General features: G+C 69.8%; 50 protein-coding genes and 6 pseudogenes (1 of these 56 running past the window's edge). 25 read left to right on the top strand and 31 right to left on the bottom strand.

Features of this window, described 5'->3' with window-relative positions:
* Positions 1 to 331 precede the first annotated feature (331 nt).
* The 3 genes and pseudogenes from ACH45E_RS16655 to ACH45E_RS16645 all read right to left on the bottom strand — a co-directional run.
* Positions 332 to 751, bottom strand: a pseudogene (locus ACH45E_RS16655) (recombinase family protein); the annotation flags it as partial.
* Between the two features lie 260 nt (positions 752 to 1,011).
* A complete protein-coding gene (locus ACH45E_RS16650) occupies positions 1,012 to 1,788 on the bottom strand; it encodes a polysaccharide deacetylase family protein (protein ID WP_361438295.1) in 777 nt (258 codons plus the stop codon).
* Between the two features lie 191 nt (positions 1,789 to 1,979).
* Entirely contained in the window at positions 1,980 to 2,882 is a 903-nt protein-coding gene (locus ACH45E_RS16645) for a hypothetical protein (protein ID WP_361438297.1), read from the bottom strand.
* A 320-nt stretch (positions 2,883 to 3,202) separates the two neighbouring features.
* On the opposite strand from ACH45E_RS16645, the gene ACH45E_RS16640 reads away from it, so the two are divergent.
* Positions 3,203 to 5,122, top strand: a complete 1,920-nt coding sequence (locus ACH45E_RS16640) for a hypothetical protein (protein ID WP_361438299.1) — start codon at positions 3,203 to 3,205, stop codon at positions 5,120 to 5,122.
* 292 nt (positions 5,123 to 5,414) lie between these two features.
* Here ACH45E_RS16640 and ACH45E_RS16635 read toward each other — a convergent pair whose 3' ends face one another.
* Positions 5,415 to 6,368, bottom strand: coding sequence for a zinc-binding dehydrogenase (locus ACH45E_RS16635; protein ID WP_361438301.1), 954 nt, complete (start codon positions 6,366 to 6,368; stop codon positions 5,415 to 5,417).
* A gap of 77 nt (positions 6,369 to 6,445) precedes the next feature.
* On the opposite strand from ACH45E_RS16635, the gene ACH45E_RS16630 reads away from it, so the two are divergent.
* Positions 6,446 to 6,844, top strand: a complete 399-nt coding sequence (locus ACH45E_RS16630) for a helix-turn-helix domain-containing protein (RefSeq protein WP_361438303.1) — start codon at positions 6,446 to 6,448, stop codon at positions 6,842 to 6,844.
* Positions 6,845 to 7,124: 280 nt separating this feature from the next.
* On the opposite strand, the gene ACH45E_RS16625 is transcribed toward ACH45E_RS16630, so the two are convergent.
* Positions 7,125 to 7,397 carry a hypothetical protein gene (locus ACH45E_RS16625; protein WP_399040854.1) on the bottom strand — a complete coding sequence of 91 codons (273 nt, stop codon included), beginning with the start codon at positions 7,395 to 7,397 and terminating at the stop codon, positions 7,125 to 7,127.
* Between the two features lie 317 nt (positions 7,398 to 7,714).
* Between ACH45E_RS16625 and ACH45E_RS16620 the strand changes: the two genes are divergently transcribed.
* The 8 genes and pseudogenes from ACH45E_RS16620 to ACH45E_RS16585 form a co-directional block, all read left to right on the top strand.
* Positions 7,715 to 8,896 (top strand): ROK family transcriptional regulator, encoded by a 1,182-nt coding sequence (locus ACH45E_RS16620; RefSeq protein ID WP_361439123.1) that lies wholly within the window; start codon positions 7,715 to 7,717, stop codon positions 8,894 to 8,896.
* Between the two features lie 158 nt (positions 8,897 to 9,054).
* Complete coding sequence (locus ACH45E_RS16615) at positions 9,055 to 10,572, top strand: sugar ABC transporter ATP-binding protein (protein WP_361438305.1); 1,518 nt, start codon at positions 9,055 to 9,057, stop codon at positions 10,570 to 10,572.
* The gene (locus ACH45E_RS16610) at positions 10,569 to 11,588 is read left to right on the top strand and encodes an ABC transporter permease (RefSeq protein WP_361438307.1); all 1,020 of its coding nucleotides are present in this window, start codon (positions 10,569 to 10,571) and stop codon (positions 11,586 to 11,588) included. Before ACH45E_RS16615 ends, ACH45E_RS16610 begins: the two co-directional genes overlap by 4 nt.
* Before the next feature lie 17 nt (positions 11,589 to 11,605).
* Positions 11,606 to 12,646, top strand: a complete 1,041-nt coding sequence (locus tag ACH45E_RS16605) for a substrate-binding domain-containing protein (protein ID WP_361438309.1) — start codon at positions 11,606 to 11,608, stop codon at positions 12,644 to 12,646.
* 61 nt (positions 12,647 to 12,707) lie between these two features.
* Positions 12,708 to 13,928 carry a Gfo/Idh/MocA family oxidoreductase gene (locus ACH45E_RS16600; protein ID WP_361438311.1) on the top strand — a complete coding sequence of 407 codons (1,221 nt, stop codon included), beginning with the start codon at positions 12,708 to 12,710 and terminating at the stop codon, positions 13,926 to 13,928.
* A gap of 12 nt (positions 13,929 to 13,940) precedes the next feature.
* Positions 13,941 to 14,939, top strand: a complete 999-nt coding sequence (locus ACH45E_RS16595) for a sugar phosphate isomerase/epimerase family protein (protein ID WP_361438313.1) — start codon at positions 13,941 to 13,943, stop codon at positions 14,937 to 14,939.
* 96 nt (positions 14,940 to 15,035) lie between these two features.
* Positions 15,036 to 16,175 carry a sugar phosphate isomerase/epimerase family protein gene (locus tag ACH45E_RS16590; protein ID WP_361438315.1) on the top strand — a complete coding sequence of 380 codons (1,140 nt, stop codon included), beginning with the start codon at positions 15,036 to 15,038 and terminating at the stop codon, positions 16,173 to 16,175.
* 423 nt (positions 16,176 to 16,598) lie between these two features.
* Positions 16,599 to 16,943, top strand: a pseudogene (locus ACH45E_RS16585) (ISL3 family transposase); the annotation flags it as partial.
* A 101-nt stretch (positions 16,944 to 17,044) separates the two neighbouring features.
* On the opposite strand, the gene ACH45E_RS16580 reads toward ACH45E_RS16585, so the two are convergent.
* Positions 17,045 to 17,443, bottom strand: coding sequence for a (2Fe-2S) ferredoxin domain-containing protein (locus tag ACH45E_RS16580; RefSeq protein WP_361438316.1), 399 nt, complete (start codon positions 17,441 to 17,443; stop codon positions 17,045 to 17,047).
* Positions 17,440 to 19,419, bottom strand: a complete 1,980-nt coding sequence (locus ACH45E_RS16575; protein ID WP_361438317.1) for a heavy metal translocating P-type ATPase — start codon at positions 19,417 to 19,419, stop codon at positions 17,440 to 17,442. Before ACH45E_RS16575 ends, ACH45E_RS16580 begins: the two co-directional genes overlap by 4 nt.
* Before the next feature lie 135 nt (positions 19,420 to 19,554).
* Here ACH45E_RS16575 and ACH45E_RS16570 point away from each other — a divergent pair, with 135 nt between their 5' ends.
* Positions 19,555 to 19,944, top strand: a complete 390-nt coding sequence (locus ACH45E_RS16570; protein WP_361438319.1) for a metalloregulator ArsR/SmtB family transcription factor — start codon at positions 19,555 to 19,557, stop codon at positions 19,942 to 19,944.
* 65 nt (positions 19,945 to 20,009) lie between these two features.
* On the opposite strand, the gene ACH45E_RS16565 is transcribed toward ACH45E_RS16570, so the two are convergent.
* Both ACH45E_RS16565 and ACH45E_RS16560 read right to left on the bottom strand, forming a co-directional pair.
* The gene (locus ACH45E_RS16565) at positions 20,010 to 20,543 is read right to left on the bottom strand and encodes a MaoC family dehydratase (protein WP_361438321.1); all 534 of its coding nucleotides are present in this window, start codon (positions 20,541 to 20,543) and stop codon (positions 20,010 to 20,012) included.
* Entirely contained in the window at positions 20,536 to 21,504 is a 969-nt protein-coding gene (locus ACH45E_RS16560; RefSeq protein ID WP_361438323.1) for an aldolase/citrate lyase family protein, read from the bottom strand. The genes ACH45E_RS16565 and ACH45E_RS16560 overlap by 8 nt, the downstream gene beginning before the upstream one ends.
* A 172-nt stretch (positions 21,505 to 21,676) precedes the next feature.
* On the opposite strand from ACH45E_RS16560, the gene ACH45E_RS16555 reads away from it, so the two are divergent.
* Positions 21,677 to 23,002: an XRE family transcriptional regulator gene (locus tag ACH45E_RS16555; RefSeq protein WP_361438325.1), complete on the top strand. Its 1,326-nt coding sequence runs from the start codon at positions 21,677 to 21,679 to the stop codon at positions 23,000 to 23,002.
* 148 nt (positions 23,003 to 23,150) lie between these two features.
* On the top strand, positions 23,151 to 23,546 hold the full coding sequence (locus ACH45E_RS16550) for a hypothetical protein (RefSeq protein WP_399040847.1): 396 nt from the start codon (positions 23,151 to 23,153) through the stop codon (positions 23,544 to 23,546).
* Positions 23,547 to 23,562: 16 nt separating this feature from the next.
* Here ACH45E_RS16550 and ACH45E_RS16545 read toward each other — a convergent pair whose 3' ends face one another.
* Positions 23,563 to 24,696, bottom strand: coding sequence for an NAD(P)/FAD-dependent oxidoreductase (locus ACH45E_RS16545; RefSeq protein ID WP_361438329.1), 1,134 nt, complete (start codon positions 24,694 to 24,696; stop codon positions 23,563 to 23,565).
* A gap of 144 nt (positions 24,697 to 24,840) precedes the next feature.
* On the opposite strand from ACH45E_RS16545, the gene ACH45E_RS16540 reads away from it, so the two are divergent.
* On the top strand, positions 24,841 to 25,584 hold the full coding sequence (locus ACH45E_RS16540; protein ID WP_361438331.1) for a TetR/AcrR family transcriptional regulator: 744 nt from the start codon (positions 24,841 to 24,843) through the stop codon (positions 25,582 to 25,584).
* A gap of 29 nt (positions 25,585 to 25,613) precedes the next feature.
* A complete protein-coding gene (locus ACH45E_RS16535) occupies positions 25,614 to 25,838 on the top strand; it encodes a hypothetical protein (RefSeq protein ID WP_361438333.1) in 225 nt (74 codons plus the stop codon).
* 122 nt (positions 25,839 to 25,960) lie between these two features.
* Here the strand turns inward: ACH45E_RS16535 and ACH45E_RS16530 are convergent, their stop codons facing one another.
* Together ACH45E_RS16530 and ACH45E_RS16525 are read right to left on the bottom strand one after the other, a co-directional pair.
* The gene (locus ACH45E_RS16530; protein ID WP_361439125.1) at positions 25,961 to 26,734 is read right to left on the bottom strand and encodes a TIGR03084 family metal-binding protein; all 774 of its coding nucleotides are present in this window, start codon (positions 26,732 to 26,734) and stop codon (positions 25,961 to 25,963) included.
* 161 nt (positions 26,735 to 26,895) lie between these two features.
* Positions 26,896 to 27,269, bottom strand: a pseudogene (locus tag ACH45E_RS16525) (transposase); the annotation flags it as partial.
* Between the two features lie 293 nt (positions 27,270 to 27,562).
* Here ACH45E_RS16525 and ACH45E_RS16520 point away from each other — a divergent pair.
* Entirely contained in the window at positions 27,563 to 28,078 is a 516-nt protein-coding gene (locus ACH45E_RS16520) for a hypothetical protein (RefSeq protein ID WP_361438335.1), read from the top strand.
* A gap of 301 nt (positions 28,079 to 28,379) precedes the next feature.
* On the opposite strand, the gene ACH45E_RS16515 is transcribed toward ACH45E_RS16520, so the two are convergent.
* Positions 28,380 to 29,171 carry an SGNH/GDSL hydrolase family protein gene (locus ACH45E_RS16515; protein WP_361438337.1) on the bottom strand — a complete coding sequence of 264 codons (792 nt, stop codon included), beginning with the start codon at positions 29,169 to 29,171 and terminating at the stop codon, positions 28,380 to 28,382.
* A 353-nt stretch (positions 29,172 to 29,524) separates the two neighbouring features.
* Positions 29,525 to 30,682, bottom strand: coding sequence for an FAD-dependent monooxygenase (locus tag ACH45E_RS16510; RefSeq protein ID WP_361438339.1), 1,158 nt, complete (start codon positions 30,680 to 30,682; stop codon positions 29,525 to 29,527).
* 72 nt (positions 30,683 to 30,754) lie between these two features.
* On the opposite strand from ACH45E_RS16510, the gene ACH45E_RS16505 reads away from it, so the two are divergent.
* Positions 30,755 to 31,312, top strand: coding sequence for a TetR family transcriptional regulator (locus ACH45E_RS16505; RefSeq protein WP_361438341.1), 558 nt, complete (start codon positions 30,755 to 30,757; stop codon positions 31,310 to 31,312).
* A gap of 287 nt (positions 31,313 to 31,599) precedes the next feature.
* Here the strand turns inward: ACH45E_RS16505 and ACH45E_RS16500 are convergent, their stop codons facing one another.
* Complete coding sequence (locus ACH45E_RS16500; RefSeq protein WP_361438343.1) at positions 31,600 to 32,130, bottom strand: hypothetical protein; 531 nt, start codon at positions 32,128 to 32,130, stop codon at positions 31,600 to 31,602.
* 4 nt (positions 32,131 to 32,134) lie between these two features.
* Between ACH45E_RS16500 and ACH45E_RS16495 the strand changes: the two genes are divergently transcribed.
* Together ACH45E_RS16495 and ACH45E_RS16490 are read left to right on the top strand one after the other, a co-directional pair.
* Positions 32,135 to 33,634, top strand: a complete 1,500-nt coding sequence (locus ACH45E_RS16495) for a hypothetical protein (RefSeq protein ID WP_361438345.1) — start codon at positions 32,135 to 32,137, stop codon at positions 33,632 to 33,634.
* Positions 33,635 to 34,109: 475 nt separating this feature from the next.
* Positions 34,110 to 34,913: a methyltransferase domain-containing protein gene (locus ACH45E_RS16490; RefSeq protein WP_361438347.1), complete on the top strand. Its 804-nt coding sequence runs from the start codon at positions 34,110 to 34,112 to the stop codon at positions 34,911 to 34,913.
* Positions 34,914 to 35,746: 833 nt separating this feature from the next.
* On the opposite strand, the gene ACH45E_RS16485 is transcribed toward ACH45E_RS16490, so the two are convergent.
* Positions 35,747 to 36,124 carry a hypothetical protein gene (locus ACH45E_RS16485; protein WP_361438349.1) on the bottom strand — a complete coding sequence of 126 codons (378 nt, stop codon included), beginning with the start codon at positions 36,122 to 36,124 and terminating at the stop codon, positions 35,747 to 35,749.
* 311 nt (positions 36,125 to 36,435) lie between these two features.
* The gene (locus tag ACH45E_RS16480; RefSeq protein WP_361438351.1) at positions 36,436 to 37,263 is read right to left on the bottom strand and encodes a class I SAM-dependent methyltransferase; all 828 of its coding nucleotides are present in this window, start codon (positions 37,261 to 37,263) and stop codon (positions 36,436 to 36,438) included.
* Positions 37,264 to 37,335: 72 nt separating this feature from the next.
* Between ACH45E_RS16480 and ACH45E_RS16475 the strand changes: the two genes are divergently transcribed.
* Together ACH45E_RS16475 and ACH45E_RS16470 are read left to right on the top strand one after the other, a co-directional pair.
* Complete coding sequence (locus tag ACH45E_RS16475; protein ID WP_361438353.1) at positions 37,336 to 37,938, top strand: TetR/AcrR family transcriptional regulator; 603 nt, start codon at positions 37,336 to 37,338, stop codon at positions 37,936 to 37,938.
* A gap of 192 nt (positions 37,939 to 38,130) precedes the next feature.
* Positions 38,131 to 38,856, top strand: coding sequence for a hypothetical protein (locus tag ACH45E_RS16470; RefSeq protein WP_361438355.1), 726 nt, complete (start codon positions 38,131 to 38,133; stop codon positions 38,854 to 38,856).
* A 629-nt stretch (positions 38,857 to 39,485) separates the two neighbouring features.
* Here the strand turns inward: ACH45E_RS16470 and ACH45E_RS16465 are convergent.
* A complete protein-coding gene (locus tag ACH45E_RS16465; RefSeq protein WP_361439127.1) occupies positions 39,486 to 40,523 on the bottom strand; it encodes a LacI family DNA-binding transcriptional regulator in 1,038 nt (345 codons plus the stop codon).
* Positions 40,524 to 41,058: 535 nt separating this feature from the next.
* Complete coding sequence (locus ACH45E_RS16460; protein WP_361438357.1) at positions 41,059 to 41,913, bottom strand: NAD(P)H-binding protein; 855 nt, start codon at positions 41,911 to 41,913, stop codon at positions 41,059 to 41,061.
* Between the two features lie 162 nt (positions 41,914 to 42,075).
* Between ACH45E_RS16460 and ACH45E_RS16455 the strand changes: the two genes are divergently transcribed.
* Positions 42,076 to 42,300 (top strand): hypothetical protein, encoded by a 225-nt coding sequence (locus ACH45E_RS16455; protein WP_361438359.1) that lies wholly within the window; start codon positions 42,076 to 42,078, stop codon positions 42,298 to 42,300.
* On the opposite strand, the gene ACH45E_RS16450 is transcribed toward ACH45E_RS16455, so the two are convergent.
* From ACH45E_RS16450 to ACH45E_RS16440, 3 genes and pseudogenes are all read right to left on the bottom strand, one after another.
* Positions 42,297 to 42,860 carry a dihydrofolate reductase family protein gene (locus ACH45E_RS16450; RefSeq protein ID WP_361438361.1) on the bottom strand — a complete coding sequence of 188 codons (564 nt, stop codon included), beginning with the start codon at positions 42,858 to 42,860 and terminating at the stop codon, positions 42,297 to 42,299. The two genes, ACH45E_RS16455 and ACH45E_RS16450, sit on opposite strands and share 4 nt — an antisense overlap.
* 777 nt (positions 42,861 to 43,637) lie before the next feature.
* The gene (locus tag ACH45E_RS16445; protein ID WP_361438363.1) at positions 43,638 to 44,762 is read right to left on the bottom strand and encodes a S8 family peptidase; all 1,125 of its coding nucleotides are present in this window, start codon (positions 44,760 to 44,762) and stop codon (positions 43,638 to 43,640) included.
* A gap of 252 nt (positions 44,763 to 45,014) precedes the next feature.
* Positions 45,015 to 46,832 (bottom strand): annotated as a pseudogene (locus tag ACH45E_RS16440) (BTAD domain-containing putative transcriptional regulator); the annotation flags it as partial.
* Positions 46,833 to 47,094: 262 nt separating this feature from the next.
* On the opposite strand from ACH45E_RS16440, the gene ACH45E_RS16435 reads away from it, so the two are divergent.
* On the top strand, positions 47,095 to 47,265 hold the full coding sequence (locus ACH45E_RS16435) for a hypothetical protein (RefSeq protein WP_361439169.1): 171 nt from the start codon (positions 47,095 to 47,097) through the stop codon (positions 47,263 to 47,265).
* Here the strand turns inward: ACH45E_RS16435 and ACH45E_RS16430 are convergent.
* The 6 genes and pseudogenes from ACH45E_RS16430 to ACH45E_RS16405 form a co-directional block, all read right to left on the bottom strand.
* Positions 47,232 to 47,405: pseudogene (locus ACH45E_RS16430) on the bottom strand (helix-turn-helix domain-containing protein); the annotation flags it as partial. The gene ACH45E_RS16435 and the pseudogene ACH45E_RS16430 sit on opposite strands and share 34 nt — an antisense overlap.
* Before the next feature lie 810 nt (positions 47,406 to 48,215).
* Positions 48,216 to 49,487: a CoA-binding protein gene (locus tag ACH45E_RS16425; RefSeq protein ID WP_361438365.1), complete on the bottom strand. Its 1,272-nt coding sequence runs from the start codon at positions 49,485 to 49,487 to the stop codon at positions 48,216 to 48,218.
* Positions 49,484 to 51,169, bottom strand: a complete 1,686-nt coding sequence (locus ACH45E_RS16420; protein WP_361438367.1) for an FAD-dependent monooxygenase — start codon at positions 51,167 to 51,169, stop codon at positions 49,484 to 49,486. Before ACH45E_RS16420 ends, ACH45E_RS16425 begins: the two co-directional genes overlap by 4 nt.
* Entirely contained in the window at positions 51,066 to 51,758 is a 693-nt protein-coding gene (locus tag ACH45E_RS16415; protein ID WP_361438369.1) for a maleylpyruvate isomerase family mycothiol-dependent enzyme, read from the bottom strand. Before ACH45E_RS16415 ends, ACH45E_RS16420 begins: the two co-directional genes overlap by 104 nt.
* A 38-nt stretch (positions 51,759 to 51,796) precedes the next feature.
* Positions 51,797 to 52,627: a fumarylacetoacetate hydrolase family protein gene (locus ACH45E_RS16410; protein ID WP_361438371.1), complete on the bottom strand. Its 831-nt coding sequence runs from the start codon at positions 52,625 to 52,627 to the stop codon at positions 51,797 to 51,799.
* Complete coding sequence (locus ACH45E_RS16405) at positions 52,624 to 52,848, bottom strand: hypothetical protein (protein ID WP_361438373.1); 225 nt, start codon at positions 52,846 to 52,848, stop codon at positions 52,624 to 52,626. Before ACH45E_RS16405 ends, ACH45E_RS16410 begins: the two co-directional genes overlap by 4 nt.
* A gap of 37 nt (positions 52,849 to 52,885) precedes the next feature.
* On the opposite strand from ACH45E_RS16405, the gene ACH45E_RS16400 reads away from it, so the two are divergent.
* Complete coding sequence (locus ACH45E_RS16400) at positions 52,886 to 53,551, top strand: IclR family transcriptional regulator (RefSeq protein ID WP_361438375.1); 666 nt, start codon at positions 52,886 to 52,888, stop codon at positions 53,549 to 53,551.
* A gap of 66 nt (positions 53,552 to 53,617) precedes the next feature.
* Here the strand turns inward: ACH45E_RS16400 and ACH45E_RS16395 are convergent, their stop codons facing one another.
* The gene (locus ACH45E_RS16395) at positions 53,618 to 54,418 is read right to left on the bottom strand and encodes a GntR family transcriptional regulator (RefSeq protein ID WP_361438377.1); all 801 of its coding nucleotides are present in this window, start codon (positions 54,416 to 54,418) and stop codon (positions 53,618 to 53,620) included.
* Between the two features lie 158 nt (positions 54,419 to 54,576).
* Positions 54,577 to 54,837: pseudogene (locus ACH45E_RS16390) on the bottom strand (3-oxoadipyl-CoA thiolase); the annotation flags it as partial.
* On the opposite strand from ACH45E_RS16390, the gene ACH45E_RS16385 reads away from it, so the two are divergent.
* On the top strand, positions 54,835 to 55,602 hold the full coding sequence (locus tag ACH45E_RS16385; RefSeq protein ID WP_361438379.1) for a LysR family substrate-binding domain-containing protein: 768 nt from the start codon (positions 54,835 to 54,837) through the stop codon (positions 55,600 to 55,602). The pseudogene ACH45E_RS16390 and the gene ACH45E_RS16385 sit on opposite strands and share 3 nt — an antisense overlap.
* A gap of 45 nt (positions 55,603 to 55,647) precedes the next feature.
* On the opposite strand, the gene ACH45E_RS16380 is transcribed toward ACH45E_RS16385, so the two are convergent.
* Positions 55,648 to 56,758: the 3' portion of a LuxR C-terminal-related transcriptional regulator gene (locus ACH45E_RS16380; RefSeq protein WP_361438381.1), read on the bottom strand. Its footprint extends 119 nt past the window's final position; 1,111 of the gene's 1,230 nt are visible here — the last part of the coding sequence; the start codon falls outside the window, past its right edge — the gene reads right to left on this strand; the stop codon is at positions 55,648 to 55,650.

The raw sequence follows: 56,758 nt of genomic DNA, 5'->3' as shown, positions 1-56,758 counted from the left end.
GGGCGGCGGGAGCGGAAGCCTCCCGGTCTCGGCCATCCTCGTTGCTCCAGGCACCTAACGGCCGGGCTCCTCGGGCGTCAAGCAGGCCCGTGAGGAGGATCGGGCCGGATTTCGGCGGTAGCGGTCAGCCGGTGGTGAGCCGGCTCGGGATGCGCCCGGAGGCGCGGAGTTCCTACAGGTCGGGGATGTGGTTGTAAAGGGTGCCGGGACTGGCACCGAGGAGCTCGGCGATCGAGGTGATCGAGTTCTCGGGGATGGGCAGCATGTCGCGGGCGGCCCGGATGATCTCGGGCGTGACGACGGTGGGTCGTTCGCCGACCCGGTCGCGGGCCCGGGCGGCGTCCAGGCCCTCGCGAGTGCCGGAGACGACGAGCTCGCGGATGAACTCGGCGGGCGCGGCGAAGACGTGGGAGACCAGGCGGCCGCCAGCGGTGGCGGTGTCCAGTCGATCGTGCAGCGAGCAGAAACCGATGGTTCGTCGAAGACCAGCGGCCCGGACCGCGGATGAGCTCCGTGGTCCGGGCCGGGTACGACTGGTGTCGGCTGACTCGGGGATCCGAGGGTCAGAGGGTGCCGCCGCCGTCGTAAACGACGCGGGGTTTTCCGTTGTAGGAGGCGGCGGGGCCGTGGAGGCTGGTGGCGGCGGGGCTGAACTGGGTGTCGGTGTCCCAGCCGGTTCCGTTGAACCTGCTCCAGTACGGCTTGGCCTCAGCGAGCTGCGGCGGACGCAGTAGAGCTGGTTTTCGTGCACGGCGAGGGCCGGGGCGGTGACGCTCCTGTGGGTGCCGAACTTGCGGTGGTCGCCGATGAAGCCGTCGAAAGCGCCGCCGATGGTGCGCCACCACAGTTCTTCGGTGCACAGGTCGCGGTAGGCGCAGTAGAGCTACCCCCACGACCGGCCACACCTGAAATGGGGTGCCGAATGAGTCACCGGAGTTCGGCGGAACCGGTGGCCGCCGCTCCCGTGGTGGCGAGGGGCCCAAGGAAGCGGACGCTTCGCACGTCAGTCACTCACTTGTAGATCTTGCCGGGCTTGGCCTTGGCCGGAGCAAGCAGCTGGGAGACGGTCACGAAGGTGTAGCCCTGCTTGCTGAGCGCCTTCAGGATGGAAGGCATGGCCGGCACGGTGCCCTTGTGCAGCGGGTGGAGCAGGATGATCCCGTCGCGGTCGGCGCCCGCGAGCACGCGCTTGGTGATCAGCGCGGAGTCGTCCGTCTCGTAGTCCTTCGCGGTCACCGTCCACAGCACCTGCGCCATCCCCAGTTCTTTCGACACCTTGGAGACGCGGTCGTCGGTGCGGCCCTGGGGCGGGCGCATCAGTGTCGGCTCGCTGCCGGTGATGCTGGAGATGGCCCGTGCCGTGCGGCGCAGCTCGTCGCGGATCTGCGCATCAGAGACATCGGGCAGCACCGCGTGCGTCCAGGTGTGGTCCCCGATCTCGTGGCCGTCCTTGGCGATCCGCCGCACCACATCCGGGAACTTGTGGATGCGCCGGCCCTCGAGGAAGAACGTCGACGGCGCCTTGTACTCCTTCAGGAGGTCCATCAGCCGGTCGGTGGGTTCGCCCGGGTTGCCGTCGAAGGTGAGCGCGATGCACTTGACCTTCCGGCAGTCCACCTGCCCCGACGGTACGCCTGCTCCAGACGCGGCCCGGTCACGTTCCTCGCGCGGGGAGAGCGTCTCCATCTTGTTCGCCTGGATGACCATGACGACGGTAACCGTCACGGCCGCCACCACAGCCAGGGTCAGGAGTATGAGTAGGCGAGGCCGCCTCTTCAAAATCTTCACCCCAAGGAGAAGATTTCAGCGCCGGAAGGGTTGCCCAGCGGCCTCGATAGTGAGGCAGGACACGTGTGTGCAGCGCGTTTCAAGTGAGCTGCGGCGCCACCTCGGCTGCGATCCGCTTCAGCGCCTCTCCGACCTGCTCGGCCGCCGACAGTGGCACTGGCCTGCCCACCGGTCCGCCACGCCGACCGAGGTCACCGTGGGCCGCTGGGGCAGCCGCCGTCCCATTCCGAGCTGTCGATAGTCAGCAGCAGGTGCATCGGTGTCGCGCAGGTCCGGCAGTTCACGGGGGACGGGTCGGTGGCGTGCCAGGAGGCGAACCCGCCGACACGCCAGCCCGGTGGGATGGACAGGTCGTACTGATAGCCCACCGGCGCGGCGGCATCGTCGCCCTCCGACTGCTCGGCCGCCTCCTCCAGCGCTTCTTCCCAGTCGTCGATCCGGGCGCACAGGTCCTCCGGCAGTAGGCCGGCGAACGGGTAGGTGACCACCTGTTCCGGGTGCAGCACGCACGGTTCGGGCATGTACCCCTCGGAGCCGACGACCTGCGGCTGTGGCGGTGAGGTCTGCACCTCCCTGACTTCCCACGACCGGCGCCAGCGCAGATCGAGCAGCATGCCGTGGCCGGTCGGGCCGTGGGCGTCGAACGGGCACCAGAACACCTGAAGCAGATCGCAGTCGTCCGGCCCGGCCGGCAGGTCGGGGATGTCCCTCCTGTAGAGCTGCGCAAGGCCGATCAGTGGCAGTGGGTCGGTTGCAGCAGCCTCTGACACGCGGTGTTTCTGGCGTAGTTGCTCCAGCAGCCGCCGTTCTTCGTCCGTGGGGCCGGGGTTCGGTTCACGGAGCCATGCGGAAGCCAGAATGTGCCGCTGTCGGTGGATGTCCGCCGGGCGCCGGCCACGCGCGTGGCTGTGGGGCTCGGTGCACACCGGCCAGGGTTCGTTCGTCGGCCACAGCAGCGGACCGCCCACGGAACTGTCCGCCGCGTCCGGTACGCCGGGGCGCGGGTGGAGCCGGGTGGTGGTGCCCCGGTAGGTCGCCAGCTCCGGGAAGAGCGCCTCGACATCGAGCGGGCGCTGCGGTGTGGTCCTCGACATGCATGTGACCTTAGACAGCCGTCTGCCGCAATGATGCAACGCCCCCGAGGGTGGCTACGACATCGTGCGGCCCCGGCATGACGACTCGAAGCGGCCCCGTTTCGTGAGGATCCATGGCGGCTCGAAGCGGTCCCCGTGGCCGGCATGGGCAGGTCTCTGCCGCAGCCTGACAAAACTGCATGCTCAAGTGGGGCCGGTTCGAGCCGCCCGGGTGGGACCGCCGTTCGACGTCGCAGGCAATGACGTGCGCGCGGGTGAGGGCCGGTTGGGCCTGGGCTGAGGACCTTGTCCCACCGCGAGTCGGCGGGGATCATGACCGCGTGCAACACCGAGAGGAATTCCACGAACTACTGGCACGCGCCGGACTCACGGTCGTCGAGGACGTGCGCCCGGGCAGCCTGTTCCCGCCGGAGGCCGGCTGGCGGATCGCGCGGGGGATCGCGGCGCCGGACGGCGTGGCCCGGGAAGCGCTCGATGCCGCGTGGTGGCGCCGTCTTTGCGATGCCGACGGTGAGTTCCTGGTGGCCGTCCTCGGGCACCGGATCGGCGGCAACGACGCCTGGTGGACCCGGGTCCGGCACGTCGGGAGCGGCGTGCCGGAGTTGACCGGCGACCCCGGGTTCGTGGCGCTCTCCCTCGACGGGCAGGTGCTGCTGACGGAGGTGCCCGGCGCGGGCGGGCCTCGGGTGACGGCACTCGACCGACTGGCGGAGCGGCTGGAGGAGGCCGCCGCGGCCGCCGGGCGCGAAACGGAGGTCGAGCGCACCGAGGTGTGGGCGGCGGTGCCCGGTCGACGTGCGTGGCCTCTGCACTGGGCGGAGGGAATCGGGTCCAATCCGGCCGCGACGGACGAACTGCTGATCCGGTTGCTGGATGTGGAGGAGGGCTTCCTGCACGGATGCGACCGGCCCGCCGTCCTCGACGCCGCCGTGGCGCACCCCGATCCGCGGGTGCGGTCAAGGCCCGCCGACACCTTCCGGCCCAAGCTCACGTCCGCTCAGTGGGTACGCCTGGTCCGCGCCGAGCCGTCGCCGAATCGGCGCGTGCTCTGGGCGGAGCGCGCCTGCATCTGGGGCGCCGAGCTCCCTGAGGACCTGTACGACGACCTCCTCGCCGGCCCGTCCCGCGCGCGAGCCGCCGAACTCCCAGGGCTTTCCGCACAGCACCTCCCTGGCCTCGCGGTCGACCCCGATCCCCGGGTGCGGGCGGCGGCCTGTGCCCGGTGGGAGGACCTCGCTGCGCCGCTGCGGGAGCAGTTGCTGGCCGACACCGACTACACGGTGCGAACGGCTGCGCTGCTCGCCCACCACACCGGCGAACCCATGCCTCGAGAGGTTTTCGCCGCCCTGCCCGACCCGCGGCGGGCGCTCGGACGGTGCCGCCTCGCGCCCGAACTGGAAGCGGAGCTGGTCCGGGACGGGGACGCGGAGGTACGTCGGGCGCTGGCCGCCAACCCGGGCCTGGGCGCGCACGGCGTCGCCGTGCTGACGGAGGACCCGCAGGACGACATCCGTTCCGCGGTGGCGCTGCGCCCCGACCTCACCGAGGAGCAACGTGCCGCGGTGCGCCACGCCTTCGACCCGACGTCGATGTCGCACACCCTGCCCTGGGTCGAGGACCTGCACGGCGACGCCGACGCGATGCGCCGTCTCGCCGCGTCGTCCCACCCGCTGGTCCGCCGCAGTGTGGCCCGCGCCAGGCACCTCCCGCCGGATGTCGTGGCGCGCCTGGCGCGGGACGAGGACCGGGTGGTCCGCCTGTTCCTCGCCGAATCGTGCGAGGACGCGCCGGCCGGCATGCTGCTGGAGGTCTGGCGCTGGTGGGACGGCAGCTTCAGCCACCCCGACCGGCCCCGCAGCCACCCCAACTTCCCCTGTACGGGCCTGCTGCGCTACATCGCCGACCCCAGCGGGCGGATGCGCCGCCTGGCACTGGACGATCCGGAGTCGACACCGGCCGACGTCGCACGCCTGGCCCGGGATCCCGAAGCCGAGGTGCGCCGCCGCGCGGCTGAGGACCCCCGGCTGTCACCGGCCGACGCGGTGCGGCTGCTGAACGACCCGGAGGCCCACGTCCGCGGCACCGCGGTACGCAATCCGCGGCTGCCGGCCCGCGTCCTGGCCGGGCTGCTGCACGACCGCGACACGGCATGCGCAGCGGTCACCAACCCGGCGATCCCGGTCCCCGTCCTGCACCGCATCCTTACCGCGGCCGCGGCAGCCGTGTCGGCCCCGCCCTGAACACCGGCACCCCGCACGGAGGCCGTGGCGGGCCGACGCTGAACTCCGGTACGCCATACCGGAAAAGACCGACAGCCGGGCCGCCCATCTGGGCGAGGGGTCACGCGGTGGACGGCCACCCGCCTTCGACGACGAACGCTGCAAGAAGCGCAACACCGTCGAGCGGGCGGTCAACAGGCTGAAGCAATGCCGGGCCATGGCCACTCGCTATGACAAACGCGGCTACGTTTTCTTGGCGCTGCCACCACAGCAGCCCTGGTCATCTGGTTCGCGCGTGATCGTCCGGCCAGACCTAATCCTGCAGAGAAGGTACTGGGGCATACGGTTCACCGGATGCTACCGCCAGGACCGCTTTTCCGGAGACACGGCGCCCACGGAGTGCCTCGGCGGCCTCGTCGAAGCGGTCCCAGGACCCTTGCCAGCCGATCTCGACGGTGAGGAACCCCTCAGCGGCCAGCTCAGTGAGAACCGCCAGGTCCGCGCCGACTCCGCCCTCGATGACGAAGGAGGTCAGCGACTTGGCCGGCCCGACGGTCGCATACGGCGCAAAGACCGCCGGCTCACCGGATGTCCAGCCGACACTCTGCACGCTGCCCCCGGGACTGAGCAGGTTCCATGCCGCGACCAGTTGAGGTCCGCCGACGCTGTCGATGACCACGTCGACCGGTCGCTGGAGTCCGTCCAGTCCGACCAGCACCTCGTTGGCACCAGCCTCGGCCAGCCCCTCCCCACGGGCTGCCGAGCCCACGGACGCGATCACGTGGGCACCGGCCCGCGCTGCCAGTTGGACGGCGAACCGGCCAACCCCGCCGGAGGCCCCGGTGACCAACACCCTCTTGTCTGGTCCAAGCCCGGCGGCCCGCAGCGAGCGCAGCGCCGCCACTCCGGCGACCGGCAGAGCCACCGCCTGCGCCAGGTCCAAGCCCTTCGGCACTTCGGCGAGCGCATCCACGTCGATCGCGACGCGCTCAGCGAACGCCCCCGAGGTCAGAGCCGCCACCCGGGTGCCCACCGCCGGGCCGGTTCCATCGGCTGCGGCCTGAATGACCACTCCGGCGGCATCCGAACCGAGCACCGCGCCCACAGGGATCCGCCCTGAGCGGGCGTCGTTGAGGTCGCCGTAGTTCAACGAGGCGTGGGAGACAGCCACCAGGACCTGGCCCGGCCCGGGCACGGGGTCGGGAACCTCGGAGAGGCGGACGGCGGTGGATGCGGACGGATCGACGACGAGAGCACGAACGGACATGACTTCCCCCTTGGTTCACGACTTGTAACAGCAGTCATCATCGATAACCTTGCTGTTCATCGGAAGGAGGCACTTTCATGTCACGCAGTCACACCCGTGTTACCGAAGCGCTGAGGGACGAGGCCTGCCCGGTCACCGAGGTGCTCGACCGTGTGGCGGGCAAGTGGAGCATCGGGATCCTGATCGCCGCCGCCCACGGTCCGGTCCGCTTCACCGAACTCGAACGCTCCATCAACGGCATCAGCCGACGGATGCTCACCCTCAACCTGCGCAGGCTGGAGCGGGACGGACTGCTCGTTCGCACCGTGTATCCGACAGTGCCGCCGAAGGTCGAGTACCACCTCACGCCCATGGCCCGAGAACTCCACGCCTCGCTGACCGGACTGGTGGGCTGGGCCGAGCGTCACCGGTCTGCCATCGCCGAAGCTCGCGCCGTCTACGACACCGCGACAAAGCAGAGACTCGACGCCGACTGAACGGGCCCTGGACGGCTCGCGCTTCTGCCAACCCGCAACAGCCGACCGGGGGGATGAGCCCGTCATCGGCATCGCGAGACCTGCGTGATTGCCGGACCGGCCCAGGGTGCGTGGCAGGGGCTGCCGGTACGTGGTCTTCTGGCCGGGTGGCGAGTCATACAGCGATGAGGGGGCTGTTCTCCTGGGACGCACACGGTACCGGTGGCAGGCTTCCCGGTGGATCGCGACTCCCAAGCGCGTCACGCTTTGCCGGGCCAACCGATGCGCCGCTTGTCGGCATTCACTTCCTCGTCCCCTCCGCCGGTGACACAGGCACCGGTATCTCCATCAGCGTTCCTTGTCTGCCTGCCACCCTCACCACGCTCATGAGCAGCAGCAAGCCTCCGCTTCGCTGGAGCAGACCCGCGAGTCGACCAGTACGTGCCCAGCGCGGCTCGGTCGTCCTGAGGACGCGGGAGTCCCGCACGGCTGTCATGGGGAACGTCCGCATGACGCGGGCGAACCGCTTCTCGTTGATCCGCAGTCCCTTCGCGCGGAGCTCACTGTCAGCCATGGGGAGCCGTAGGTTCCGCCGGACTCGCCGTGGACCTCGCGGATCCGCTCGGCCAAGAGCCGGTCCTCGCTCTGCCGGGACGTCCTCGACTTCCTGTCGGCAAGTCACAGCCCGGCGAAGTCCGTCATGGCCGGCAAGATCACCCCTGCCAGGTGTCCTCGCGGTGACGCCACATACCGAGACTTTGTCCTGAGAGTGGAAAAAGTAGAAGTTGTTGATGCGAAACTTCTTCCCAGCTAGCGCAGCCGCTGCTACGTTCCCTTCGAAAGCCCGAAACGATGGCCGAAAACTGAGGCAGGGAGGGGCTCGTGAGACGCATGACGGCTCGACCGGCGAACGCGCACCAGGCACGTCTGCTCAAGCTGTTGCGAGACGGCGGTCCTCACTCCCGTGTTCAGCTCGGCGACCAGGTCGACCTGTCTCGGTCCAAGCTGGCAGTGGAGGTGGACCGGCTGTTGGAAACGGGCCTCGTGGTGGCCGACGGGTTCGCCGCCTCGCGTGGCGGCCGCCGCTCCCACAACGTCCGGCTCAACCCGGGCCTGAGGTTCCTCGGTGTCGACATCGGCGCGACCTCGGTCGATGTCGCCGTCACCAACGCCGAACTGGAGATCCTCGGGCATCTGAACCAGCCGACGGACGTTCGTGAGGGACCGGTCGCGGTCTTCGAGCAAGTGCTGGAGATGGCCGGAAAGCTCAAGGCTACGGGGCTCGCCGACGGTTTCGACGGCGCCGGTATCGGCGTCCCCGGACCCGTCCGGTTCCCCGAGGGCGTGCCGGTCGCCCCGCCGATCATGCCGGGCTGGGACGGCTTCCCAGTACGGGAGGCGCTCAGCCAGGAACTCGGCTGTCCGGTCATGGTCGACAACGACGTGAACCTCATGGCGATGGGAGAGCAACACTCCGGAGTCGCCCGAACCGTCACCGACTACCTCTGCGTCAAGATCGGCACCGGCATCGGTTGCGGCATCGTCGTCGATGGCCATGTCCACCGCGGCGCATCTGGCAGCGCGGGCGACATCGGCCATATCCAGGCCGTGCCCGACGGACGTCCATGCGCCTGTGGAAACCGGGGTTGTCTTGAGGCCCACTTCAGCGGCGCCGCCCTGGCCCGGGACGCAGTGGAGGCGGCCCAACAGGGTCTGTCCGCCGAGCTCGCGACCAGGCTCGAGGCGAACGGCACGCTCACGGCCGTCGATGTGGCGGCCGCAGCCGCCGCGGGTGACGCCACCGCGCTCGACCTGATCCGCGCGGGCGGCACCCACGTCGGTCAGGTCATCGCCGGACTTGTTTCCTTCTTCAATCCCGGCCTGGTCGTGATCGGCGGTGGAGTGACCGGTCTCGGCCACACCCTTCTCGCCGCGATCCGCACGCAGGTCTACCGTCAGTCGCTCCCGCTTGCGACCCGCAACCTGCCCATCGTGTTGGGTGAGCTGGGGCCCGCCGCCGGTGTGATCGGCGGCGCCCGCCTGATCAGCGACCACTTCTTCTCACCCGCGTAGGCAAGCACCCTCCGCCCACACCGAGCCGACCCCACCCGGTCCTCAACCGATCCGGCACGGTGCTGGGTCCTGCTGCCCTGCCCTGCCCCACCACACCTGTCCCTTGAACGCTCACCCCTGCCCTGACACCGGCCCACACGCCCGCAGAGGGATCCCACATGGCACAAGAACCACCCCTACTCAGCATGTCCGGAATCACCAAGTCGTTCCCCGGCGTCCGTGCCCTGGACGGTGTCGATCTCGACGTCCAAGCGGGTGAAGTGCACTGCCTGCTCGGTCAGAACGGCGCCGGGAAGTCCACACTCATCAAGATCCTGGCCGGCGCCCACCAACCGAACGGCGGCACCATCCGCTGGCGCGGCCACCCCGTCGCCCTGCGCTCACCGATCGCCGCCATGCGCCTCGGTGTCGCCACCATCTACCAGGAACTCGACCTGGTGGAACATCTTTCGGTGGCGGAGAACGTCCACCTCGGTCACGAACCGACGGCTGCCGGGTTCGTCGTACGAGGCAAGGCGGCGCGTGCGGCAACGGCCGCCCTGCTCAAACGACTCGGCCACCCGGAGATCGATCCGGTCCGGCTGGTGGGAGAGTTGTCGGCAGCCCAGCAGCAGATCGTCTCCATGGCCAGGGCCCTGTCCCACGACGTACGCCTCATCGTGATGGACGAACCGTCCGCCGCGCTCGACCCGGACGAGGTCGACAACCTCTTCCGCATCGTCGGCGACCTGACCGCGGACGGTGTCGCCGTCGTCTACATCTCGCACCGCTTGGAGGAGATCCGGCGCATCGGCGACCGGGTGACCGTACTCAAGGACGGACGGGCGGTCGCCGGCGGACTGCCCGCCAAGACGACCCCGACCCGGGACGTCGTCGCCCTGATGACCGGCCGCACGGTCGAGTACGTCTTCCCCGAGCGGCCCCCGACGCCACCCACCGCGGACCCCGTGCTCCAGGTCCGCGGACTGGCCCGCGACGGCGAGTTCGCGCCACTCGACCTCGACGTGCGGCCGGGGGAGATCGTCGGACTCGCCGGGCTGGTCGGCTCCGGCCGCTCCGAGATCCTGGAGACCATCTACGGAGCGCGCAGGCCCACGGCAGGCCAAGTCCTTGTCGACGGAAGGCCGTTGCGCTCAGGCAGCGTCCGGGCTGCCGTCCGCGCCGGACTCGGACTCGCCCCCGAGGAACGCAAGGCGCAGGCCCTGCTGATGCTGGAGTCCGTCACCCGGAACGTCTCGGTCTCCACCCTTTCCCGCTTCTCACGGGCCGGCTGGATCGACCGGGGCGCCGAAAAAGCGGCCGCCCGGACCGCGGTTCGCGAGCTGTCGCTGAGGCCGGACAACCCGGACGTGCCCGTACGCACCCTGTCCGGCGGCAACCAGCAGAAGGCCGTCCTCGCCCGCTGGCTGCTGCGCGGCTGCCGGGTGCTGCTGCTGGACGAACCGACCCGCGGCGTCGACGTCGGCGCCCGCGCCGAACTGTACGCGGTGGTCCGGCGGCTGGCCGACGAAGGGCTCGCGGTGCTCCTCGTATCCAGCGAGGTGCCCGAGGTGCTCGGCCTCGCCGACCGCGTGCTGGTGCTCCGCGAGGGCCGGGTCGTGCACACGGCACCCGCCCGGGAGCTGGACGAACACCGTGTCCTGGACCTTGTCATGGAAGGAAGCCCGGCGTCATGACCCAGCCCGTATCCCCGCCGCGAGACGCCACCGAGAAGCTGCCGTCGGAAACCGAAGCGCCCCGCTGGCGCGTCCCGCTGACACGTGTCGACGTCCGCACCCTCTCCTTGCTCGGTGTGCTGGCCGTACTCGTCGTGATCGGCGGCGTCACCAAGCCCGACGAGTTCCTCGACACCCGCAATCTCCAACTCGTGCTCACCCAGGCCTCGGTGATCGGGGTCGTCACCGTCGGCATGACCTTCGTCATCACCTCCGGCGGTATCGACCTCTCCGTCGGCGCGATCGTCGCCCTGGCCTCCGTATGGGCCACCACGGTCGCCACCCAGGAGTTCGGCTTCGCGGGGATCCTCTTCACAGCGTTGGTCGTCGGCCTCGGCTGCGGCCTGGTCAACGGACTGCTGGTCGCGTACGGCCGGATGGTGCCCTTCATCGCGACGCTCGCCATGCTCGCCTCGGCCCGCGGTCTCGCCCTGCAGATCACCGGGGGCCGCACCCAGATCGTGACCGTGGACGGCGTCCTCGAGCTCGGCGATCGCGACTCCTACGTCCTGGGCGTCCCGCCGCTCGTCCTGGTGTTCGCGCTGGTGACGGTGATCGGCTGGCTGTTGCTGAACCGGACCACCTTCGGGCGGCGCACGGTCGCCGTCGGCGGCAACGCGGAGGCCGCCCGGCTGGCCGGCATCGACGTACGACGACAGCGGCTGTATCTGTACCTGCTGTCCGGCCTGTGCTGCGGCATCGCCGCCTTCCTGCTGATCGTGCTCTCCGGCTCGGGCCAGAACACCAACGGCAATCTCTACGAACTCGACGCCATCGCGGCCGCGATCATCGGCGGCACCCTGCTCAGCGGAGGCCGCGGCACCATCACCGGCTCCGTGCTCGGTGTCCTGATCTTCACCACGATCACCAACATCTTCGCCCTGAACAACCTGCAGAGCGACGTCCAGCAGATCGCCAAGGGGGCGATCATCGTCGCCGCCGTGCTGGTACAGCGCCGTACCGCGAGCACGACCTGAGGAAAGGTTTCATTGACATGGCACACCTCACCAGCAGAAGAGGGCTGCTCCTCGGCACCGCAGCCGCGTCCGCAGGTGCTCTCCTGACAGGTTGCACGAGTAACGAAACCGCAGGCGAGACCTCGGCCGCGAACGGCAGGCCCGCCGACGACGGCAAGCCCGGCAAGCAGGTCACCATCGGCTTCGCCGGACCCCAGGCCGACCACGGATGGCTCAACGCCATCAACGACAACGCCGAGGGCCGCGCGAAGAAGTACTCCGACGTCACCCTGGAGATCACCGAGGGGTCCAACGACACCGCCCAGCAGATCGGTCAGATCGAGACCCTCATCAACAAGAAGGTCGACGTCCTGGTCGTGCTGCCCGCCGACGGCAAAGCACTCACCCGGGTCGGTCTGAAGGCGATGCGCGCCGGCATCCCCGTCGTCAATCTCGACCGGGTTTTCAACTCGGCGCAGGCGTACCGGTGCTGGATCGGCGGCGACAACTATGGCATGGGGCTCAACGCGGGCCATTACATCGGCGAGAAGCTCAAGGGCAAGCCGAACGCCCGCGTCGTCGAACTCGCCGGCCTGGACAGCCTGGAGCTGACCAAACAGCGCACCCAGGGGTTCGACGATGCCCTGAAGAACTACCCCAACATCAAGAAGGTGGCCCGCCAGGCCGCCGAGTTCACGGTGGAGTCCGGCCAGGCCAAGATGGCTCAACTCCTCCAGGCGCAATCGAAGTTCGACGCCCTGTGGAACCACGACGACGACCAGGGGGTAGGCGCGCTGCGCGCCGTCGAGCAAGCCGGACGGGACGACTTCCTGATGGTCGGCGGGGCCGGCGCGCTCTCCGCCTTCCAGGCCATCAAACAGGGCGACGGCGTGCTGAAGGCCACCGTCCTCTACCCGCCCACCATGGCCGCCTCCGCCATCGACCTTGCCCGCGCCCTCGGCCAGGGCAAGGGCGTCGGTGGCCTCGCCGAGTACGAGATTCCGGCCTCGATCACGCTCTACTCGGCCGTCGTCGACAAGGACAACGTCGACCAGTACATGCCCACCGGTTTCCGGTGAGACGCCCCGGGCGTGCAGCGCAGACCCCCACCGGCGTCACCACGAAGAGGAGGAAGAACGCATGGAACAGCCCCAGCGGTCAGGGGAGCCGGAGGCGGCACCGAAGGCTGGGAAACCCTCACTGCGCATCGGCATGGTCGGATACGCGTTCATGGGGGCCGCCCACTCGCAGGGCTGGCGTACCGCGGGCCACTTCTTCGACCTTCCCCGGCAGCCGGTCCTGGCCGTGATCTGCGGACGCGATGCCACGGCCGTGCACGAGGCAGCGGACCGGTACGGATGGGCCGCCGTCGAGAACGACTGGCGGGCGCTGATAGCCCGGGACGACATCGACCTCGTCGACATCTGCACACCCGGTGACAGCCACGCCGAGATCGCGTTGGCCGCGTTGACCGCCGGCAAGCACGTCCTGTGCGAGAAGCCACTCGCGAACACCGTTGGGGAAGCCGAGACCATGACCCGCGCCGCCGAAGAGGCGTACGGCCGAGGCCAGGTGGCGATGGTCGGCTTCAACTACCGCCGGGTGCCCGCTATCACGCTCGCCAGGCGCATGGTGGCCGACGGCCGGCTCGGGACCCTGCGCCACGTCCGGGTGGCCTACCTCCAGGACTGGCTGGTGGACCCGGAGTTCCCGCTGACCTGGCGGCTGCGCAAGGAACGGGCCGGTTCCGGCTCACTGGGAGACCTCGGCGCCCACATCGTCGACCTCGCCCAGTACCTGACGGGGGAACGGCTGGTCGGGGTGTCCGCCCTCACGGAGACCTTCGTGCGGGAACGCCCACTGCCCGAGGGCCCCACCGACGGCCTGAGCACGGCCCCCGCAGGCGGCACCGGCACGGTCAGCGTCGACGACGCCGCCCTGTTCACCGGCCGCTTCGCCACCGGCGCCGTCGCCTCCTTCGAGGCCACCCGCTACGCCACCGGTCGCAAGAACGCGCTCCGCATCGAACTCAACGGCGAGCGCGGTTCGCTGACCTTCGACCTGGAACGTCTCAACGAGCTGTGGTTCCACGACGGCACCGAGCCCGGCGCCGAGGCCGGTTTCCGTCGCATCCTCGTCACCGAACCCGACCACCCCTACCTGGACGCCTGGTGGCCCCCGGGGCACGGACTCGGCTACGAGCACACCTTCGTCCACCAGGCCCGCGACCTCGTCCACGCCATCGCCGAGGGCCGCCGCCCCGATCCCTCCTTCGCCGACGGACTGCAGGTCCAGCGCGTACTGGCGGCGGTCGAGGAGAGCGCCGAGAAGAACTCCGTCTACACCCCCATCGAACACTGAGGAGGCCCGTCCATGCCCCGCCCGTTCACCCTCTTCACCGGACAATGGGCCGACCTGCCGCTGGAGGAGGTCTGCCGCCTCGCCCGCGACTTCGGTTACGACGGCCTCGAACTCGCCTGCTGGGGTGACCACTTCGAAGTCGACAAGGCCCTCACCGATCCCGGATACGTCAAGGCCCGCCACCAGCTTCTCGACCGGTACGGCCTGAAGTGCTGGGCGATCTCCAACCACCTCGTCGGCCAAGCCGTGTGCGACGCCATCATCGACGAACGCCACCAGGCGATCCTGCCCGGTGAGGTGTGGGCCGACGGCGACCCGGAGGGAGTGCGGCAGCGGGCGGCAGACCGCATCAAGGACACCGCGCGCGCGGCGGCAGCCTTCGGCGTCGACACGGTCGTCGGCTTCACCGGCTCGGCGATCTGGCATCTGGTCGCGATGTTCCCGCCCGCACCCGAGGCGATGGTCGAACGCGGCTACGAGGACTTCGCCGCACGCTGGAATCCGATCCTCGACGTCTTCGACACGGAGGGCGTACGGTTCGCCCACGAGGTCCACCCCAGTGAGATCGCCTACGACTACTGGACCACCCACCGAGCGCTCGAAGCGGTCGGCCACCGCCCGGCCTTCGGCCTGAACTTCGACCCCTCCCACTTCGTGTGGCAGGACCTCGACCCGGTCGGCTTCCTCTGGGACTTCCGCGACCGGATCTACCACGTGGACTGCAAGGAGGCCCGCAAGCGCCTCGACGGCCGCAACGGCCGCCTCGGCTCCCACCTGCCCTGGGGCGACCCGCGTCGCGGCTGGGACTTCGTCTCCGCCGGACACGGCGACGTCCCCTGGGAGGACGTCTTCCGCATGCTCCGCTCCATCGACTACCAGGGGCCCGTCTCAGTCGAGTGGGAGGACGCCGGCATGGACCGGCTCCAAGGCGCGCCCAAGGCCCTGTCCCACCTCAAGGCCTACGACTTCGAGCCACCGTCGGCGTCGTTCGACGCGGCTTTCTCCAACTGACCTGCGGAAGCACGCCAGTTGGACGGAGCCCAACCAGACGTCCCGGTCTACCCACCGGTCACAGCGAGCCCAACACCCGCACCCCGAGAGGCACCCGTGAACGACATCCACGACACCGACAGCGCGCTGCGCCGCAGCCTCGGCATCGGCCGCCGTCGCTTCCTGAGCACATGCACCGCCGCCGCGGCCGGTGCGATCGCCGCACCTGTCTTCGGCGCGACCCCGGTGCACGCAAGCCAGCAGACCGCCACCAGCGGAAAGGGCCACGCTCTCGTTCCCGAGGACAAGCGAGGCATCATCCTCTACACGGTCCGCGACGCGATCGGCCGCGACCCGCAGTCCACCACTCTCCCTTCGGGGTTCCGCGCCGTCTTCGAGCAGCTCGCCCGCTTCGGCTACCGTCAGGTCGAGTTCGCCGGCTACGGCCAACACCCCAACGCACCCGGCGGCGCCGTCCTGGAGTCGGTCCAAGGAGCCAGGCTGCTGCGTCGCTGGCTGGACGACAACGGGCTGCGCGCCCAGGGCAACCACGGTTTCATCCCGACCTCCTGGCCACTGACCAGTACGGACCTGGACACCTTCAAGAAGCACCTGGAGATTGCCAACATCCTGGGCATGGCCCACGTGGGCACCGGTACTGATCCGACCAGCAGCTCGTACAAGGCCGACTGGGACCTCGCCGCCGACAAGTGGCACGCCCTCGGCGGCATCGCCCGCCGCGCCGGCCTCAAGCTGTACACCCACAACCACGACGCGGCCTACGACTTCCTCCTCGACGGCGGCCCACTGGATGCCCAGGGCCGTCCGACCCGCAGCTCCGGCATCCGCAAGTTGGAGTACTTCCTGTCCATCACCGACCCCGAGCTGATCTGGCTGGAGATGGACGTGTTCTGGGCACACGTCGCTCAGTACAAGTTCCGCACCTACACCGACCACGACGGCTCCACCCGGACGAACGTCTTCGACCCAGCCGGCCTGGTCACCGGCCACAACAAGCGCTACCCGCTGTTCCACGCCAAGGACGGCGTCGTCAACGACACCAACGGGATGGGCTACGACATGGTGCCGTTCGGCACCGGCGTCATTGACTACTCGACGTTCTTCTCCCGCGTGGGACACCGCAACTACCACAATCCGATGGTCGAACAGGACAACGCGCCCAGCACCACCAACCCTGCCCAGTCGCTGGAGCACGCGGCGATCGGCTACCGCAACCTTGCCGCCCTGCGCCGCTAGAAGCACAGAAGTGAGACGGGGCGCCCCCGCCTGCGGGGACACCCCGTCTCATGGCACGCGCCGCCGCTGGGAACTCAAAGAGCACTTTGCTCCGACGAGGTTGTTCACCGCCCTGCAGACCACCGGAATCGGCTGACCCCACCCATCGCCGGGACATCCACACCACACGAGCCGGATATCCCGGCAGCACACGCCGAGTCCACGCCCACCCCGCAGCGACGGGACATCAGTGGCCTCAGGTGCGTGCTGGCCGTTGGAGGTTGGTTGCCGTGCCGGAGCCGACACCGCTGGCGCACCCGCCGTCCACCCGATGAACCCGCCCCCCGAGAGGAACATGCCCTTCGCGGCCGAGGAGGTTCGGCCGCTGGTGCCATGGACGCCTTCGACAGCTCCGGCGGTCTGGGACGCGCTTAGCTCATCGCGAAACTCTCGACGCAGGCGATGATGTGGGCGTAGAAGGGTGTCGTCATCGACCGGATGTCGATCGCCCGGATCGCCGCCGGGCCCGGGGTGTCCTGGCACACCGTCAATGACGCCGTCCTGGCGACCGGCCACCAGTTGCTGATCGCCGACCCGACCCGTTACGACGGTGTCCAGGTCTTGGGCGTGGATGAGCATGCGTGGCGCCACACCCGCCGCGGGGGCACGTTCGTCACCGCCATCAAGCAGGTGTTGAAGACCTGGCTCGAGGCCCAGACACCAGCGTTCCGCGACGGAATCGAGATCGTGGCCATGGACGGCCTCACCGGCTCAGTCTCCACGACGGCCACCCGCGCCTCTCGGACGCCGTCCGGGTACCCGGCGGCTGGCGGCACAGCCACCATCTTCTGGCCGACCTCCATGCCCAGCGCTGACCACCCTGGCGGTCATCAGTCCTCGACGGCCCGCCGTATACGCCGAGACGGCGAGAACTCGTAGAGGTCGAGGATGTCCGGCGGCTCGGTGATCCCCGGACCGCCCGCCCGCACCCACGCAACGATGTCGGCCGTCGCGTCGGGGTCGTTGACCCGTCCGAGCCATACAGGCCGCGCGCCCTCGGCCCGTCCGGCCGGAGAGGGCTGTACGACGATGACGTTGGCCTGTTCGCAGGCGTCGAGGCAGTTGACCGCGCGGACCTGGGCGACCGTGCCCAGGCCGGCCCTGAGCGCGGCGAGTTGGGCCGTGTGGTCGACGCCGGGGATCTTGGCGGTACCGCAGCAGCAGCCTCGGCAGACGGTGACCGTGCACCGGGGCGGGGACTGCGGGGTCGGGGCTTTGCGGCGGCTCACTCAGCGGCCCGTTTCCAGGCTGCCTCGCGCAGCAGCCGCAGTCCGTTGAGGCCGACGATGACGGTGGAGCCCTCGTGGCCCGCGACGCCAAGGGGCAGCGGCAGGTCGCCTGCCAGGTCCCAGGCCACCAGGCCGGCGATGAAGACACCGGCGATGACGAGGTTCTGGACAACCAGCGTGCGGGCCCGGCGCGACAGAGAGATCACGGCGGGCACGGTGGTCAGCTCGTCGCGGACGATGACCGCATCGGCGGTCTCCAGCGCCAGGTCGGAGCCCGCCCGGCCCATGGCGACGCCGGTGTGCGCGGCGGCCAGCGCCGGGGCGTCGTTGACGCCGTCGCCGACCACCATCACCTTATGACCGACTCCCTCGAGCTCCCTGACCGTGTCGACCTTGTGCTCGGGCAGCAGTCCGGCCCGCACGTCCTCGATGCCGATCTGCGCACCGAGGCGGGCGGCAGCGCGCGGGTTGTCACCTGTCAGCAGCAGGGGCGCGGTGCCGGTGAGGGAGGACAGCGCGCCGACGGTGCGAGTCGCGTCCGGTCGCAGCCGGTCGGCGATACCGAGCACACCCACCGGCATACCGTCCACGGTGACCAGCACGGCCGTCCGGCCGTCGTCCTCGAATTCGGCGACGAGGATCGCCGCCCGCGCGGACCCCACGTCCGTCGCCCCGTCCAGCAGCTTGGCCGGTGCGCCGACCCCGACCGTGCGCCCGTCAACGATGGCGGTCACCCCGACGCCGGGAGTCGAGTCGAAGTATTCCGCGACCGGCGGGGCCAGCCCCCGTTCACGTGCCGCGTCCACGACGGCCCGTGCCAACGGACGCTCACTTGGGTGTTCCGCAGCCGCCGCGAGCACCAGCAACTCATCCGCAGCGACACCGGAACCGGTCAGCGGCCGCAGGTCGGTGACGCGCGGGGTGCCCTCTGTGAGAGTACCGGTCTTGTCGAGTGCCACGGCGTCGACCTGCCCCAGCCGTTCCACAACCACGGCCGACTTGACCAGGACGCCGTGGCGTCCGGCGTTGGCGATGGCCGACAGCAGGGGCGGCATGGTGGCCAGCACCACCGCGCACGGCGAAGCCACGATCATGAAGGTCATGGCCCGCAGCAGCGACTCAGTGAGGGGCGCGGCGAAGGCCAGGGGCACGAGGAACACGGCGAAGGTCGCCGCCACCATGCCCAGCGAGTAGCGCTGTTCGACCTTCTCGATGAACAACTGCGTCGGCGCTTTGGTCTCGGACGCCTCCTCCACCATGCGCACGATCCGGGCGATCACCGTGTCGGAGGCGCCACGCTCGACCCGGACCCTCAGCGCACCGGTGCCATTGAGAGTGCCGGCGAAAACCTCGTCGTCCTTCGCCTTGGCCACGGGCAGCGGCTCGCCGGTGATGGTCGCCTGGTCGACGTCGCTGGCCCCGTCGAGCACCCTACCGTCCGCACCGACGCGCTCGCCGGGCCGTACGAGGATCGTGTCGCCGACCGACAGTTCCTCTACGGCGACGGCCTCTTCGGCCCCGTCCGCGTCGGCGCGGGTCGCGGTGGCGGGCGCCAGGTCGAGCAGGCCGCGCACGGAGTCGGCGGTGCGGGCCGTCGCCAGCGCCTCCAGCGCGCCGGAGGTGGCGAAGATGACGATCAGCAGCGCACCGTCCATCACCTGCCCGATCGCCGCCGCCCCGAGCGCGGCCACGACCATCAGCAGGTCGACGTCCAGGGTCGGCTCGCGCAGGGCCTGCAGACCTGCCCAGCCAGGTTCCCAGCCGCCGGCCCCGTAGGCGACCGCGTACATCGACCCCCAGGCCCAGGCCGGGGCGCCGGCCAGTTGCAGGGGCAGCGCGAGCAGGAACAGGACGGTGGCCGCGGTCGCCCAGCGCGCCTCGGGCAAGGCGAGGACACGAGTACGGCGCCGGGGCGCACCGCCGTCGCCTGAGGGCGCGGCGCGGTCGACCGGGGCCGGGGCGAGTGTGGAGGTCATTGGAGCGGGAGTCCTTACAACGGCATGGCGAGAACACTGGGCAGCCGGAAGCCCGGCGAGCCGCTCTCCCACCGTACAGGACGACATGAATAGACATTCATGTGTTCATGGGTCCGTGTCCGTAGGATGTAGTCCATGGGCCACGGAGCTGACGCCAAGACCACCGCCACCGCGCGCCAGCGCCTCGAGACGGTCGGCGCAGTCGACGTGGCCGCCACCCTCCAGGCCCTCGCCACGCCCTCCCGGCTGCGGATCCTGGCCCGCCTCCAGGAAGGCCCGTGCGCGGCGACCGAACTCGCCGATGCCGTAGGCATGGAGCAATCGGCCTGCTCCCACCAACTGCGCCTGCTGCGCAATCTCGGCCTGGTCACCGGCGAACGCCGGGGCCGCTCGGTCATCTACGCCCTCTACGACAACCACGTCGCCGAACTGCTCGAGCAGGCCCTCTACCACGTGGAGCACCTGCGCCTCGGCCTGCGCGACGCACCCGCCCAGACCCCGGCCCCGGTGGTCGGGACCCGCTGAGCCTCACGCCGGCACAGCCACCGCGACGGTCATCCCCGAGGCGGCCATTTCGTGGCTCCCCTTGCTCAGTAGTCGGTTGCGTCGCGCACGGCGGTGGCGTCAACGGGAACGAAGAACGTACGCGTGCAGCTGAAGACCCGCTGGTCGCGCTGGTTGTAGCCCTCGATCCGGCAGGTGACGATCCCGTTCTCAGGGTGGCTGGTGGAGCGGCGGGCGACGAGGATCTCGCTCTGCGCGCGCAACGTGTCGCCGACGTACACGGGGTGCTCGAAGCGCACCTCGTCCAGGGCCAGGTTGGCGGTGGTCAGGGCACTGGTGGCGCGGACAGTGAGGCCCAGAACGATGTTCATGGTGAGGATCCCGCAGACCAACACCTGGTCACGGCCGGTCCGCGCGCAGAACTGGCGGTCGGAGTGGACTGGGGCCTCGTTGCCAGTGAGCGCCAGGACCTGCACATGTTCCGTCTCCGTCACGGTCCGGGCGGAGCGGTGTTCGATCACGGTGCCGACGAGGGGGGCGATGTCCTCGAGGCCGAGGCCGACGGATTCACGGATCCGGTTCTCGCCGACACGCCGGTAGCCCGGCGGGACACTACTCACTGTCTGCCTCCTTGCATGTGGCGGATGCGGGGCCGTTGCCCGCGCGGGCGGTCACAGCACGGGCCACAGCCACCAGCGGCGGGCCCACCATGTGGCCATTGACGGTGGTGATCCCGCCGTCTGCCGTGTCGGCGGCACTGACCACGGCTCGCGCGGCTGCCAACTCGCGGGGATTCGGCCGGAAAGCCGCCTCGATGACCGGGAGCTGGCGGGGGTGGACGGCGACCTTGCCGATGAAGCCAAGCTCGATAGCCTCCTCGGTCTCCTTGCGCAACCCGTCCACGTCGTGCAGGCCGAAGTAGGGGGAGTCGACCGCGGGCAGCCCGGCCGCCGCCGCCTCGGCAGCCAGCACCGCTCTCGGATACAACAGGGCCCTGCCGCTGAGCCGGCAGCCGGCCGCGGCAGCGTAGTCGGCCGCCCCGAACAGCACTCCAGCGATGGCCGGGGCGCGCACAATGCTGGCCAGGTTACGGATGGCCCGAGGCGTCTCGATCAGCGCCCATATCTGGCAAGGACCCTCGTGGGTGTCCATGAGCTGCGCGACCAGCTCGACATCGCGTGCCGCCTCTACCTTGGGGACAAGCAGCAACTCGGGCCACAGCCCAGCTGTGGCCAGCTCCCCCAGATCCCGCAGACCGGGCACCGTGGAGAGCGCGTTTATCCGCACCCCGAGCGCAGTTCCGCCGCGGTCGCCAGTCCTGCCCTCTCCTCCCAAGAAGTCCAGTACGTCAGCACGCGCGGCGTCTTTGCTGACAGGCGGGACGGAGTCCTCCAGGTCGAGGAGGGCGACATCGGCACCCGAGCACATCGAGGCCTGGAAGCGGTTCGGAGTGGCACCTGGGGTGACCAGCCATGTGGAGAAAATCCGGATGGCAGCAGCATCGCGGCCCGGCCCGGCATGGTTCTGGCGTTGCCGGGCCGGACGGGGCCTGCTCGGCGACGGTTGCTTGGGTGGTGTCATCAGTGCTCCCTTCTCGCTCGAATCTCGCTCGAACTTTGTCGTGCAGCAGCAAGCGTTGCGACATAAAACGAGAATGGGCTCAACTGTTCGACTGGGTCGACCGGTTGGAGGGGGTCCCGCAGGGGTCCCGCCTCCGTGGACGAGTCACCACTCATGCACGCTCAGTGATTGGATGGATGGCGTGGAAGAGACCACCCGTCACCCGTTGGCCCTGGCCCGTCTCGCGGCCGGCCTGACGATGGATGAGTTCGTCTCCGGCATCCGAGCCGCAGCCGCCCGGCGTGGTCTGCGCTCAGGCAGGGACGAGGCGCGAGTACGTAAGTGGCAGCGCGGCGTCGAACCCAGCGAGGAATCCCAGATCTACATCGCCGAAGCGCTCGGCTGGCCCGCGGCCATCGTCCGTCCCGACGACTGGCCGAACTGGCTGCCGCTCACCGCCGACGGCGTCGTCCCGCTCGGACCGCACAGCTCCGTACTCGCCCTGAGAGAGGCCCAGCGAACAGCGATGGACCGCCGCACCTTCTTCACGATCTCCAGCGCCGCCCTGTCCACCCTGGCCGCGGATTGGGCCGCCAGCCCCGCCGCCGCGCTCACCCAGATCCACAACGGAAAACCGATCGGCGAAGACTTCGTCGCCTTCCTGGAAGACACCACCGAGAAACTCGCCGGTCTCGCCACCGAGCAGCGACAGCACACCGCCATCCTGTTGGACGCCCACCTGTCCACGGTGACCGCACTACTCGAAGACGGCCGCTACACGCCCGCCCTCGGCCGACGACTGCACACCCTCGCCGCCTTCCTGGCCCAAACCGTCGCCTGGCACCGCTTCGACCTGGGCCGCCACACCCACGCCGGCCAGAACTGGATCGCCGCCCTGCACAACGCGCACGCAGCCGGCGACCACGACATGGGCGCCGGCCTCCTGAGCGACCTCGCCTACCAGGCCGCCTGGCGAGGCGACCACACCACCGCCGCCCGCATCCTCAACCACGCCCTGACCCACGCCCAACACCCTGCCGCCCGCAGCCTGCTCCAACTGCGCCTCGCCCGCACCCTCGCCGCACGAGGCGACCGAAGCGAACGACGCCCCGTACTGCGCGCACTCGCCGCGGCCGAGAAACACCTCAACGACGCCGGCACCAACCGGCCCGCCTGGTGCGCCTGGATCTCCGAAGCCGATCTCGCGGTGGATTCCGGTCAAGCACTCCTGGACCTCGGCGACACCGCCCGCGCCCACCAGCTCATCACCGAGGGCGAAGGCCTGCTGCCCTCGACACGGAACAAGACCCGCAGCGTGTTCCTCGCCTACCGCGCCGCCAGCCACCTCGACCTGAACGAACCCGAACCCGCCGCGGCCGCCGCCACACAATCCCTCCTCCTGGCCCGCCGCCTCGGCGCACCCCGCTGCGCGCAACTCGTCGACGACCTCCTCCCCCGCTTCCAGCCCTACGCCCGCGCCCAGGGCGTACCGGAACTCCTCCAACTCGCCGCAGCGTGAGCGGTCCTTCAGTCGGGCTACGACCAGTATTACCGCCACTGGTCGGCTCGGAAGGGGCGGATCCGATGACCACCGATGCTGCGCTCTCGGTCAGTCGACGCCTTCTGCGGCCGTATCGCGTGACGCCACTGCGGGGCGTGGCCGGGCCATGGCGCTGGGGGTCGCCGTCCATCCGGGGCCGCGTGTGGAAGCCGCGGACTCCTCACCCACGGAGCGCATCATCAGCGAGTTCACTGCCGCCCCCTGCTACGCCGCCTACCGGCCCGGCATCCCCGAAGCTGCCGTCCGCCTGCTCAGCCAGACGGTCTCCGGCAAGCCGCACCCTGCCCTCCCCGACCTCGGATCGGGAACAGGGCAAAGGTCCGCCTTCTCCCACCTCGAGGTGCACACCGTCGATGTCGATCGGCCCTGGACCCCGCAGACAGTCATCGGCTACCTGTACTCGACATCCTTCGCCTCTCGTCCCCTGTTCGGGGACCGGCTGGAGGAGTTTGAGCTGCGAGCCCTTACCCTGCTGACCGACCACGCCGACGCGGCGGCCTGATCGAGAGGTTCTGAACCTATGCCGGCTCGGGTCGTTCCGGGTTCGGGACGAAGGCGGGTAGTGCGGCGAGGCTGTGGCGCACGGCCTCGCCCCCGTACTCGAACATCTGCCGCTCGTAGCTGTCGACTGCACTGAGAAGATCTTGACGGCCCTCGACGGCCTCAATCAGGCAGCGGCCCAGCAGGTCGGCATCGCGCAGGGCGGTGTTCGCACCGTTGCCGCCGGTCGGAGAGGTGGCGTGGATAGCGTCACCGAGCAGCGTGACCGGACCGGGCGCCCAGCGCTCACCTGGCTCGACCACCCCGATGGACAGCAGGGTGCTGTTGTCCGGGTCGGCCTGTTCGATGAGCGCCTGCAGGTCCGGGTGCCAGCCCTTCATCCTGGACAGCGCGGCCTCCTGTGCCGTCGAGGTGCCGAGAGAGCCGTTCGGCGGGAGGATCATGGCCCAGCGCACGTAGTCATGGATGTCAGGGAGCGTTACTTCGGGTGCCAGTTTCTCCGCCGCTTCCTTCGGCGGAATGGGGAACTGCATCGCCCCGAGCAACAGGCTCACTCCGTCCCCGACGATCTTCCCGCCGTAGGCCCGGGACAGACCGGCGAACTGCTCCGTCAGCGGCGTGCGGCCGATGACGAACCGAACGCCGGTGTCCCTCGGGGTGGTCTGCGGCGTCAGCACCTGGCGAACCGCGGAGCCGACCCCGTCCGCCCCGACGAGCAGATCAGCGGTTGCCGGATCGCGTTGCGCGAACCGGGCTTCGACCCTGCCGCTGTCCAACACGTCGTAACCGGTCAGCGCGGCCCCTGTGTGCACAGTGAGTCCGGTCAGCAGCAGATGCCGGAGTACGTGCCGGTCGACCACGATCCCACTCCTTGCAGGGCCGAGTTCGCCGATCTTGTTCAGCTGGGCGTCCAGGGCCAGTCGCTCGACGTAGGCGTCACTGACGACCGCGTCCAGCAGCGGGTGCCAATGCTGTGGCAGACAGCTACGCAGCGCCTCGAATCCGACCGGATCCAGTACGAGCCGGTACCCCTGAAATCGTGCGGTGATCGCTGGGTCCCGCTCGTAGACGTCGACCTCGATCCCGGCACCGCGCAGACCCTGCGCCAAGCACAGACCCCCCAGACCGGCTCCGGCCACGGAAACGCGCATCACACACCTCCCGAACAGGCTGTCCGAACCCTGCTCAGGACCTGAGCAGGGGGACGCCAACCGCGCAGACACGAACTTAGTTCTGTATTCACGATCTAAGTTCTACGAGGCGAACTTAGATCGTGTCAAGCTATAGTGATCGGTATGCCCTCCGATCCCCGGCAACGCCGAGCAGCTCGTCACGCCCAGCCCGCTGGGGAGCCCTCAGTAGCGTCCCCACGCAAGAAGCCCATCACGGTCGACCGGATCACCGACGCCGCCCTGCAGGTCGTGGCCACCGAGGGCTACGACGCACTGACCATCCGTCGAGTCGCCGCGGTACTCGGCACCGGGCCGTCGTCGCTGTACGCGCACATCGTCAGCAAAGAGGACATCGACGATCTGCTCGTCGGCCGGCTCTGCTCCGAGGTCGTGCTGCCCGAACCGGACCCGGCCACGTGGCGCAAGCAGATCCTCGATGTGTACGCGCAGATCCGCGACCAGTACCTGAAATACCCCGGAGTCTCCCGCGCCGCGCTGGGCGTAGTCCCGACCAACCTCTCCACGTTGCGGGTCAGGGAAGGGCTCTTGACGATCCTGCTCGCCGGCGGAATCGAACCGCAGAACGCTGCCTGGGTGCTCGATGCTCTGTCCCTCTACGTCAGCGCCTACGCCTTGGAGCAGTCGCTGGTCCAGCAGCGGCGCAGACACCCGGACCAGGAATGGGTCCTTGGCCGCGAGGAGCTGATCCGTCGGTTCACCGCGCTGCCGGCCGACGCGTTTCCGCAGACCCGGCGCTATGCCGCTGAGCTGACCTCCGGCACCGGACACGACCGGTTCGAGTTCACCCTCGGACTGATCGTGGACAACCTCACCCAGCCTCAGCCCGTCTCCTTGACCGGTGAGTGACTCGTGGTAGGGCTGGTTGGTCTGCTGCGATGACGGACAGCGAGCTGATCGTCGACCTGCGCGGTCGTCTGATCGAGACACTCGACGACTTTTTCGAACTCAACTTCTTACTCCCTCTGGTCTTGGGAGCCGAAGCACTCGTCGGACTCATGGCGCGGACCATCGGCCGACGCCTGGTGCTTCACGCGCCAAGGGCGGTCCGCGTCTCGCTGTCGACGCTGCTGGTAGTTGTCACGACGGTGCGGCTGGCGTAGTGGTTCTACGCGACCCGAGGGACGCTGGATGGCTAACCCGGAGACTCCGGCCTCTGCCCCGTGAGTAACATCCCGCTTGTCGCACTGGCACACACCACGTGATCATTCACCCCGACGCGCTTTCAGAGGAAGACGCGCGCCACCTCCAGCCACTTCTGCGCGTCCTCGCCGGTCGCTTTCATGTTGGTCTCCGACCAGGGGCGACGCCGGGTGACACACAGGCAGAAGTCGACAGCGCCGCCCTGTACCCGTTGCGCGGCAGCCTCGGGGCCCCACACCCAGGTCCGTCCGTCAGGTGCTGTCAGCTCGACGCGGAAGAGATCCGCCGGCTCAGGCAGTCCGACGGCGGCAAAGGACAGCGCCCGTCCCAACACCCCCAGCGACGCCACGTGCTGCAGCCGATCCGTTGGGCGGTGCGCCACGCCCACAGCATCGAAGACGTCCTGCCCGTGTGCCCAGGTTTCCATCAGACGAAGGGGCGCCATCAGGGCCGGGGTCACCTCCGACATGTACCAGGGGAATGCGTGGTCCCATGGCGTGTCGCGCAATGCCGCCGCCAGTTCCGCTCGCCCGGCCCGCCACTCGTCCAGGAGTACCGACCGCGGTTTGGCCGCTCCCGCGGCGGCGGCCTTGTCTGCGTACCCGCTGCCATCGGCTTCCGCCCGCCCGAGCTCGGCGCCGAACGCGTCCGGAGTGCGTAAGGCGCTGAGTGCGTTTGCGTCCGCCCACGCGAGGTGGGCTATCTGGTGGGCGACCGTCCAGCCCGGTGCCGGTGTCGGTATGGACCAGTCGTCCACTGCCCTGACCAGCACGTCGAGCTCGTCGCCCTCAGCCACCAGCGCAGACAGGACACCGGCGTCATCAACATCGGGGACGGCGAGGTTGTAGTTCAACATGTGCGCCATGGTGCCACTGCTTCCTGACCGACGGCGGAGACGAAAGGTGCGGGCAGGCTCCGATGCGGCCCAGAGCGTGTCGGGCTGGCTGGTCATGCGAGAACGCGTGACGGTTGCGATCTGCCCTCCAGGCACGGCGACGGCCCCGGAATGATCACGTGTCCGGTGTACGGCCATGTCGGTGCGGAGGTGTTGGCCAGCACGAGGGCGTCGCCCGGGTCCGACTTCTCGCGCGACACACCGTGGCAGTCGCGGTAGGGGAGGCGGCAAGCGGGTTGATCTCGCAGACCTTGCGGCGGCCAGTGCGCAGGGCTGCGACGAGCGGGCCCCGGCTGGTCTCGATGGCCACCGGTATCGGCGACTCAGGGCTGTCACCGTGCTCGGCCAGGAGCTCCAGCAGCATCCGGTAGCCGGCCGCGTCATCGCTGATCCGCCGTTTGGCGAGCAGTTCGCCGGACTCATCGACCAGCGCGCAGGTCACAAGCTCATGCGGGTCACGCGGCGTCCCAAGGCCAGGACTCGGTCGGTCCGCCATTTTCGGTAACGTTCGCGACACCAGCGCACCCCAGGGGACCCACGAGTGCGCCCCGATCCCCCGGTCAGTTGCCGTGTCGCATCTCTTTCCGCAGGTCATGGGGCCGGATTGAGCGGGTCAGACCGAGTGCGAGAGCCCGTGGGGCTACTGCGCGGGAGCTTCGGTCTGCGGGACCAGGCCCCACCCCGATGACTGCCGATCAGTTCGTCTTACGCATTCCTCACGGTGCGCTGCCGGGACCGGGCTGCGTTACCCTGCCAGCCAGCAAGATCACACCACGTCGGGGGGCGTCCATGACAGCGCAGGGCGAGGCGATCCTGGCCGAACTCAGCTCTCTTCCAGCTCACGTGCGCGCGGACTACATCCGCATTCTCGAGGCGGTCGTGCGGGTCGCCCCCAGAGCATGGACCCGTCGCAGGGGCGTCCGGCTGCAGTGGATCACACTCCATGACGGCGACGATGACGTCGTGGTGCAGATGGACTCCGGCGAACTGAGTGCGCACGTCGACTGGGACGGTCCACGGTCCACCCGCTCTTTCGCCGGCGCCCTGCGGGAAAAGCTGGGAACCAACCAGTGCGCCGCTCTGGTCTATGGGAACGCGATCGACTCGCGCACGTGGGGTTGGGTCCTCCCGCTCCTGGTCGGGCAGCTTCCCAGACTGGACACAGCGGTGATGGTCGATGTCGAACACCGCACGGGAGTCCGATCCACATTCTGGTTCCCGGTCAGGTACCGGCGTTTGCTCGTACGACGCCTACGGTTCCAGGAGGACGTGCGCGCGATCCTGCAGCGCGCCAGGAACGCGTGACCCGAGTGCCGCGGCTGCCGGGCAGCACCAACCGCTGCCAGCCAGAAGGGCGCTCGCAGTTGCCGAGGCGCCCATTCCGGTCAGATCACCGCCCTTAGCCGCGCCCCTGCACCCCACCGGCACCTGCGCCCCCGCACCCTTGCGGGAGCTCCCCCGGGGCCACCCCCGGGTCGGTGCCCCGCCCAGCCGGCAGCTCGGGGCGCTGTGTGTCTCACATCGCCGGCTCCGCCCAGAGGTCGGGAGGGACGAGCAAGCGCACAGACCGTCGCTCGCGGAATCCGGGGTGAGACGGGCGGTGTCGTCACCCTGCCGACGTCGTGCGGACGGCCGCAGCGAGGGCCTCGCCGATGGCTCGTGCTCCCGGTGCGTTGGGATGTAGAGGCGCGGCCGCACGAGTGGGGACGAGGCCCTCGATGTAGCGGTCGGCGGGGGCGGCGCAGATGTCGTGACCGGTGCCGAGGGTGTAGGTGTCGACGAAGGCGGCGCCTTGTTCTTCGGCCGCCTGCTTCAGTACGGCGCTGAGGTGGTTGACCGCGCTTTGGATGTAGGTGGCGTCCTGCTTCCAGAAAGGCTGAGCGGGATAGCAGCCGTTGGTACGGAGGTAGTTGCCGTAGCCGACGACGAAGACTTCTGCGTGCGGCGCCCGCCGGGCGATTTCGTCCAGGACGGCGCTGAAGGCCGGGCCCCAGGCGTCGATGCGGGCCCTGACCCTGTCGGTGCCGCCGGCGGTGTTCTCTTCCGCGCAGCTGGCGCCGTGTGGCTGGGGCAGGATGTTGACGCAGCCCAGCGTTTCGCTGAAGAGGTCGGTGTCGTTGCCGCCGATGGTGACGCTGACGATGTCGGTGTCCGGCGTCAGTGAGTCGTACTGGGGTGCTGTTCCCGGGTGCTGCGCGGTGTTCAGATCTTCGACAGTGGCGCCGGAGCAGCTGACGTCGGTGAGCTTCACGGCGAGGGCCTGGGCCGCGATGTGCGGATAGTCGGCCAGGGAACGCAGGCACGCCGGGTTGGCCGGGTCGACGGGCGGCACCAGCGGTGCGGCCGCGAAGGAATCGCCGAGCGCGACGTACCGCAATGGTTCGACCGCGGCCGACATGGCCGTGACTGGTGCCGTGGCCGATGCTGCACCAGCGGCCAGAACAGTGGCCAGAGCTACGCGCAGTGTTGTCTTCAAGAACGCCTCCGATCGGGATGCGCGAGTCGTGATCCTGCCTCGCTATGAGCATGTCCGAGCAGGCGTGCCGCCGCACTGCTGACCGCGGCATCGGTGAAAGTGACGACCGCCGATGACGGATGCCGTACCTGATTCGCCACGGCGCCGTGGGGCATCCTCGGCGGCTCCCCGGACCAGGCAGCCACCCAGGCTTTGCTGGTGGCGCTGAAAGAAGGGCCGCAGCTCGACTTGGTTTAGAACGTGCCTGGTTGTGAGTTGGCGGGGCACGTATCGGATCAGCTCAGCTGTGGTGGAACCCAGGTGTGGTGCCGAAGGATCATGCGCGTTGCGGCGCGGGATGGTGTCAGCCGCATCGCCGTGTTCCGCAGGGCGACGGCCAGGGGGTGGGAGAGCTGTTGGCCCATTCTCCCGGCCTGCCGGGCGGCCCGCGCGACGGCCTGGCTACGCGGCCGGCGCTCGGCGTCGTAGCGGGCGAGCGCGGCCTCAACGGTGGGCTCGGTGCCGAGGGCGGCAGCCAGGGTGACCGCGTCCTCCAGCGCCTGGCAGGCGCCCTGTCCGAGGTGGGGGGTCATCGCGTGTGCCGCGTCGCCGAGCAGGGCGATCCGGCCGACCGTGTACGAAGGGAGCGGTGTGCGGAGTTCGTTGACGTCGTGGTGCAGCACGGCGGCGGGCTGAGTCGCGTCGAGCAGGGCGGGGATCGGGTCGTGCCAGGCGTGGAACCGTCGGCGCAGTTCGGCCAGTGAGTCGGTGAACCGCGTCCCGGCCGGGAGGCTGAGGACGGCGTGCCACTCAGCCCTCCCGTCCAAGAAGGCGATGTGACCGAACTCCGCGCTTGGACCCCAGGTCAGCTCGAAGTCAGCGCGCAGATCGACCTCGCGCTCGGTGATGGCGCGCAGCACCGTCGAGCCGCTGTAGACCGGGCCGGGATGGTCCGGGAAGAGACGGCTGCGGACTTTGCTGCCCATGCCGTCGGCCGCCACCACCAGATCGGCGTCCAGGACCGTGTCGCCGCAGCCGACTCGAACCGTGCCGGGGTCGATCTGTTCGACCGAGGCCGCCTCGGAGTCGATCAGCAGTGATTCGGCGGGCAGACAGTCGCGAAGCAGCCGGTGCAAGCTGGAGCGTGGGATGCCCATGATCGGCGTACCTACCGCCTTCTCCAGCAGCGAGCCGTCCATCCGGGCCAGCCAACTGCCCTGGGGCGTCCGAGTGCCGCCGCTGTACTGCCCTCGCGAGGCATCCCGTATCGCTTGGCCGACGCCGAGTTCGTCCAGTGCCCGAAGACCGTTGGCGGCCAGTGAGATGCCCGCCCCCGCATCCTCAAGCATGGACGCGCGCTCGACGACCCTCACGTCCCAGCCGATGCGGTGCAGGCCGATCGCGGCGGCCAGCCCGCCGATGCCCCCGCCGACCACCACTGCCGTGCTGCCCATGTCGACGCTCCGATTCTTCTACATCTGTAGAAGATGATCCTATCTGAGGTTCTACAGGTGTAGAAAGGGGCCATGGCTTCGGATCGGCGCACCCTCCTCGCGGACGCGGCTCTCGACGTACTCGCCGACGAAGGGATCCGCGGCCTGACCCACCGCGCGGTCGACCGTAAAGCCGCCATGCCGCCCGGTACCACCTCGGCCTACTTCCGCACCCGAACCGCGCTGCTCACCGCACTCGTCACCCGCCTGGTCCAACTCGACCAGGCGGAACTGCACACGACGGCCGAAGAGCTTCCGCCCCTGCGCACCGTCGAGGAACTGGTGAACGGCATGGCACTGCTCATCCGACAGCGACTCACCGGCGAGGGCCGCCGCCGCTCGCTCGCCCGCTACGCCTGCGCCGTCGAGAGCGTGCGCGACCCGGTGCTGCGCGAGATCCTCGTGCCCCGCGAGAACGCCGGCCGCGAGGCCGTCCGGCTGTTCCTCACCGCGCACGGCGTCACGGACGTCGAAAACCGCACTCACATCCTGCTGACCTGCATCGACGGACTGGTCTTCGACCGGCTGGTGAGCGGCGGCGAAGTTCAGCGCGAGGCCCTCGAAGGCTTGGTCGCCGCCGCCCTGCGTTAGGACCCGGGCGCTCCTGCTCGAACTGGCCGACATCTTCAGCCGCCCGCGCCTCATTCTGAAATGATCAGTTCCAGTCCCACCCGACTTCGGCCGTCCGCCCGCCTCTCGTCAGCAGGGTGGTCGGCAGGGAAGGGTTCCGACGTACTGCCGCCACAGTTTGCGGGTGATGATGTGCCGGGTGACAGAGCAGATGCGTCGGGTGGCGCGCTCCGGGGCCAGGTCCCACAGGCGGACAGCGCCGTCGAAACTCGCCACGGCAAGGACGTTGGGGTGGTCCGGCATGAACGTCATCGATGCACGACCCGGTCAGGCAGCAGCGGCTGCCCATGCATCGCCGGTGGCTGCGGGCCACTCGCTTCCGCTCGTATCTCTTCCTCGAGGACAACAAATGCATCGACGACCAGAACAATGAGGACTCCGCCCTCGACTACCACGACGACTGGGAAGCGCTGGAAACCTCTCCGAACCGTCTCTTCGCGTTCACCAACGACTGGTTCCACCCCGAGGTCTACGAACTGACGAAGCGTCAGGACAACAGTCCCGGCCGGGTCGCCACCTACCCGATGACCGCACTGACGGCAGCGGTCGAAGGCCCGCAGCCGGTCAGGGGCCGTGGCGGCTCTCCCGTGCGGATCGAGTTCCTCGCGCAGCGTGCCGGCGAACAGCCGGGATCCGTGGTCGACGATGAGGATGTTCCGGCGGGTTTCGCGCAGGGGCAGTTCGCGCAGCGGGACACCGTCCAGGTCGACGGACGACTCCGTGTAACGGCCGAGCCGTTCGGCGATGGGGGGCGCATCGGCGGCGACTGCGCACACCACCGCGGTGAGGCCGCCCCCGGCGGCCGGCGGCGACCTTGCCCTCGACGGACGCCACCCGTACGCCCTCGGCCCGTACGCGCTGGGACTGGTCGCGGTAGCGGGCGGAGAAGACGTCCTCGCCGCCGATGCCCCGCAGCACCCGCAGGCCGCTGACGATGTCGACGGACAAGTCGGCGAGGTGCCCCTGCTGGGTGCGCAGCTCGTGCTGGGCGCCGTGCAGGCAGCACGACACATGGCTGACACTGGAGGCCAACAGACCGCACACGGGCCGGTTCCAGGTCCCGCTCCTCGTGGACGTGCCGCCCACGTCGTCGCCGCTGGACGCGGCCACGGTGACGTTCTGGACGTCGTGTCCCGTCTCGTCGAGCGCCACGAAGGGCTGCGCACCGTCTTCACCCGTGTGCCAACCGACGGCCCACCAGACCAAGAGGTACTGCGACACGGCAAGTTGACGGTGCCTGTCGCCGAGGCCGACGCCGCGCCCGCTCTCCCCGAGGTCACGCGGCTCGTCGCGGAACTGACGGGCACGGACCCGTCCGCCGGCCAGGACCCGGCCGCCGGCTTCGCCGTCCTCACCCGCGACGGCGTCCCCACCTGGCTCGTCGCCTCCCTGTCCCATCTGACCGTGGACGCGGTGGCCGCGGACCTCCTGGCGGAGGAATGCGCCGGCCTGCCCGGTGCGGGGAACGCACCACTGCTCGCACCCGCGCATCAGCCCCTGGACCGGGCGGACTTCGAACAGTCCGACCTCGGCCGCACGACCCTCGACACCGCGCTGAGCGCCTGGGAGGAAGGACTGCGGGCGGTGCCGTGGTCGCTCGCCCGCACTCCCCTCGCCCCCGATGCCGAACACCTTTTCCCCAGAGTGCGGCTGTACTCCACGGGCACGGGAGCGCTCGTACGGGAAGCGGCGGGCGCACGCGGCGTCAGTCCTTCGGCGATGTATGTCGCTGCTGCCGCGGCGGCGCTGGGCAAGGCGTTCGCGGTCGACGCGTGTGCGCTGGTGATCACGTGCGCCAATCGCCGGCTGCCACACACCGTCCGGTACATGGGGTGCGTGGCGCAGCAGGGACTGCTCACGCTCCCCACCCTGGGAGGCTCGCCCGGCGATCTCGTGGATCACGTGCGGCCCCGCATCCTGCGCCTGCACGAGACGAGCATGTGGGATCCCTACAGCCTGTACCGACATCTGCGCCCCGTGGAGAACGGCGTCCGCCCCGCGCTCGATCAGTACGTCAACGTCCTGCAGGAGAAGGAGGCGGTCGTTCCGCGGGATGTCGGCGCCCTGGAGGACGGCGCCTTCCTGCTGCGTCATGAGCCGCCCATAGCGTCGAGCATGCTCCGCTTCGGCCTCAACATCCGTACCGACGGCACCGACGTCGCCGTGCAGCTCTTCGCGGATCAGCGGTACGTGCCCGCCGCGCTGCAGGAGGAGATCGTCCTGGACGTCCACGCGTTCCTCCGGGACCGTAGCCCGGCCGTTCCGGTTGAGGTGAAGGGGTGACCGGGTGCCAGATCCTGCGAGTCGCGGGCGAAGAAGTACCTCGACATCACGATCAAGACGGTGCGGCGCCCGCCGGACGCGAAGGGCTTCGTCGTCCTTGCGCGCCGCTGGTCGTCGAACGCCCCTGGTCGTGGACCATGAGGGCCCGGCGGCACTGCCGTGACCACGAACGCCTGCCCCAGGTCAGCGAGTCGTTGATCGCATGGGCGCCATCACGTTCGCCGAGCGGCGCGACATCAACCCGTATTGCCTGACGCAAGCCGCCTGATTCCTCGGCCGTCCGGGCCGGCTGCGAGCGCCTCCGGCCAGAGGGCTGAGAATTATCGGGTGCAAGGCGGACGGGCCGGCTGGTAGCGTCCCGCCGTCTACAGCCGGGCGCATCGCCCCCGACCCGAGCAGGTGCATTGTTTGAAGGTCCGACCGAGCTCCTACGCATCCCGTCCCTTCCTCAAGGACTCAAGGAGCCCCTTCACCGATGTCCGACATCACATCGACGACTTCGAACGACGACCTCGCTGACCGCCTGAACCACCCTCGCCACCCGCGCAGCAACCGCTACGACGTCCGCTGGACCATCGAGAACCAGATGGGCCCACACGCCCTGTGGCTGCTGGAATGGCTGGCTCCCGCGCTCGGTCTCGAGGAACTGCGCCCCGGCGCCCGCGTCCTCGACCTCGGCTGCGGCCGCGCCATGACGTCCGTCTTCCTCGCCAGGGAGTACGGCTTCCAGGTCGTAGCCGCCGATCTGTGGGTCAAGCCCGACGAGAATGCGGCGCGCATCGCCGAGGCGGGCGTCGCCGACCGTGTCCTGCCCGTTTTCACCGAAGCCCACGACCTGCCTTTCGCACAGGGCCACTTCGACGCGATCGTGAGCATCGACGCCTACCAGTACTTCGGCACGAACGACCTCTACCTGCCCACCCTCACTCGACTGCTGAAGCCCGGCGGGCGGATCGGCATCGTCGTACCCGCGCTCCGGGAGGAACCGGAAGGCACCGAGCCTCCCGAGCACCTGAAGCCGTACTGGGGGCCGGGCTTCTGGGCGTTCCACTCCCCCGCCTGGTGGCGGCGCAACTGGACGCGCAGCGAAGCCGTGGAGGTAGAGGCCGCCGACTGGCAGCCCGACGGCTGGCGCGACTGGCTGCTGTGGAGCGAGGTGTGCGCCGAGGAAAGCCCGTACGAATGGATGGCGCGCATGGCCCGCGAATCGGTGGAACTGCTACGCGCCGATGAAGGCCGCGCGCTGGGCTTCGCGCGGGTAGTGGGGCGTCGCCTCTGAGCCGCGCAGCGCCCGGGCCGCAGCCATTACGGCGTGCGGCGCGGGCGCACAGGCGTGCTGCTCGGCATGCCGGGATCAGGAACGGGCACTGACGAGACCGCACTCGTCTCCCTCCGTCATCCCCGACGCGCTCCTGTACTACCGGCGCGGCCCCGCCGGAGGCGACAATGGGTCGATACTGAGGGCGTTCACTGTCAAGCTCAGCGAATTTCGTCGGTCGGCCCAGGTGCCCGCGGTGCCGGGGCGCCGGGGCGCCGGCCAACCTTCCAGGAACCCGGCGCTGAAGGTGTGGCGGCGGCGCTACCCGCTCTTCCCCCGCGTCCTGTTCGACCTGGACGGCGCCGGACCCACCGGGTCAGCGCCCCGCACGCGGGAGTCGGGACAAGGGCGGGATCCCGGTGGGCCGCAGCCGGCTCGGCAGCCGGCCACGGCACCACCCGCAGCCGAGGCGCCAAGTCGAAGAAACTCACCCCAGCACACATGGTGTGATTGCCGGATCGGCATACCAACACACGGAGCCGAGCCAGTGATCACCCATGCAGCCGATCCAACACCCCCCGGCTGGTCCAAGCCCTGACGCAATCAGCCTCATGACATCGGCACGCAGTTGGCGACATACCTCAGGGACGATCCGGGCGAAAGCAGTCTGCTCCGAGCAGCGTTGCCGTTCCCGGGTTCCAAAGGCCGCCGCTCGCCGCTCTCCTGGTCCTGCCTTGGCCACCGTCGGCACCCCGAGCACTGCCAGGACGACCGGGCCGCGGGGGACCTGCCCCAGGCCCTGCCCGTCGCCCGGCGGGCGCGATCAGGCGCGCCTGCCGGGCGTTCCAGCGGATTCAGCACGTGGAGCTGCTGGAGATCTTTATCCCGTTGACCTTGTAGGAGTTGGTGAACACCGTCTGGCTATTCGGCTCGAGGCAGATCGAGCCGCCGCTCTGGAGCCGCAGATACACCACGTCGTCGTTGCGGGTGTTCAGGACCCCGTAGTGCGGCCGCGGTGTCACCGCCTGATAGGCGCTGGTGACGTCCCGGTACTTCGCGATCGGCGTGCCCGCGTTCAAGGCGTCGCCATCCACATAGAAGCAGACGTACGGGTACGGGCATCCTTGGGTGGGGGGCTCCGCGTGGGCTGCGGATGCGCCGGTCATGGACATGGCCGCAACAGCCACGCTCACCCCCGCGAAGCTTGCAACCTTACGGACGACGGACTTCATCAAACCTCCAAGAACGGGTGTCCCAGTGGACAGGCGAGTCGGGGTGTCGTGGCGCTGCCGAACGGTCGGCCGCTTCAGCCGGTGCGACAGCCATAGCCTCGGTGCCTCATGGGCTTGAGGCAACAGCCGCCACCCGACCTACAACGGTGGAACGGTCCCACCCCCGACAACCTGCAGAAACAAGGGAGCCTGGGATGCCTGTCCTAGGGCTTCCCGCCGGCAGCTCACCTTTATCGGCGGACGGAAAGCACCCGTCGACCTGAGCCGCTCCTGGATCGTATGGCGAGTTCACAGGCCTGTTCCGAGGCGAGTCAGGAGGTACCGACGCGTGCAGCGGTCGTCGCCAGAGTGGTGTAGGGCATCGTGAAGCGACCGCCTATCGAGTCGATGGCGGCCCCGACCGCGTCAAGGATGTCGGCCGTCTCGTCGGGGGAGAGTTGGGTGAGGCCACCGGTGGTGGGGAGCAACTCCAGCCACTGCTCGCGCGTATAGGACCGTTCCCAGTCGAATCGCCACTGTTCGGGGTCGTTGAAGCGCTCGGTCTGACGGATCGCGTCGGTGAACTTCGCGTACCCCGCTTGGTACATGCTCAGCGGTCGTCGGGCCGGCCGGTTACCGAACGGCGAGTCTGGCACCACCCGCCGGTAGGCAGCGGCGAAGGGCTCGGCCACCTCGGCGGGTGGTTCGTACACGTGCCCAAAGATCGCCAGACGCCCGTCCGGACGCAGTACCCTGGCCGCCTTGACTGCGCCGGCGACCGGATCCACCCAGTGCCAGGACTGGGCCGCGATCACCGCGTCGAACGTCCGGTCGCCCAGCTGCCAGGCTTCGAACGTTGCCACCTCGACCCGTAGGCCGTGGGCTCGTGCGAACTTGGCCATCCGCTCGTCCGGCTCGACACCGAGCACGGCGCAGCCGGCGGCCTGGAACTGGCGGGCCGCGATGCCGGTACCGCAGCCCACGTCGAGCACCTCAGGCCCAGGGCTCCCGGCGACGATCCGCGCCACCAATGCGTCGGGGTAGCCCGGTCGGGCCTGGTCGTAGCGTTCGGCGTCCCTACCGAACGATTCGGCCATCCGCCGGGCCTCATGCAGCTCCACGCGGGACGGTTCTGGTTGCTCTCGCGGTAAGATGGGCATGTGCCCACCTTAGTGGGCGCATGCCCACTGGGCAATGGATGCCAGTGGATTGCCGCACGAGAGGATCTGTGAGTGCCGACTGGAGTGCACCTTCGCGATGCGCGGCAGCAGTTGTTCGGCGCCGCCGAACGCGTGCTGCTGCGGGACGGGCCGGACGCGCTGACCAGCCGGGCCGTCACCGACGAGGCGGGCTGCGCCAAAGGCGTCCTGCACCGGCACTTCAGCGACTTCGACGCCTTTCTCACCGACCTCGTGCTCGACCGGGCCGCGCAGCTTGAGACGCAGGCGAGTGCGCTACGCGAGTCCGCCGGCATCGGCACGGTGGCCGACAACCTCACCACCGCGCTGACCACCCTGTTCGGACCGGTTCCGGTGGCGATCATCCCGCTCATCACCTTCCGGGACGAACTGCGCGCACGGCTGCGACAAGCCAGGCCCGGAGGTGGCATCGCGGTCCTCGCCCAGGTCACGACCGCGATCTCCGCCTATCTGGCCGATGAGCGTGAACTGGGCCGCATCGCGGCCGACGCCGACCTCGACTCGCTCACTCTTTCCCTGGTCGGTGGCGGGCATCTCCTGTTCGCGGACCGCGACTCCGGCCCGCCGACCACGGCAACCGTCAACAAGCTCGTGACCACTGTGCTCGCCGACGTTGTGCAACGGCGGCCGCGCTGACGGGCGGGCATTTCGGAAATGCTGAACGCGCTGCGGAGTAGCCTCCGTAGCCCGGATTCCGGTCACGGAACATCGATTTCCGGTCACAATCCGGTCAAGCCCGCTTCGTCATCGCTTACCCCACCGCTTCCGGACTGACAACATCACCGAAGGGTCTGGCCACGGTGTCAACGGGGGCTTGGGGAAAGCCGGGTGGCGACGTACGGGGGGCGTTTCAGGGTGCGTCCGGGGCGGGCCACGCTTGTCCTGGCGAGGGCACGAGCGCATCGGCCGCTGATCACCGCCGCGCTCGTCACTCTCCTGCTGACCACGACCGTGCTGGCAGCCCTGGCCGCCTACTCGGCCGCGATCGGCGACGCGGCCCTGCGCCACTCGCTGGCCGAGCCGCGCAACGCCGCCGATGCCGCGCTGGTCGTCACGGCCGAGGTGGCGGCCGATCATCGCAAAGCTGCCGACACCGCCGTGCGCGACGGAACGCGCCGTACCTTCGACGGGCTGCCGGTGACCGTGCGGACGCTGGTGAGTTCCGGCCCGTACGCCCTGCCCGCGACCACCCGGGCCGCAGCCACCCGGCCCGGCGACAAGCCCAACCTCACGCACTTCGCGACGCTCGACTCCACGCAGGTGCGGTTCAGCGAGGGGCGCCCGCCGCGCGCGGGCACGCCGGACGTCGAGGTGGCGCTGCCCGAGACCGCCGCGCGGCGGCTGCGGCTGACGCCGGGCGCCCGCCTCACCGTCACCGACCGGCTCGACGGGCCGCCGGTGCGGATCCTCGTCACCGGTGTGTACCGGCCCGCCGAGCCGGCCTCCCCCTACTGGCTGCTGGACGAACTGGGCGGTCGGGGCGTACGACGGACGTCCGGTCCGCGAACCCGGCGCGCCGGATCGGGGCATCCGGCGTCACGAGAGAGCGGATGAGGTCAAAGTTGCCGTTCGGCATCGCGTCCTGGAGCAGGAGCAATGTGTTGTCGAGGTTGCGCTGGGCAGAGGAACCGGTCATGAGACCCTCGCTGATAGACATGGCGTCAAGAGGTAACCCGGTGCCCTGAAGCCTTGGCCTGGGAAGTACATACCGCCCGTCACCGGGACGGGCTCCTGGCAGCACCTCTCCAGTGTTGTCACCAATCGCGGCCTTTCTCATGACAAGGCTGGCCCTGTCGAACCCAGGATCGCCAGGGACAGCCAACCGCTCGATGTCGATCGCCTCGCGACGGTCCCGCCAACGGCCACCACGCCTCGGCGTGCGGTCCGGCAGCGAAGGCTCATGCCCGCCTGCGACGCCGTCAACGAGGCGGTGTACGTCCCCATCTGCGCAGGGGGTGGATGCCGTCCGTTGTCGGGGGTGCAGCGCGCGCCGGGCTGGCACATGGCCTGTCGTACATCAAGACGCTCGTCAACGCCGGGCTAACCGAACTGGCAACCGGAGTTTTCGTCCAAGAGACACACCCTGGTCAGCAGTGGTTTCCATGACACGCCAAGTTCACCGTTGCTGCGAGGCCCGGTTCACGGGAATCCAGCTGTCCTGGCCGACGTCCACCCAGCACGGGTCATGTCGTGCCGCGGATGTCCAGGCGTGGCGTCAGTACGGCGGGAGGAGGCAGCTCACCGGTGAGGAGTTGGTCGACTTGATGGACGGCCAGCTCGCCCAGCCGCCGCTTGTCGAGGTGGAGCGTGGTCAGCGGCGGGTCGACGAGATCCGTGATGCTCAGACCGTCGTAGCCGACCAGCGCGCAGTCGTCGGGTATCCGGACGCCGAGCCGGCGAGCGGCGCGCAGCGCGCCCATCGCGACAAGGTCGTTGAAGGCGAACACGGCGGTGATGTCGGGGCAAGTGGTGTGCAGTTCCTCGAACGCGGCGGCACCGCCGGCCGGTGACTGCTCGCCCATGACCACCCAGCGGTCATCGACCGGCAGCGCGTGTTGGGCGGCGACTTCGAGGAAGGTGCGGCGCCGCACGACCGGGTCACAGAAGCACTCGCAGTCGATCATGCCGATCCGGCGATGGCCCTTTTCGATGAGATGGTGCATCCCGGCCCGGATGCCGGCCGCGGTGTCGACGTGGACCAGCGCGTGAGTCGACGAGTCCAGTCCCCGATCGACTACGACCAGCGGCACGCTCTCGAGGTACGGCTCAAGCTGCTTGTCGGGATGGCTGAGGTAGCCGACGAGCGCGTCAACCTGCCGACCGAGCGAGCGGACCAGCGCCAGCTCCCGCGCCCGGTCGTTTTCCGTGCTGGCGACGAGCACCTGCCAGTCCCGCTCGTCCGCGGCCGATATGACCCCTGCCACGAACTCGGGAAAGAAGGGATTGACCACGTCCGGGACGATGAGGCCGACTGTCACGACGTCCGGGCGGACCAGCCCACGACCGAACCGGCTGGGGCGGTATCGCAGCTGCCTGGCCACTTCGAGCACACGGCGCTGGGTCTCCGGGTCGATCTCTCCTTTGCCGTTGATCGCTCGGGAGACGGTCTGATGGGACACGCCTGCAGCCCGGGCGACATCGCGGAGGGTGACACGCTTGACGGCCCTCGCAGCGAGGGGATCCCGTCCCCGCAGGTCTTCCGTTTCGCCCTGTCCGGCCACCGTGCGCCACTCACTCCTGTAGTCGTGTTGCTCCTCGCCCAAGTCAATCAGGTTCAGTGGTCCGACACGCCCCTCCCCCTCGGTTGCCGCCCTCCTGATCGGCCGCCGCCCCTACCAGCCAGACCGCCGGCGGGATCGCAGGACCCGAAGGCCAGGCATTGACGTCGGCCAAGGGCATGAGCGAGGATTTGTTACCGGTCACGTTAACGGTAACGGACAGGATGGAGCCATGGCTTCCTCGAGGAACTCTCTGCCCCAGCCCCACCCCTTGCTCCATGGCGTGCTCGGCGACTGGCACGCAAGAGCCGGGGTCTTCTCGGCCCTGCCGGACGCACCAGTGGTGCCGGAAGATCCGCAACGACGGTCATGGCTGCGTCGACTGGGACAACGCTGGAAGGAGACGAGCCATGGCGGAGCTCCGTTCAGCCGGTCCACTCGCCCTCGTCCGTGCGTTCCCGCTCCCAGCGTGAAGCCTCGGGCCTGATCCGGCCCGAGGCACACCGCACCGCCCCGTCACAGGTCGCGGTCGACGAGGTTACGAACCCTCCGTGAACGCGGTGGCGTGGTCGGCGGCCCACTGGCGAAACGTTCGCGGCGCGGTCCCGAGGATGTCGGCCACCGCGGTGGTGATGTACGCGGGCCGGCCGACCGCCGCGCTCCACGCGGCGAGCAGCATGTCGACGACCGAGCTGGGCGCCGTGCCCTCCCACAGGCTCCGGAACTCGTCCGGCGTCATCTCCTCGAACGCGATCCGGCGCCCCAGGGCGTCACCGATGACGCCCACCTGCGCGGCTTGGGTCAGCGATTCGGGGCCCGTAAGGACGTAGTCGCCTCCGACGTATCCCTCCTGATAGAGCGTCCGCGCCGCGACGGCTGCGACGTCGCGGTCGTCGACCGGTGCCGTCTCAGCAGCACCGTAAGGCCACCGGACGACCTCGCCGGCCCGGATCGCGGGCGTCCACCAGGCCAGCGAGTTCGACGCGAGCATCCCCGGCCGGATGATCGTCGACTCGAGTCCGGTGCCGGCGATGAGCCGCTCGATGTCGGCGTGCATCGCCGCCATGGGATTGGGCTGCTGGAAGAAGGGGTGCGGCGTCTGGTGCGGGGAGGAGAGAAAGACGACCCGCCGCACGTGGGCTGCCAGCCGCTCGACGACTGCCGCGGCAGTCTGAGGCGGGGCGGCCCAGACGAGGAAGACCGCACCGGCGCCATGCAATGCCGGGTCGAGCGTCTCGGGCACAGTGAGGTCGCCGGTGAAGACCTCGACCTTCGCCGGCAGCGTCGCTGCGGCCTCAGATCGAAGGGTGAGGGCGCGGACCGGCACGCCCGCGTCGAGGAGCTGACCGATGACGACGCGGCCGACCCGGCCCGTCGCCCCGATTACGAGCACGGGAGGAATGTCCATCTGATTCACGCCACCCATGGGAACCTTACTGGGTCACAAAAGCAACTTGGTTGCGAAATGTTTACTCTGGTCAGATGAGCGAGCCGGCGGAACGGGCCCGCAAGAAGGGGGCGGACACGCGACGCCATCAGCGACGCGGCCGTCTCGATGTTCCTGGAGTGCGGCTTCGACCGCGTCTCGGTCAACGACATCGCCGCGCCGGCCGAGATCGCCAAGCCGACCCTCTGCCAGGGCGAGGCGGCACGCGTCGTACGTGACCGCAGGTCCGGCATCAAGCCGGTGACGGCGGTACACCGGCACCTGGCGGGACGGCTGACGCGGTACCAGCTCGCGGACGGGGAGGCACTGGCGGACGCCCTCGGTGAGGGCTAGCGCGCCATGCGGTAGCGGAGATAGACGACTTTCGAGCCGAAGGTGCGGGTCTCGACGAGTTCGAGATCCACCCGGCGCTCGTGCCGAGGAAAGAACGGAACACCGCCGCCAACCAGCACCGGGTAGACCATGGCCCGGTACTCGTCGATCAGACCCGACGCGGCCGCCTCGGCGGCCAGAGTCGCGCCGCCGATCGCGATGTCACCCTCACCCGGCTCGGCTCGCAACCGCTCGATCTCCTCCGCCAGGCCGCCGGAGGCCAGGCGGGCATTGCCCTGCACCGCCGACAGCGTGGTGGAGAACACCACCTTGGGGAGCGGGTTCCAGAGCGCGGCCCACTCGAGCCCTGAGTCCTCGAGCGACGGATCCTGGTCGGCCGTCTCCCAGTACAGCATCGTCTCGTACAGCCGTCGCCCCAACAGGTGGACGCCGACCTCTCGGATCTCGTCGATCCAGAAGCGAAAGACCTCCTCGTCGGGCACGGTCCAGTCGAAGCCGCCGTCCGGCCCGACGATGTAGCCGTCGAGTGAGACGCTCATCGAATAGGTCACGCTGCGCATCAGAGCCCTCCTCGGTTACGAATTCGACAGTACGACCGCCGGATGCCGCAGGACTCATCGCGGCTCGCCGGATTTCCTGGGCCTATAAGGCGATTGAGTCGGCCGGACCGAGCGTCAGAGCCGGCCTCTACGATGATCAGATGTTCAACCGGCTAGAGATCAGGGTGTTACCTCCAGGACCCCGATGGGCTGCCCAGTTGCGGTTGTGGATCGACGGCAAAGATGTGGTGGCAGAGACGGTCGGCGAGGGAGGCCGTGGCCCGTTTGCGGAGGAGGCGCTGCCCGTGGGCGAGCACAGCCCACTGTGGGCGACCGTAGAGGGAAGACGTGTGGTGTTGGGGGAGCCAGAGTGCGCAGATGGATGCTGCGGCCACCTCTCGGTGTTCGTGCAGCGGCACGGGGGCATCGTGGAGTGGTCCGACTGGCAGGTGCCCGGCGATGAAGCAGGGCCTCCGGCATTTCACTTCGAGGCCGGGCAGTACGACGCCGAGATGGCCCGAGCTTCGGCAGATCGGTCTTGGCACGACGCCACGGCGCGAAGAGGCTGACCAGCTCTCGCAGACCCAACTGTCGGGTCGCCGGAAACCGGCAATGGTCTCCAGTGACCACAGCTGTGAGAGAGCTGCTGGTCGCGGGGACACGGGCTACTGGGCGGGCGCACGCCGCGTGTGGCACGCGGAAAGCGATGGTGTGGGCGCGGTGGCCGCGCCACTTGCGCGCACCATTCTGGTGATGCGCGGCGGTTCGGTGACGTGCGTCCGGGGCGGCCTGGGCAGGTCAGAGGCCGCCGGTGTTGAGCAGCCGGTTGGGAGTATCGGAGCGGACGCCGCGCAGGACACCACGGGTGGCGGTGTGGTCGAGCCAGTTGTGGACCTCGTTGGCCGTGGCGTGGGGGTGTGCCGACAAATACAGGGCGATCACGCCGGTCGCATGCGGCGCGGCCCAGGACGTCGCGCCGTCGTCCTCCGTGGTCGTACCGCCGCCGGCGAGGGCGGCGGTCACCTTCTGGCCGGGGGCGTACAGGTCCACGCACCGTCCGTAGCCCGATCCGTAGGAGCCGCCGTCGCTCCAGGCGCGGTCGTTCGGGGTGGAGGCCGCCACGACGATCGTGCCGGGGACGCCGGCTGGAGAGTGCTTGCAGGCGTCGTCGTGGAAGTTGCCGGCCGACACGACCGTCGGAATCCCTGCGTCGACCATTTTCTTCACGGCGGACTCCAGGGCCGTCGACCGGTGGTCGAGGTTGAGCGACATGTTCACCACCGCAGGCTTCTGCGCGTGCGCGGTGACCCACTTGACCGACTTCACCAGGGCTGCCTCGGCCGCCTCCGGGGAGCCGCCGCCCTCGCTCTCGCACAGGATGCCCTGGACCCGTACGAGCTCCGCCTTGGGTGCCACCCCGTACTTCGCCCCGCCGATGATGCCCGCGACGAACGTGCCGTGGCCGGTCCCCGCCTCGCTGAAGCAGTCACCGGAGTCCTTCGGGCCCACGAAGTCGGCGCCGAGGTGGGCGCGTCCACCGAACTCCCTGTGGGCGATGTCCATCCCGGTGTCGATCACATAGACGTCAACGCCCTTGCCCGTGGCGGTGGTGGTGAACTTCCCGTTCAGCGGCCGTGACCGCTGGTCCAGAATATCCAGGTTCCACGGCACGTGCCGGGTGATGGGCGACGCCGCGCTCCGCGCGACCCCGGGCAACTTCCCCACCGCGGCGTCAGACGTCCACGCCGAGCCGGCCGACACCCCGCCCCCGGAGTCCCCCACGGACCGGCCCTTGCCGTGCACGGGGAGCGTTCCGCTGCTTTCCCCGGCCGCCGCGCCGGCTCCCCCGCCACAGGCCGAGGCCGCGAGCACCGTCGCCATGGCCACCACCATGAGACCGGCCTTCGTCGCGTTCCGCGTCACAACGCCCCCCATGCCCCCGCTTCGTACACAGTCAGCGCACAAGACGACCACAGGGAGCAGACGGTTCCAGCGGGACACAGGGGCGGGTCGATTCACACGCTCGACCAAATCCGGTCCGGCCACGGGCCAAGCCTCGCGGACGCCCGGGAAGGGAGGCCGGGAAGGAAACCGAGATGGCCGCCTGCGGACAGGGTTGCCGTCCCAGCGTTACGGGGGCCAGGACTCATGACGAAATCGCCATTCCCCGGAACGTGCCTCGCCGAAGAGCCGGGCAAGGCTGTGCACTTGGTAGTGCTCAGGTCCCATGGGTATCAGCAATCCGGCGTCGACCAGGCTCTCCAGCAGGTCTCCTGTCTCCGGGATGCCACGGTTCAGGAGGCTCGCTGATTCCGGAAGAGACAGGAATGGGAGGGCAGCGGAGCTCAGCAGGCAGAAGGCACGGGCTTGTTCCACGTCCAGCTGGCCATAGCTGAGCTCGAAGACGGATCCCACGGCCAGGTCGCCGGCCTGCAGCTCATCCAGTCGGCGCCGCTCGTCGGCCAGCTTGGCGGCGAGGACGGAGATGGTCCAGGTACGGCGCGCCGCCAGCCGTGACGCCGCGATCCGGATCGCCAGCGGCAGGAAACCGCACGCCGCCACCACGTCCAGGGTCGCCTCCGGCTCCGCCGCCACCCGCTCCTCGCCCACGATCTTCGTGAAGAGCACCAGTGCCTCCTGCGGCGACATTTCGTCGAGGTCCAGCAGGTGTGCTCCGGCCAGGTCCACCATGCAGGCCCGGGACGTCACCAGCGCCGCGCAGCCCGCCGTGCCCGGCAGCAGCGGGCGTACCTGCGCGGCGTCCTTCGCATTGTCCAGCAGGACCAGGACCCGGCGGCCGTCCAGCACCGAGCGGTACAGCGCTGAGCGTTCCTCCAGGGAGTCCGGGATCGCCGAGTCGGCCACGCCCAGTGCGCGCAGGAACCAGCCCAGTACCGTTTCCGGTTCCGCCGCCCGCGCACTCATGCCCTGCAGGTCCACGTACAACTGGCCGTCCGGGAACGCCGACCGCGCCTGGTGAGCCACGTGCACCGCCAGCGTCGTCTTACCCATGCCCCCGATGCCCGCCAGCGCCGACACCGCCATCACCCGGCCCTCGGCCGAGGTGAGGATCTCCCTCAGCTCCGACACGAAGGCCGCACGACCCGTGAAGTCCGGTACCGCAGCGGGGAGTTGCGCCGGGCGCATCGGGACCGCAGGCGGTTCGGTCACCGGCGCCGACGGTTCCGCCAGGCCGGGATCTGCTTGCAGAATCCGCTGCTGCAGCTCCCGCAGCCCCGACCGCGGGTCCACGCCCAGTTCCTCCGCCAACAGCCGCCGCGTGTCCGCGTACACCGCCAGCGCCTCCGCCTGCCGACCGCTGCGGTACAGCGCCAGCATCAGCAGCTCGCGCAGGCGTTCACGCAGAGGGTGTGCCGCCGTGAGCGCCGTCAGCTCCGACACCGCCTCCGCGTGGCAGCCCTGCTCCAGATCCATGTCCAGGCGGGACTCCAAGAGCTGGAGGCGCCATTCCTCCAGTCTCACGCGCTGCGCGTCCGCGTACGGACCCGGCACCCCCGCCAGGGGCTCCCCGTCCCACAGGGCCAGCGCCCGGTTCAGTACTTCGCGGGCACGCAACAGGTCGCCGGAGCCCCGCGCCTTCTCCGCCTCCGCCGTCAGCTTCTGTGCGACCGCCACGTCCAGGGCGCCGTCCCGCAGGCCCCGAACCGCGTAGCCGCCCGACTCGCTGATCAGGACCCCGGGGTCCAGTACCTTCCGCAGCCTTGACGCATACGTCCGCACCGCCGCGAGAGCCTGCGACGGCGGCTCGGTGCCCCACAGGGCGTCGATGAGTTCCGCGGCCGTCGCCGTCCTGCCCTCGCGCAGCAGCAAGGCGGCCAGGAGGGCACGCTGCTGAGGGGAGCCGATGCCAAGCGGCTCCTCGCCGCGCCAGGCGCGCACCGGACCGAGCAGCGAAAAATAGGGCCCCGATGCCCGGACCAGGTCCCTCGTCGTGCTGGCCGGCTGCACGGGCCTTCGGATCGTGGGGCTCATCTCCCGCGGGGCAAGCGAGAGACCTGTCTTCTGCCCAAGTGCGCGCCGCCATGCATCGACCCACAACGGATGCTCGTTTTCCACGACGGAGCACGCTGCGAGGAATCCGGTCAACTGGTGCACATCGCGGGGTACCGTCAGGCCGAGCACAATGCGGTGGGCTGTGCTGTGCGGAAGCCGGCCCGGGCCGCCCGCCCGCTCCATGTCCCGCATCGACGGGCGACCTGCCGCCTCATACAGTTCACGCAATCCAGCCCGGAACATGTCGATACCGTCGATGTCCAACGGCGAGCCCACCGCAGTACTGCGCGCGTTGCGTCGGCGGGCCTGCCGCCACAACTCCGTCGCCGTCTCCTCCGAGGCTCCGCATGCCGCCGCGTACGCGCGGACGATCCGCGCGCTGGGGACCGATCGCCCTGAGGCGGCTCGCTGAAGGGTCGTGGCGTGACATCCCGCACGGTCGGCCAGCTCGGCATACGAACACCCGCTGGCCGACCGCTGATCACGCAACCAGCGTGCCAACCTGACCAACGCCCTGTTGGACGTGGCGATCGGCTTCTCCTTGCGTCCCACAGCCGCAACGGCCTCAGGGCGCTGCGACTGCGTGCGCGAGGCGCACCATCGTGCGGCCCAACCAATGGTCTCCACCGTGTAGGGACCTCAGCGTGCCGGCTGCCACGAGTCCGGCGCCTCCGAGAAGAGCCAAGATCGACGGTGGCTCCAGGCCGGAGACCGACAAGCCGCAGGCCAGCACGGTGATCACCACGATGACCACGACATCGGGCGCGGAGGGTCGGTGCCTGCAGGACGCGTCGTGCACCACACAGCGGGACGGGAGAGACTTACGTGACATGAGTGTGTCTCCTGAGTTCGAGACCGCCCTCGCACTGCGCACGAGGGCGGGTTGCGGGCTCCAAGTCCGAGCATCCGACCGGTGCTTGCCGACGCCGATCGGATCTGCATCGTGCCACCCGCCCCATGAGCCAGGGGATACCCCTCAAAACCTTGATGCGCTTGCGTCCATGCGTCTTCTGCGTTGGTGTCCGACGGACGCTCATGACTACCCCCGCGGTGGCCAGCCCGTTTGCGTCAACGAGCGGGTTTGTAGCGGGATGGGCGGACGTTAGATGCAGCGGTATCCCAATCGCGTTCGCTGGTCGTTCAAACCTTGCCGCCAACCTTGTCTGGCGCCGGAATGCTCCGGTCGCTCCTGAGAGTTGTGGGCTCCACCAAGGCGATCAGGAACTCAGCGGATTCGCGTTGCCGCGTGAACCGCCCCAGGCCGGCGCTCTCTTGAGGAGCGCCGGCCCTGCGCGCCGCGTTGGGTGGTGTCCGCGTCCTCCAGGCGGGCGCGGACCGCCGCGTCCTCGACCAGGGCCCGGATCATGGTCGCCCCGGAGGCCGGCGTCGCCGCGCACGGGATGCCCGCGTCGCCGAGTTCCCGACGGATCTCCCGCGCGGGCTCCGCGGGGCCGCCGGCAGGTCCACCGCGGTGGGTTCCAGCAGTCCGTACGCGGCGATGACGTCGACGCCAGGATCTTCCGAGACGCGCTCCACGACCTGGGTGAGGGTCGCGGACGGGCGGCCGGTGTCGACCGGGTTGTGCTGGTACGTGAGGGCGGGGAGCAGCTCGCCCAGTTCCTTCACGGTCCGTTCGACCAGCGGTGGGACCCGCACTGCGTGGGAGCGCAGGTTGTCGGCGAGCAGCAGTCCCGGGCCGGCCTGTGCGGTGACCAGGCCGACGCCCGCGCGGGGGTGGGCGGGCACCCGTACGCGGCCGAGTGCGGTGACGGCGTCGACGAGGTCGCGTTCGTCGTCGACGAGGACGGCCCCGGCCTGGCGCAGGGCTGCCCTGGTGACGCGCCAGGAGGTGGCCAGGGCGCCGGTGTGGGAGCGGGCGAAGTCGCCGATGTCGCTGCGGCCGACCACCAGGGCCACGACGGGGGCACGCTCGACGAGGCGGCGTACGGCCTCGGTCGGGCGGCGGCCGTCGGCAGCGGTCTCGACGTGCAGGGCGACCGCTCGTATGTCCTCGTCCTCGGCGAGATGGCCGAGGACGTCGGCCTGGGTGATGTCCACGCTGTTGCCCAGGCCCACCCCAAGCCGCAGGCCGATACCGGCCTCGGCCAGGGCGAACGCGAGCGCGTGGTTCACCCCGCCACTGGCAGCCACCACCGCCACCGGGCCCGGCTCGATGCCCGCCACGCCCGGAACGAAGCTCGCCGTGAGCCACTGATGCGGGACGAGGAAGCCAGACGTATTGGGCCCGAGAACGCGCATGCCGGTGTCCCCCGCCACCTCCGCCAGGGCTTGCTGGTACGCCATCCCCTCGCCGCCCGCCTCGGCGAACCCGCCCGCGCAGACCAGGGCGGCACGCGCGCCCGCGTCCGCTGCCTCGCGCAGGGCGGTGGCGGTCACGGCGGCCGGGATGCAGGAGACGACCAGGTCCGGTGTGGTGCCGTGCGCCGCCGCTGCCTCGGCCACCGTGGCGAAGTAGCCCCGGCCGGGGTCCGGGCGGCCGGCGTTGACCTTCATCACCGGTCCCGGGAAGGAGGCGAGGGACTCGGTCATCGCAAGGCCAAGCTTGCCGGGCGTTACCGAAGCGCCGAGCAGGGCGATGGCGCGGGGCGCGAACAGCGGCTCGAGAGCGTTCACTTGGCGCCTCCGATGGCGCTTGCGACGAGGTCGGCGCGGCCGGACACAAGGAGCGTGGTCGCGGTGTCGTCGTCGTACGGACCGACGACCGCGGTGGGCAGGCCGTGTACAAGTCGCGCCTCCTCCGCGAGGAGTACGCGGGTCAGCGCGGTTCCCCCGCGTACCCCGATCAGCGGGGCGCCCTCCTGCGCCGTCTCACGGACCTGGTCCAGTGCGAGCGGCAGTTCCTCCTCAGTGTCCGGGGCGTCGATCCACACTCCTGCCCGCGACGGCTCGCCCGTGAAGGCCGCCATCGGGATCTCGGTGCCGTCGGACGCGCGCAGCGCGCCGTCGGTGGCCGTGACCTGGCGCGAGGGAAGCCGGAACGGTCCGGCGCTCAGCGGTGTCTCCAGCGGCGGCGCTTCATGGTGGGCCTGCCACCAGCCGTCGATGCGGTCCACATACACCGCGTCGCGCACGGCGAGCTTGCCGCGCGGGATGCTTCGGCTGAGGAAGTGGAAGGCGAACTGCACCGGGTCGTCGAAGGAGCGGACGTAGCAGCCGAAGTGCTCCCACCACGACAGGCTGGGCCGCGCCGAGTTCTGGATCTTGTCGACCTCGGGGCGGCGGCGCTCCTCGTAGATCTCCAGGGCGCCCGGCACGCTGTACGGCGACTCGTCCAGGGCCTTCGCGAGGGCGACCGCGTCCTCCATGGCCATCTTGGTGCCGGATCCGACGGAGAAGTGCGCGGTGTGCGCGGCGTCGCCCAGCAGCACCCACTTACCCCGCCGCCAGGAACGGGCTCTGCGGGTGGCGAAGTTTGCCCAGCGTGAGTTGTTGCCGACCAGCGGGTGGCCGCCGATCTGGTCCCGGAACAGGTCTTCCAGATAGGCCTTGGTCTTCTCGTCGCTCGGGCCGGGCGGCGTCGCGGGGTCGAAGGCGTCGAGGCCTGCCGCGGTCCATGAGGCGGCGTCGGTCTCCACGATGAAGGTGCTCAGCGAGTCGCTGATCGGATAGGCGTGGGCGGCGAACACGCCGTGCGGGCCGTTTTGGTGGACGAAGGTGAGCCCGTCGAACATGTAGGTGGTGCCGAACCAGATGAACTTCGCGTCCGCCACGTCCGCCGTCGGTCCGAAGTCGTCGGCGAACAGCTGTCGGAAACGGCTGTTGGCGCCGTCGCACACGACGACGAGGTCGAAGTCCTCCAGCTCGGCGGGGTCCTGGATCTCGTGCTGGAAGCGCATCTCCACGCCCTCGGCGCGGGCCCGTTCCTGCAGCAGGTTCAGCAGCGTCTTGCGGACCACGGCCGCCATGCCCATCCCGCCGACGCGCTCGCGGGCGCCGTGCACCCGCACCTCGATCTCGGTCCAGTGCCGGCCGTGCTTGTCCAGTGCCTCGCTGAGGACGGGGTCGGCGGCGTCGAGGGCGTCGAGGGTGGCGTCGGAGAAGACCACGCCGAAACCGAACGTGTCGTCGGGGCGGTTGCGTTCAAAGACCACGACCTCGGCTCCGGGGCGGTTCCGCTTGAGCAGTGTGGCGAGGAACAGGCCGCCCGGTCCGCCGCCGATGCAGGCAACTCTCGTGGTTCTTCCTTCGGGTTCACAGCCACGCGGGCAGTCTCGGTATGGATGCGCCGTGGGCGGCGTACAGGGGTCCGGGTACGGGACGCCCCGTCGCGTAGGCGGCCAGGCTGGGGATGTCACCGGTCACCACGACGGGGTCCGCGTCGCCGGGCTTGCCCAGGAGCCAGGTCCGGTCGGCGTCCTCGGCCCGAAGCTCGACCGGAGGAACGTCCGTACGGGCGCGGAAGGCGGTGGCCACATCGTCGACGAGCGCCGTGCACACCTCGTGCGGAACGTCGTCGAAAGTGGTGTCGGCGTTCAGGTCGACGGTGTGCACCCACACCTCCCGCGCCCGCATCCAGGGCACCTGCGAGGCGGGCACCTCGCGGCCCCGGGCGGTCCGGACGGTCGCGTCCCAGCACTCGTCCGGCAGCGCGGTCAGTTCCCCGCTCAGGCGGCTGTCGGCCTCGACCAGGTCCGCGCGCAGTTCGTGAGCCGGGCGACGGGCCCCTTCCTCGATCTGGCTCGCCCGCCGGGCCGGACTTGCGTACATGGACGTCTCGACGCCTGTACGGGCCCAGGTGAGCAGATTGACGAGCGCGTCCGCGTTGCGGGCCACGTGCGCGACGACATGGGACCGGCTCCAGCCCAGCAGGTGCGAGGGCCTGGCGAGGCCGGGGTCGCTCAGCCAGTGCACGTCGGCCTCGAAGGCGGCCGTGCCCTTGGTCACCCACTCCAGAATCGCCCCCGGCCGGCCCGCCGCGGCATTCAACGATGCTCCCGGCGACAGACGTTGCTGCACTCGCCGATCCCGTCGATCCGGGTGACGAGGACCGAGCCATGCTGCAGATAGCGGGCCGGCTTGCGGGCGTGCCCGACACCGCCCGGGGTGCCCGTCGCGATCACGTCGCCGGGGGTGAGCGTGACAATCCCGGACACGTACGCGACGAGCGTGGCCGGATCGAAGACGAGGTCACCGGTGTCGGCCTTCTGGACCGTGTCTCCGTCGACCTCGCAGGTCAGGCTCAGGCCCTGGGCGGCGATCGCGGAATCGTCTGCGGTCACCAGCCACGGACCGATGGGTGTCGTGGCCTCGAAGGTCTTGCCCTGGTGCCATTGCGGCGTGCGGAACTGCCAGTCCCGGACGGTGACGTCGTTGAGGACCGTGTATCCGGCGATCGCGGCCCGGGCCTGCTCCGGGTCCGCGTGCCGGACCTCGGCCCCGATGACGACGGCGAGTTCGGCCTCCCAGTCCATCTGTGTGGACGAGGCGGGCAGGATCACGTCGTCGTACGCGCCGACCAGCGCCCGTGCGTACTTGGAGAACAGCGTGGGGTACTGAGGCAGCTCGCGGCCCATCTCCAGGATGTGGTTGCGGTAGTTGAGGCCGACGCAGACGACCTTCTCCGGAGCGACGACCACCGGCGCGTAGTCCAGGGCGCCTTCGTACCGGGCGCCGTCGGCGTCCGCGGCCCGCGCGGACCACTCGGGGTGGCGCAGGAAGTCGACCAGGTCGCTCTCGCCCAGGTCCACCGCCGTGTCCCCGTCGAGGCGGACGGCGCGGGTGGCACCGTCGATCCGGATGGTGGCGAGCTTCACTTCTGTTCTCCTCGGGAAATACGGGCGAGGCCCAGGGCCTCGTAGACGGGCTCGTCGCTGAAACGGAACAGATCGACCTGGGTGCGTGCGGTGAGCGTGATCTCGCACCAGGAGGGGACGACGAACAGGTCGCCCTTGGTGATGTCGAAGACCTTGTCGCCGACGTGGGCGGTCGCCTCGCCGTCGAAGACCTGCCAGACCGCCGAGCCGACCGAGCGCACCGGAACGGTCCGCGTCCCGGCCCGCAGGCGGCGCGTGATGGACGTCGCCGACCAGCTCGGCGTCGCACGGTCGACAGCCCACCGGATCCTGGCGATGCTCGTCTTCGAGGGATTCGCGGAACAGGACCGCCACAAGACCTACCGGCCGGGACCGGCGCTACGGGAGATCAGAGGCAGCCGGGCCGCCCCGCCCCCCGACCTGATCACCCTCGCCCATCCCCATCTGCAGCACCTGGCGGACACCGTCCGCGAAACGACCCACCTGATGGTGCTTGAAGGCAACGGAACACGGTTCCTGGACGGGGTGGAGGGACCACAGGCGCTGCGCGTGAGCTACCGCACCGGCACACTTCTGCCCGCCCATGTGACCTCGGGCGGGAAGGCGCTGCTCGCCGAACTGCCGCCGGAGCGTCTTCGAGCCCTCTACGCCAACGGGCTCCCCGGAGGCGGGGCGAAGGCGCCCGGGAATATCGAGCGCCTGGCGGCCGAGCTGGTGACGATCCGCCGCACCGGCTGGGCCTACAACCTCCAGGAGAGCGAGCGAGGAGTGAACGCCGTCGGCGCGTGCGTCCGCGACCGCACGGGTGCGGCCGTGGCCGCCATCGCCGTGGCAGCGCCGTCCGCCCGCTGTCCCAGGACACGGCTGACCGAACTCGCCCAGCCTCTGCTCGCGGCGGCGCGGGACATCGGCCGGGGACTGTGATCGCCGGCACCCGCCCCTGCGGCAAGCCCCGCTGCGAGAGACATCAGCGGCCGGGCGGGCCGGGCGTCAGGACTGACCGTTGCCCACGATCCCGAGCGCTGTCCGGGTTGCCGCAGGTTCGTACTCCGGGGCGACGTCCGCCAGCACGTTCAGAGCGGTGCGCGCCAGATGGCGGGCGATCACGCGTGCGGCTTCGGCGGGGTCACTCATGCGCAGTGCCTCCAGCAGCGCTTCGTGGTCCGTGTGCGCCCGGCCCCAGGAGGCGGGTGCGCCCAGCTGGGCCAGGCGGATGTATCGCTCGCTCTGTTCACCGAGCGACGCGAGCATGCGCTGCAGATGCGGTGCCACCGCCTGGGCGGCGATGCCGTGGAACTCCTTGTGGGCGGCGTGCCACTCGTCCGGCCGGCCATCGCCGGCCAGGTCCTGCATCCGCTGCAGGACGTCGCTCATGCGCTTGAGGTCCTCAGCCGTGAGCGACTTGGCCGTCATGCTGACGGCGAGCGTTTCGAGCATGATGCGGGCCCCGTAGACACCGTCCAGGTCGGCGGGGTCCACCGCCCGCACGCGCGCTCGCTGGTCGGGCCGCGCGTCGATGAGCCCCTCTTCCTGGAGCAGGCGGAACGCCTCGCGCATCGGCGTGCGGCTCACGCCCAGTTTCCGGGCCATCTCGGCCTGAAGCAGTACCGACCCCGGCGGCAGCTCGCCGCTGAGGATCATGGCCCGCAGCCGCCCGTGCACGTCGAGGGCCAGCCGGCGTCCGCCCGCGGCTGCGGGGCTTTCGTCCGGTGGCACGGACTCGACCTGCACCACGCGTGCGTTGTCGGTCGGCTGCTGTTCCTCGGGGGACTTGTTCCTGCTCCTGCTCACGCCGGAAGTGTACCCAAGGTGTATGCAGCCGATGCGGAAGGCCGTCTCTTCTCAAGCGCCATGCCCGGCTTTCTGCCACTGGCCGGGTTCGCACAGCATGTGACTGTATCCACCTCGTCGAGGTCGCACCGGCGGCTCCGGGCAGTGGTCGCCGCGATTCATCGCTCGAGAACCAGAGCAAGGCCCTGCCCTACTCCGATACACAGGGCCGCCACACCGACGCCCGAACCGGCGGCCGCGAGCTGGTGGGCGACGGCCCCGGCCAGCCGGGCACCGGACGCGCCCAGGGGATGGCCCATGGCGATGGCCCCGCCACGCGGATTGAGGATCACGGGATCACATGCGGGCCACTCTGCGAGGCACCCCAGCACCTGGGCGGCGAACGCCTCGTTCAGTTCGAGGACGTCGAGGTCCGCGTGGAACTCACCTCGGCAGGCCGCCTCTTCCAGCAGAGCACGCGGGATCTCCTGGACCAGCTCGACAGCAATGTCCGGGACGCCAGGAGAGCTGCGAAGGGCGAGTGGGGCAGGTTGGCTCTGGGCTTCGTCCCCTCGGCGGCCGGCGAGGACCTTCCGCCCGTACTTCGCTCCTTCAGGGCCCGTTTCGGTGACGTACGGCTGGACCTGCACGAGCTGACACCGGAGCAACAGGTCCGGGGCGTACGCGACGGGTCGCTGGACTGCGCGTGCTTCTACCTGCCGTTCGGGGCATCACACCCGTTCGGTGACCGCAACCTCCGGTCGGCGGCCATCTCCCGGGAGCCTCTGCTCGCGGTACTCCCGTCCGGTCACCGTCTCGCGGCCAAGCGGAAGATCGATGTCGGTGACCTCGCCGCCGATCCCTTCGTACTCGTCGGTGGACACAGTGGCCAGGGGCTGCGGGACGTCATTCTGGAGCAGTGCCGGCGGGGTGGCTTCACACCCCGGACGGTGCAGGAGGCGGCCCTGGTCCAAACCGTCGCCGGACTTGTGGCGAGCGGGGCGGGGGTCTCGCTCGTGCCTGCTTCCGTCCGTCGCATCCACAAGGCCGGGGTCGTCTACCGTGCGCTCCAGGGCGAGGCGCTGGACGTCGAGATGGGACTCGTATGGGCACGTGAGAACAGCAGTCCCGTTCTCGCTGGCTTCCTCGCCGTGGCGCGGGCGGCCAGTGGAGTCGCGTCTTCCCGCGAGAGCCCGGCGCCCTGAGGTCCGGCGCCGGGTGACGGCAGACGCGGACCCGCGGGCCGTCGATCACAGATGAGCCGCACGGGCCGCCGCTGCGGCCTCGCCACGGGAACGCACGCCGAGCTTGGCGAGGATGTTGGCCACGTGGAACTTGACCGTGTGCTCGGTGATGAGCAGACGGGTGGCGATCTCGCGGTTGCCACGGCCTCGGGCCACTTCGGTCAGGACGTCGAGTTCACGGCCGGTGAGGCCGTCCAGTACGCCGGGTATCGGTGCCGGCTGCCTGGCCAGCGGAAACCGGGCGGTGACGGAGGTGCCCCAGCCGGGCACCGCCTCCACGGCGAAGTCGCCGCCGAACCCGGCCAGCCGTTCTCGCAGCCGGTATTCCGCCAGCGACTGCGGGAACAGGGCGCCGTCGCCGTCGTCCCGTACGTTGACCACCAACTGCCCGGCCTCCAGCTCCCAGCCGACCCTGATCCTGCTCGGCCCCGTGCGTTCCAGCATGCCCAGCACGCATCCGCGCACCATTGCGTGGGCGCCCTCGGCCACCTCGGGCGGGAGCAGCCGGTCGGAGACCTGCGGAGGTGCCGGCTCCAGGTGGAAGCCGCTGTGGCGGGCCAGCACCCTGAGCCGCTCGGCCATCGAGTCGAAGGCCTCGCCCACGACCCGCTCCCCCGTCACCGGGGCGCAGCGCATGCCGGTCAGTGCCGACGAGGCGAGGGACAGGGCGACTTCGCGGGCGGCGGCATCGCCGAGCCGTCGTGAGCGCAGGGCTCCCAGAACCGCGGTCAGCGTGGCCGCGTGCCGGTCGTTCAGCGCGCGCAGGTCCTTGGCATACTCGCCGGCCGCGGCACGGCTCGCGGCAAGGTGCATCGGGGGCTCGGTCGGCCCGACGGAGACCAGCGTCCTGAACCTCACCACCGCGATCTCCCACAGGTCCCGCGCCACCGCGTGCGCCGCAGCGGTGTCCGGGGCGTCGGCCAGGACCAGGACACAGCCCGCGGCGGCCGGTTCGCCGGGCACCACGGCAAGTGCGTGCCGGGCCTCTCCCCCGAGCACGGCGCGTCCTGACCAGGACGTGCCGGACGGGATCCGGTCGGCGAGATCGGCCAGCTCGGCAGTGGTCGGCTCCGCGCCGCCGGCGACGCATCCCCTGGTGCGCACACGGCCGGCCACC

The organism is Streptomyces sp. NPDC020299, assembly GCF_044387825.1.
In the GTDB taxonomy this organism is placed as follows: domain Bacteria; phylum Actinomycetota; class Actinomycetes; order Streptomycetales; family Streptomycetaceae; genus Streptomyces.
This window is presented reverse-complemented; position numbering and strand designations above follow the sequence as displayed.

Coding starts and splice junctions, on each gene's coding strand:
- ACH45E_RS16575 (WP_361438317.1), bottom strand. CDS start 19,419: ATGACCTCCACACTCGCCCCGGCCCCGGTCGACCGCGCCGCGCCCTCA.
- ACH45E_RS16485 (WP_361438349.1), bottom strand. CDS start 36,124: ATGAAGTCCGTCGTCCGTAAGGTTGCAAGCTTCGCGGGGGTGAGCGTG.
- ACH45E_RS16555 (WP_361438325.1), top strand. CDS start 21,677: ATGGATGGCGTGGAAGAGACCACCCGTCACCCGTTGGCCCTGGCCCGT.
- ACH45E_RS16535 (WP_361438333.1), top strand. CDS start 25,614: ATGACGGACAGCGAGCTGATCGTCGACCTGCGCGGTCGTCTGATCGAG.
- ACH45E_RS16625 (WP_399040854.1), bottom strand. CDS start 7,397: ATGGCTGACAGTGAGCTCCGCGCGAAGGGACTGCGGATCAACGAGAAG.
- ACH45E_RS16570 (WP_361438319.1), top strand. CDS start 19,555: ATGGGCCACGGAGCTGACGCCAAGACCACCGCCACCGCGCGCCAGCGC.
- ACH45E_RS16560 (WP_361438323.1), bottom strand. CDS start 21,504: ATGACACCACCCAAGCAACCGTCGCCGAGCAGGCCCCGTCCGGCCCGG.
- ACH45E_RS16450 (WP_361438361.1), bottom strand. CDS start 42,860: ATGCGCAGCGTGACCTATTCGATGAGCGTCTCACTCGACGGCTACATC.
- ACH45E_RS16510 (WP_361438339.1), bottom strand. CDS start 30,682: ATGGGCAGCACGGCAGTGGTGGTCGGCGGGGGCATCGGCGGGCTGGCC.
- ACH45E_RS16480 (WP_361438351.1), bottom strand. CDS start 37,263: ATGCCCATCTTACCGCGAGAGCAACCAGAACCGTCCCGCGTGGAGCTG.
- ACH45E_RS16545 (WP_361438329.1), bottom strand. CDS start 24,696: ATGCGCGTTTCCGTGGCCGGAGCCGGTCTGGGGGGTCTGTGCTTGGCG.
- ACH45E_RS16505 (WP_361438341.1), top strand. CDS start 30,755: ATGGCTTCGGATCGGCGCACCCTCCTCGCGGACGCGGCTCTCGACGTA.
- ACH45E_RS16620 (WP_361439123.1), top strand. CDS start 7,715: ATGACGGCTCGACCGGCGAACGCGCACCAGGCACGTCTGCTCAAGCTG.
- ACH45E_RS16550 (WP_399040847.1), top strand. CDS start 23,151: ATGGCGCTGGGGGTCGCCGTCCATCCGGGGCCGCGTGTGGAAGCCGCG.
- ACH45E_RS16610 (WP_361438307.1), top strand. CDS start 10,569: ATGACCCAGCCCGTATCCCCGCCGCGAGACGCCACCGAGAAGCTGCCG.
- ACH45E_RS16455 (WP_361438359.1), top strand. CDS start 42,076: ATGTTCCTGGAGTGCGGCTTCGACCGCGTCTCGGTCAACGACATCGCC.
- ACH45E_RS16515 (WP_361438337.1), bottom strand. CDS start 29,171: ATGTCGGCCGCGGTCGAACCATTGCGGTACGTCGCGCTCGGCGATTCC.
- ACH45E_RS16490 (WP_361438347.1), top strand. CDS start 34,110: ATGTCCGACATCACATCGACGACTTCGAACGACGACCTCGCTGACCGC.
- ACH45E_RS16600 (WP_361438311.1), top strand. CDS start 12,708: ATGGAACAGCCCCAGCGGTCAGGGGAGCCGGAGGCGGCACCGAAGGCT.
- ACH45E_RS16635 (WP_361438301.1), bottom strand. CDS start 6,368: ATGTCCGTTCGTGCTCTCGTCGTCGATCCGTCCGCATCCACCGCCGTC.
- ACH45E_RS16530 (WP_361439125.1), bottom strand. CDS start 26,734: ATGTTGAACTACAACCTCGCCGTCCCCGATGTTGATGACGCCGGTGTC.
- ACH45E_RS16615 (WP_361438305.1), top strand. CDS start 9,055: ATGGCACAAGAACCACCCCTACTCAGCATGTCCGGAATCACCAAGTCG.
- ACH45E_RS16435 (WP_361439169.1), top strand. CDS start 47,095: ATGTCGATACCGTCGATGTCCAACGGCGAGCCCACCGCAGTACTGCGC.
- ACH45E_RS16400 (WP_361438375.1), top strand. CDS start 52,886: ATGGACGTCGCCGACCAGCTCGGCGTCGCACGGTCGACAGCCCACCGG.
- ACH45E_RS16605 (WP_361438309.1), top strand. CDS start 11,606: ATGGCACACCTCACCAGCAGAAGAGGGCTGCTCCTCGGCACCGCAGCC.
- ACH45E_RS16595 (WP_361438313.1), top strand. CDS start 13,941: ATGCCCCGCCCGTTCACCCTCTTCACCGGACAATGGGCCGACCTGCCG.
- ACH45E_RS16520 (WP_361438335.1), top strand. CDS start 27,563: ATGACAGCGCAGGGCGAGGCGATCCTGGCCGAACTCAGCTCTCTTCCA.
- ACH45E_RS16540 (WP_361438331.1), top strand. CDS start 24,841: ATGCCCTCCGATCCCCGGCAACGCCGAGCAGCTCGTCACGCCCAGCCC.
- ACH45E_RS16645 (WP_361438297.1), bottom strand. CDS start 2,882: ATGTCGAGGACCACACCGCAGCGCCCGCTCGATGTCGAGGCGCTCTTC.
- ACH45E_RS16630 (WP_361438303.1), top strand. CDS start 6,446: ATGTCACGCAGTCACACCCGTGTTACCGAAGCGCTGAGGGACGAGGCC.